The sequence below is a fragment of the Puia sp. genome, from assembly GCF_036500295.1.
Taxonomy (GTDB): domain Bacteria; phylum Bacteroidota; class Bacteroidia; order Chitinophagales; family Chitinophagaceae; genus Puia.
Genome location: NZ_DASYCH010000130.1, coordinates 1 through 57671, shown reverse-complemented (window position 1 = coordinate 57671; position 57671 = coordinate 1). Strand labels below are relative to the sequence as shown.

Genomic DNA, 57671 nt, shown 5'->3' with positions numbered 1-57671 from the left:
GAGAAAAATATCTTTGGGAGTCAGCGGATAACCTAATTTTCTTATCCGGCTCACCATCTGAATGGTGACGATCGAATCACCTCCGAGCTCAAAAAAGTTATCGTTCATGCCGATCTGCTGCCGCCCGAAAAAGTCCTGCCAGACAGCGGCTATCTGACGCTCTGCCGGAGTAACGGGTGGCTTGTAAGATGCCGACGCCGGATTCCCGACGTCAAGGGTCAATAGTTTCTGCCGGTCGATCTTTCCGTTGGTCGTCAACGGCATCTCTTCTACTTCGATGAACTGAGAAGGGATCATATATTCCGGCAGCTGCGTCTGCAGCCAGGCCCGGGCCGCAGTCTTATCCCATCCCTGACCGGGCACGATAAAAGCGATCAGTTGCAGATGTCCTCTGCCGTCTTCCCTGGCCGCTACCAGGCATTGTCTTGTGCTTCCCTCTGCCGCCAGCACCTCCTCTATCTCTGTACATTCTATCCGATAGCCTCTTATCTTCACCTGGTGGTCGATCCTTCCAAGGAACAGGATATCGCCATCAGGCGTATATTTTACGCGATCACCTGTCCGGTACATTTTCTTTCCGGTAAAGGGACTGGTGATGAATTTTTTGCCGGTCAGCTCTGCATCGCCGATATAGCCTTCAGCCACCCCGTCCCCTTCTATATGCAGTTCTCCTGGGACGCCGATGGGACAAAGGGACCTATCGCCCGAAAGGACCCATACCCTTGTATTGGAAAAAGGTTTACCGACAGGAATGCTTTCGCCATAGACAGCTTCCCTGTCCACGATATACAGCAGTTTGCCGATGGTCGTCTCCGTCGGCCCATAGTGATTGACAAGGATACAGGAGTTCCCGGCCGTTTTGATCCTTTCCAAAATATCCGGCTTCAGCACCTCACCGCCAAAGATCAGCATCCCGGTTGGCAACAAGGGTCTTCTCTCCGCGGATAAAGCCTTCCACAACGAAGGAACTATCTTCACACAGTCTATGGCGTGTTCCTGAAAGTAATCATGAACAAAGCCGGCATCCTTTACGGCTTCTTCCGTGAGAATATGCAATGCTCCGCCGGAAAGGATACTGCTGAAGGTTACCGTGTTGCCGAGATCGGCCGCAAACGTGGAAAGAAGGGCGAAAGAACGAAAGCGATCGATCCCCAGCCGGGCTTTCAATCCATATACATAATCGACAAGGTTGGCATGAGTGATCATTACGCCCTTAGGTCTGCCGGTAGAGCCCGAAGTGTAGATAACATACGCCAGGCCGCCGGCGCTTCCCGCTTCGCCGGGATTATCTCCGCTGCAGGCGGAGATCTCCCGGTCCTGACTGTCCAGCTCTATCAGTGGAACCGTCCCCGTAATCCGGCGCAGGTTATTGCCGGACGCACTATCGGTCAGCACGACCGCAGGAACAGCATTTTCCAATATATAGGCGATACGCCCGGCTGGAAGATCGGGCTCCAGCGGTACATATGCCGCCCCGGCTTTCCAGGTCGCCAGTATGGCCGTCAGCAGCGGGATTCCCCTGTTTAAAACAAGCAAAACACGGTCGCTGCTGCCGACGCCCGAACGACGCAGGTAATGCGCCAGCCGATTGGCCTTTTCATTCAGCTGAAGATAAGTCAGCCGGTCGTCACGGCAGAACACCGCCGTCGCCTCCGGTGTCAATGCGGCTTGCTGCCCGAATAACGCGGCCATCGTTTTATCCTGGGGATAGGCCACAGGCGCGGAATTAAACCCGGACAACAATTGGGCTTCTTCCTCGACAGACAACAGGGACAATTCCCCGATCGCCTTGCCGGCATCCGACAAAGCCGAGCGCAAAAGCTGCTCGTAATGGGACAACATCCCCCGGATGCTGTCCTCCCGGTATAGATCGGTTCTGTAAAGGATCGTCGCATGCAGGCCATCTGCGTTTCTGCCGATCTCCAGGTGGATGGGAAATTTCGCTGTAGTTTCCGCAGGGTCCATCTTTTCCATCTCAAGCCCCTTGAGGAAAAGCCGGTCCTCCGGCGCCTCTTCGCGGAATGTGAACAGGGTCTGAAAGACAGGATGTTCGTCCGCATTCCTGGCAATACCCAGCGCATCCACCAATTTTTCAAAGGGAAGCTCCTGGTGTTCATATCCTTCGATAACCGTCCTTTTCACCTCTGCCAATAATTCCCGGAAAGTCATTTTCCCGCTTAGCTGAACACGGAACACCAGGGTATTGACAAAAAAGCCGATCAACCCCTCCAATTCCTGCTGTTGTCTTCCTGCCACCGGGCTGCCGATACAGATATCTTCAACCCCCATATACCGGTATAACAGCGCATAGAACGCCGAAAGCAGGATCATAAAATTCGTTACGGATTGCTGCCGCGCGAGGCCGGTCATTTCTTCCATCAGCGCCGGGTTCATCCTGTCGATCTGCCGACATCCTCCCCTGCTTTCTGCCAGCGGACCCTTCGCATCGGGCGGCAGTGCCGATGACCCGGCTTCTTTGAGTTTATCGGTCCAATAGGCGATCAGGGATGCCAATCGTTCTCCGGACAACTTGTTCCGTTGCCACAGGGCGAAATCGGCATATTGCACCGGCAGCGGAGACAACACATCATTCCGTTGTTCGGTCCCGGCCGAATACAGCTCCTTCAATTCGTTGATGATAATGGGCAGCGACCAGCCGTCCGCGGCAATATGATGGATCACTCCAAACAGGAGATGTTCCTGCGGTGCTACCCGGATCAGCGCCACCCGGATCATGGGGTCACCGGACAGATCGAAAGGTTCGGTCAAAATAGCCTTTAGGTACTGCTCCGGAGTGCTGCCCGCCGAGACGATATCGCCCGCATGGGCATAACGCATCTTCCAGTCCCCCACCGGCATGACCATTTGATAGCCGATGCCATTCTCTTCCCGGATCACCGTCCTAAGGACCTCATGACGGGAGATCATCGTCCTGAAAGAAACCTCAAGCGCCTCGCTGTCCAGGTTCCCCCTCACCCGGAACATCCAGGGCAGATGATATTCGAGAGTGCCCTGCAGCTGATCGGTGAACCACAGCCGCTCCTGTGAAAACGACAAAGCCAGTCTGCCCCGGTCACTCCGGTCCGCTTTCGGGATCATCGGCCGGCCCCCTTCCTCTTTTGCAGAGTTATTCCGTTGCAAAAGGAATTCTCTTATTGCCTCCTTATTTACACGGAGCAATTGCAAAAGCTCTGCATCTATCTGTCTATCCCTGGGGATACGCAGGCCGATCTTATCGTTTTCGAGCGTAAAAAAGATCCCGCTTTCCTTTGCCCTGCTGACTATAGACTCGATCATAATGACACATCCATTGATTGTTCGTACAAGAGTTCCTTTTCTCCAAAAAGTCGTTCAGCGACGATACCTCTTTGCCGGCAGGAGGCAACCAGCCGGTCGGACTGGATGATGGGATTCGATTCGTCCGTATATTTTATACTGCTGATAAACTCGAGCCAGGGCTCCTGGCCCATCGCATAGACATAGGCTTCTTTGGGTTTAAAAATATCTATCAGCCACATCCCCTTCTCACAATCCGACCCGGCCAGCCTCCTGGAGCCATCCTGTTCCCTCGAGATCTTTTTTGTCATCAGGGGGCCGTACAGCCAGGTCAGCGGAGCGCCGTCACACTCCATACCCAGAAAAAGGACATCGAGGTCACCTATCTGCTGATGGATATGTCTGTATAAGGCCGCTTCTATGATCCGGGAATCTGCGACGAAAAGCAACTTGAATGCGCCGATCTGCACGAAATGGCAGGATTTAGCCTGGATATTCAGATCGCTGTGTTCGCCTGTGAAAGGAATACCCGTGATGGCGGCATTCCTGAAACGGATGGTCTCCATTTCATCGATCTCCGTCACCTTGGAAAAGCCGATATGGTTAAACATCAATTTAAGATTGGGGTCTTCCAGCTTTCCACCGGTGGTGCGGGGGACGATGATGTTTTTCACTTTATGCCGCAACGGGAGCAGGGTCTCGAATAAGATATGATCCTGGTGATTGTGCGTGATCAGGACATAATCGATCTCGTCGGGAAGATCGGCATCTGAAAAATGTGCAATATCGGAATGGTATCCATAATAACTGATCAGGGGGTCGACCAGGATACTCACCTCCTTTGTTTCAATCAGGATACAGGCGTGGCCAAAATAGCGCATGCGGATCCTGTCGCCCTCATACCTGTTGTAGACCGGCGGCGCCTCTGTGGTAAAGAAACTATCAAAGACCGCCTCCTGCTCCGGCACGATTCCCAGCATGGCTTTGATATAACCCGCAGATTGAGGGGTTCGTTTCATCTTTGCCAGTTCATCGATGCCCGGATGATCAAAAGAGAGATCCAGATGAAGCACACCTGGCTCATCCAATTTTGGTGTACTAAGACAAAAAGGCCGGTGGTCATTGTCCGTGAGCCACAAGGCGATGCTTTGTGCGGTCTTGTCATAGTAACGGCTCTTATACAGCAGGGCCTCGAAAAACCGGAAATCCGCGTTGTTGTTGCGGTCATAGAACAGCTCGACATATCCTTTCAGGATATCCGGCACCCGGGGATAGAGCGTTTCCAGCCCCGCCCCCCTGGCTTCGTCCACCAGCAGCTTGTCCAGTTGTTTCACGGCTTTGGCAAACGCGATCATCTGTTCTCTTTTTCGCACGGTGTTTTTCATCAAAGCAGCCACGTCTTCTGTTTTTCCGCCTCCGAGGTCCATAAAGGGGCCGCCCCGCATTCTGGGGTTCTGCACCGCTTCCGCATGAATCTGTGGCGCCATCAGGTAGGAGTCCATGATCTTCATATGCCGTTCGACGATGTTCATGGCTGCCGTGGCCGGAGAGATCAGATGCGTCCACGCATACCACCTGTCCACCAGCGGCTCGATGACGACATTGGGCTTTAGATACACTTTATCTTCACTCATGAGATGGGTATTATAGGCTGCGAGATCTTTTGGGAAATGATCCCGATGATGGTATCGCTGTGATCGAATATGAAAAAATGCTTCCCTTTCATCTTTCGAAAATCGACCCGCCGGGTGGTTTCCATTTGCCAGGTAAGAATATCCTCCTCGGTCATATCTTCCTCCGTTCCCGTGATCACCGTGAAGGGAACATCCAGCGGCCTGGACTTTTCATATTCATAGGTCTCGGCTGCTTTGAAATCCGACCGGAGGATAGGCTCGAAATAGTTCAACAGGTCCTCATTTTGAAGGATCTCATCGGGGCTGCCGTCCAGTTCCTTTATCTCCTGGATGAATTCCTGCTTCGGCAGTTTATGCCGGGCCCTTCCTTCCCTGGCGTAGGCGAACGGTCCTGTCGTTCCCGTAATAAAAAGATGCATGGGGGGCGGGTATCCTTCACCGGCTATCTTTCTGGCAAGCAATAGCGCTACCAGCCCACCCATGCTATGACCGAAAATGGCATAGTCGCCTTCATTAAGCTTGTTTTTTATCGCGGCGAACAGATCATCCGTCAGGTCCGGCAGACTGGCTACGAGGGGTTCCCGGATACGTGCACCGCGCCCCGGATATTCCAGGGCGACCGGCCTGATAAAAGGCGGCATCTTTTCCTCGAATTCACGGTAGGAGTATTTGTTGCCCCCCGCGAAAGGCAAACAAAACAATCTGATGGTCTTCATGATGTCTGTTTGTGCTCAAACGATTTGAGAAACCTTGCTGGTATCGTGCGCTATCTTTCCATAGTCGAAGCGCAGGATCCGGTCGGCGACATGATAATAATCGTCGTCGTGGGAGATGGCTATGACGGTCTTTCCCATTCCTTTTATAAGGGGAAGCCATTTTGTATAGAATTGCCGCCGGTTATACGGGTCCTGTTCGGCGGCCCATTCGTCAAGGATAATCAGCGGTTTATCCTCCATGATCGACAACAACAGGGCAAGCCGCTTTTGCTGGCCTTTTGAAAGGCTGGTATTCACCCAGTTCCGGTCTTCCAATAGCTTCAGGACGCCATTCAGATTGAAGAGATCGGTCAGGTACCGCAGATGGCCATTGCCCTCCGACAGATCATGATCGTCATAGTTGTTCTTGAATAAATGGTGAGTGGTATATACGACGGCCATGCTGTTGCTGAGCGAACAGAAGTCGGTCCAGCCCACCTCCTTGTCGTCGACATAGATCCTGCCGCTTTCCGGTTTGCACAGACCCGTCAGGATATTGATAAAGGTCGTTTTCCCGCTTCCATTGCCACCTGCAATAAAAATGATCTCGTCATTTTTGAAAGTTATCTCTTTTATATTAAGCTGGAACGAAGTTTTGTCGTTTGCATTGTAACTATAGACGATATCCTCAAACCGTATCGACCTGAATGGTCTCGCGGGGATGGGGATGGCGGGCATATCGAGTGAATCGACCTTCAGCTCGGTGTCTATTTTGTTGATCCGGTTGATGGAGATCTTGAAAATGCTGTACATCGGAAAGAACATGACCAATTGGGAGATAGGTCCCACCATGAACAGCACGGTCGCCACAAAAATGGTTACCTGGGCCAACGACACCTTGCCGATCGCCGGCAATATGAAGATGACCGTTCCCAACACCAGATACCAGCTATAGATCCCGATCATTTCGTTAGCGACGTATTTCCGATTGGTTTTTATCGAAAGCTGCTTCGACTTCTCCCGGTTCAGATTGATATATCTGTTAAAAAGATTGTTGTTGCGAAGATTGGATATCCTTATCTGCTTGAAGCCCTGTATCAACTCCTGCAACGAATGATAATACTCGTCCTGCAGATCCCTTACGATATTGTTTTGTCTGGATATCTCCTTGTCCCGGATAAGGTAGATCGTCAATAAAAAAATCATCAGCGAGATGACGGTCACCCCTCCCAGCGGGGCTGCGATAAATAAATAGACCAGCGAACAGGTGACGATGATAAAGGCGTTGAAAAAGGAAATAAACATCTGGGGTATCCGCCCAAGCATCCGCGCATCACCCAGGGCGGCATATATCTTGTCCGGACCCAGCCGTTCAAAGGACTCGTAAGATGAATTCCTCACTTTTTGGATGATGGCCAATTCCTGTTCGACCACAATGGTGCTGGTCAGCTTCACGATATAATTCTGAAAGATCCGGTTGGTCGCGAACGAAATGGCCATTAGACAGATATAAACCATGTAGTTCTGCTGGCCCTTGATCAGGGTCTTGCCCGCCAGCGCGTTATTGATCAGCATGAGGGTGCCGATATTCGCTACGCTGCTTGTCAGCCCGAGCAGGATCAAAAAGAAATAAAATAGTCTGGATTTTGTCTGAAAAAACTGAATGACGTTCATAGGAGCCTTCTCTATTGACTAAAATTTATTTTATTACCTGCAGCTCATCGATGATGTTGGAAGCGCCGCCAAGTTTATCGATACACCAGAGGACATACCGGATGTCCACGCATAGGGTTCGGTTGGTCTCCTGTTGAAATTGAAGTTTCTGATCCAGCGATTCGTAATTGCTGTCGAAGGCCAAACCGATCAATTGCCCTTTGGCATTCAATACCGGCGAACCGGAGTTCCCGCCTGTTATATCATTGGTTGTTATAAAGCCGGTTACGACCTCGTTATGACCCTTATCCTTGTAGATGCCCCACTCCTTTTGCTTGCACAGGTCGATATATTTGTCAGGAAGATCGAACTCTATATCTCCGGGTTTGTATTTCTTCAGCACTTCGGACACGGTGCATTCGTAGTCATATCGTTCTGCGCCGGGAACACTGTAGGATTTCGCTTGTCCATACGATATCCGTAAGGTGTTATTGGCATCCGGATATTGGATCTTGCCGGGTTCCATGATCATCCTGGCTTTTAGATACCTGCGGTCGAGGTTCTCTTTCTTTTGATAAAACTCCTGCTCGATACCGCCGCATTTTCGCAGATAGTTCCCGATAAAAGCATTGTCGTAGGCAAAGATGGGGTCCGCCCGTAAGACGGCTACATCCGGATGAACCATAAAGCTATCCCACTTATTCTCGTTCAATAACATCGTGTTGGCAAGCAGGTCCATCGCCCATCGATGAAAGGTTGTGGAGTCGTTCAGGCTGCCAAACCGGGATTGGAGGGCCTCATAAAAGCCCGCCGGCCGGCCTTCGGCGGGAATCCTTTCGTAATACAGCTGACATGTTTTGGCAAGCACTTCCACATCAAGCGCCCGGTTTTCTATGTTTACAAATTCCCTTCGATTTTTATCCGCTGCTTTCATGGCCTGCGCGACCACGTTGGCGGGCGTTCCGGCTGCCGCCAGAACAGACTCCAGCCGTTGATAGCCGGTTGCAAAGCTGCTGAGCCTGGCCCCAAGGATCCCTTCGATGATATAGAGCCTTTCTTTAAGACAGGGAGCCCATTTGGCATAGATCTCCGCATATTCCTTCAGAATGCCGGCGTATTCCGGTTTTTCCGCGGCCCACCTCTCAAAGTTCGCTTCCTCTTCCTGTCTTTTACTATACACATTGAAGGTCCTCAGCGCCCTGATCTCCCCTTCGCAGAATTTTCGGTAATTGGCAGAGCCCGAATATTCCGGTACCAACCTGCTCCTGGCGGCCGGGTTCTCGAGGATCTCCTGGTATTTATACTTCAATTTCAGGTCCCGTAACACCACCATGGCCGAATCTTCGACCTCCATTTTTAACTTTACCGCATAGCTGCTGGCATAGCGGTCCGTATTTCCCGGAAAGCCAAAGACCATGGTGTAATCATTCTCTTTTACTCCTTTTATGGAGATCGGCAGGGAATACCTGGGTATCAAGGGTACATTGTCCGGTGAATAAGCAGCCGGCCGGCCATCCTTGCCGGTATAGATACGGAAAATGGAGAAATCACAGGAATGACGGGGCCACCGCCAGTCGTCGCTGATTGCGCCGAATTCCCCTACGTTCAGCGGTGGCGTACCGACCAGCCGTACATCCTTATAGGTTTGAAATACGAACAACAAATATTGATTCCCTTTGAAAACCGGCATTATCCGGCCATCATAACCCGAACCCCGCACACTCCGGGCCGCCGTCGAGTCCAGTAATTTGTCCAGCTTGACCGCCCGTTCCCTTTCCGTCCACCCTTTTATGCTGTCTTCGATCTCGCCGGTCTTATCTTCTATCTTTATCAGCACCCGCATCGTCAAGCCCGGTGAAGGGACCTCTTCCTTTAAGGACCGCGCATAAAATCCATCTTTCAGGTAATTATGTTCGGCGTTGCTCGCATCCGCAATGACACTAAACCCGCAATGATGATTACTGAACATCAGCCCTTTGTTGCTCACGATGACCCCTGAGCAGCCGCCGCTGCCGAACATGACGACGGCATCTTTTATGGAAGCCTGGTTGATGCTGTACAACTGCTCCTTGCTTAGCTTAAGTCCTTTTTTCACCATGTCATCATAGACCTGCTGACCGAGTAGATAAGGCAGCCACATCCCTTCGTCCGCCCTGGCAAACAGCATCGAAGCCAGCGCGAGGACAAACAATAATTTCACCTTCATAATAAATGATTTATACGCGTTCGGACTTCGCCATTTCCATCTCGGCCGCCTTTCTGAGCATCGTGATGTTCTTTAAGGCAAACCCATCGTATCCGTTTACCCGTTGTACCAGCTCGTAGAAGAAATACGATCTATCGCTTATCGGTTTCATAAACTTCTGCAGCAGATAGCTGTCCTCTTCTTTGTCGATAATGATCCCCCAACGCTGCAAGGTATCCAGATCGACATCCTCGAAATCCTCGTTCTTCCGTAACAGCTCATAATAGGAATCAGGAACATCCATGAATTCGACATTCCTCTCGTTCAGGATCCTGATTGTTTCCGGAAGATCACTCGTGGCAAAAGCCAGATGATGAATACCTGGCCCGAAGATCTCCAGGTCCTGCTGAACATTGGATTTACGCTTATAGGTTTCGGGCTCCGCCATTACAACTGTCAGTTTCCTGTCGAAGGACTGGCTGATATTAAGGATCATGCCAGTCCGGTTCTCATCGCTTTTCGGAATGCTTTGCACAAGATCGATGCCGATGGTGTTTGAAAGATATTTTGTCCAATAGGCGATCTCGTTTATCCGGGTATGGGTGGCTATATGATCGACGGAGAATAACAGGCTTTTTTGCAGACCATGCCCCCTGGCCACTTTGTAGCCCGGCTTGAATATTCCCTGATAAGACGACCGGTCGGTAAAACTGATCTCGCAATCGTCGAAAAGTTTGATGGAGGCTTCTTCGAAAGACCCTGATTCATCCTCGGTGACAAGGGGCAGTTTCGTCGGAATAGCGCCGTTGGCCACGCTTTTTTCAAAAAGGTCGCCGACGGAGTCCGCTCTGAGGGCTATCCGCTTGATCCCGCTGTAGTTCCGAGCCAGGAAGGAAGCAATCTCCGGGTTAGCCGCCGGCCGGAGGGTCGGATAGGTGGAGGTAAGGACAAGTCTTATCCACCCGCTGACAAGGACGTACGACGAGATATTCTGCTTTTCCATTTCTCCGCCGGAGGTGGCGACAAGGGTAAATCCCAGCGCCTGGGTATGCCAATAAGCCAGGGCCTTCGCCATGGGCGTATATATCTCTACATAATCGAGTAGATATTCTTTAAAAAGATCATTATTCATGGTAGTTTGATTTTTTGATTCTTTCTTTTAAGTAAGCGGCCAGTTGCTTTATCCCAACCAGGATGTCGGCTGTCGACAGATTCGAAAAAGCCAGCCTTATTTCATATTCTCCGCCCGCTTCCAGGTGGAAATAACGCATGGGACAGATGATGATCCCGAACCTGGAGGCACACTCTACTACGCTTGCATTGTCGATGATAAAAGGGATCTGCATTTTGACGAAAAATCCCCCTTCGGGGATATTCCATCTGATATCCCGCGACCAATCCGATCGGTAGGCCATTATATTCTGATCGATGGCCATCACCATCTGATCCCGCTTTTCCCGGTATCTCGAAACCTTGGCGGCATTGAAGTCCTTCAGCGTGCAATCGAGATCGAGCAGGATCCCCGCCAGGATCGCCTGGTTGATCGTAGGGGTGTTCAGGGACAGCAGCCCCTTCACCTTGGCCATTTCATCGGCCAGCGAAACACTGTCGCCGGAAGCCGTTCTGATCCGCTGATCCGCTACAATCAGTCCGATCCTTAGCCCGGGGAACAGCGATTTGGAAAAGGAGCCGATATAGATGACCCGCCCACGGCTGTCCAGAGCTTTTAACGTGGGATTTTTTACGGTGGAGTACCCAAAAGAGTTATAAACGCTATCCTCGACGATCAGGAAATTATGTTTCTCTGCCAGGCGGATCAGTTCGAGCCGGTTTTCTACAGGCATACAGGCCCCCGTGGGATTCTGATAGTCCGGTATCACATACAATACTTTTGCTTTCTTCCTGGCTGCGCCGATCCTGTCGAGGACATTTTCCAGTTCTTCCAGGACAAGGCCATCCTTATCGACGGGCACACCCGCCAGTTCAAACCCGAATGCTTTTGCAAAAGAGCTGAGCCCGATGAAGCCGGGGTCCTCCGTCAAAACGACATCGGTCTCCCTGTTGCACAGGGTCGTGACCACCACGGCAAAGGCTTCCTGGGCTCCCACCGTCAGTAAAATGCTTTCTTCCGGAACATCGATATCCACGTCTTTTATCAGGTATTCCCGGATTATTTCGTTTACGATGCCTTTTGTCTTGTTATACTGGCCAATGGCGTTGAAAGCGGCTGCCCTTGTCTTTCCCGTCTTTTTCATCAGGTAACCGGCGAAGACGTCGATCTTTTTTATCTGTTCCTCAAGATCGAAAAACGTTTCATCGGGCTGACCGGCTGCAAAGGAAATCGCGCCCGGGAACCGGTATTGCACGTCATTGAGAAATCCTATCACATTGTTATACCCCTTTCCCAACTGGGTATTCAGCAGATAATTCTCCATCGTTCCGGGATGCGTGACGACCGGTTGTTTAGCATAAATGATCTTATCCATAGTCGGAATAATTGTTCAAAGGACTTTCCCAGGGTTCATGATCCCTTCCGGGTCAAAGACGGTCTTGATCTCTTTCATTAATCTCAGCGAAGAAGCTGGGAATTGCAGGGGCATGAATTCTTTTTGCAGATAGCCGATGCCATGTTCACCCGAGATCACTCCCCCATTGGAGATCGCAAAATCATATATTTCGTGCAGGACGGCAGCAAAATGGTCTTCGCCTGGAAAGCTCGCTTTCTCCCAATGCAGCATCGTATGCAAATTGCCATCCAGTACATGGCCAAAACAGGCCACCGCCACTCCCTCCCTTTTACAGATCTCCTCTACCCCGCTGATATATCTGTATACAAAGGACAAAGGGATGCAGACGTCGATATCCCTATATAACCTGTTTTCACTTTTCAAGGCGTTGCCGATATTTCGTCTTATCATCCACAGTCTTTCCTTTTCCGGCGAGCTGCTTCCCAGGAAAATCTCGTCCTGGGTATATTCTCCGAGGAGTTGTGCGACTGTCTCCGTTTCGAAAGCCAACCGGTTCTCATCGGCGGCGTTCAATTCAATCAGTAAATGCGCTTTGATCCTGTCGGCTGTTAAAGGGAAGGACTCTTTTAGATAGGCCCTGGTGAGTTGCAATGCAGAGTGTCCGATCAATTCCGCGGCAGCCGGCGAAAGCCCCGATCTCCTGATAGCGATCACGGCTTCGCAGGCCATGGCGAGATCGTCAAATCCTGTAAGCATCAGGGCAGAAACACGCGGCTTCGGCAATAATCTGAAAACCACCTTGGTGATGACGCCTAAAAGCCCTTCGCTTCCGACGAAAAGCCGGGTCAGATCAAGACCCGTGGCATTTTTTTCGACATTGGCGCCGGTCCAGAAGATCTCGCCGTTCGGTAATACTACCTGCAGATTGATTACATACCGGGACGTGGTACCATACTTACAGGAGTACATACTCCCGGCATTTTCGGCTACGTTTCCGCCAACAAAGGAAAAAGCGCGGCTGGTAGGTGCAACTGGGAAAAAAAGTCCCTTTTCTTCGACGGCCTCGCAAAGCTCCTGGGTGATCACCCCGCACTCGGCGATGACATATCGGTCCGTTTCATTTATTGTGATGATCTTATTCAGTCGCTCCGTCGACAAGACCACCCCTTTCTGCACGGGTAATGCTCCACCCGTCACTCCGCTGCCGCCCCCCCGGGGGGTGACGGGTATTCGATACCGGTTACAAATCCTGAGCAGTTCGCCAATCTCCTTTTCATCGGCAGGCTTTACCAATATATCGAACGGGAAATACAGATCCTGCGTCTCATCGCTGCCATAGGCACGTAAGTCTTCCTCACCGGTGATCACATAAGAGCAACCGCAAACAGTCTCCAGCAGACCGATAACCTGTTGCAGCCGGGCGTCGGATTGAATACTCGTCATGATCAGACTAATTCGACATAATCGTATTTGTCATTCTCCAGTTTCGTGAGGATACCGCCCATCGCTCTCACCGTCGGAAAATTGAAGATATCGGCTAACCCCATTTCTATTCCGGTCTGCCGGCCGATCCTGTTCACCAATTGATTGGCGCTGAGGGAATGACCTCCCAGGTCAAAGAAATTGTCGTTGATGCTGATGTCTTTTCTCTCCAGGAGGTCCTGCCAGATGGCCAACAATAATTTTTCTGCGCTTGTCGCTGCCGGGACGATCTCTTTTTTATCCGCGGCAACCAACAGGGAAAGGTCTTTCTCTGCCAGGGCCTTCCGGTCGATCTTTCCGCTTGTGGTCAATGGCATCTCGTCAAGCCAAATGAACAGGGAAGGGATCATATACCCCGGCAGCCGTTCCTGCAAATGTTTCCGGAGTCCTTCTTCAGTAGCGGGATGATCACCGGAATCAACGGCAAACAAGACCATTTTTTTATCTTTTTTCCCGCCTTCGTGAACGATTACCGCCGCCGACCGTAGCGCCGCGTATTTTCGCACGCAACTCTCTACTTCCCCAATCTCTATCCGGTATCCCCTGATCTTTACCTGGTGGTCACGCCGACCCCGGTATTCGACAGTGCCGTCAGGCAGCCATCGGCCTATATCTCCTGAGGCATAGACCCGTTCGGGGAAAACAGGCAGGTCCTCGATAAATCGTTGTTGGGTTAGTTCCGGGCGGTTCAGATATCCTTTCGCTACTCCTCTCCCGCCGATATGAATCTCTCCATACACGCCTGACGGCACCAGTTTTTTGGCCTCGTCGGTAATATAGAGCGTGGTGTTGGCAAGCGGATAGCCGATACTGATTCGTTCATTGGCCGCCAGTATCCGCTTACCGGTGGCAAAAATAGTCGCTTCCGTGGGCCCGTACAGGTTCCAGAGCTGACCTGTTCGGGACAGAAGCTTCGTAGCCAGTTGCTCCGTCAGTGCTTCGCCACAGGTGATGGCTTTTAAGCCGGTATGGCCCTGCCAGTCTGCATCTGCCAGCGCATTCCACAAGGCCGGCGTAGCCTGCATATAGGTTGGCCGGCAGCCGTCGATAAGCGCCGTCAGCTTCCGCGTATCCATCACTTCCTCTTTGGTTGCAATGACCAGTTCCCCGCCCGTGACCAGCGGGAGAAAGAATTCGGTGACAGAGATATCGAACAGCGAGGTGCTGACGGAAAGCATCCTGTCCCGGTGATCAAAACCTGGCTGCTCCTTCAGACAGTATAAGACATTTAAGATGGAATGATGATAAACCTCTACGGCTTTCGGCTCGCCGGTTGACCCGGAGGTGTACATAACATACGCTATCTGCACACCGGCAGAGTCTCGGCCGGAGGGCCGGATAAACTCGCCAGGCTTGCCGGCCAGATCCACGACTGCCACCGGAAAAGAACCGAGCTTGCCGGCCTGCTCGCATAGAGCCAGATTACCGATGTCCGTAAGAACGATCTTCACCCCGGCATCCCGGATGATAAAGGCCATCCGGTTGACGGGTGCATCCAAATCGATAGGAACGTAGTGGGCGCCTGCCTTCCAGACTGCCAGGATGGCGATGACGACTTTCTCGGAGCGGTCCAGCAAAAGCCCGACGGTATCGTTTTCCTTTATTCCGTATTCCTCTGCAAGAAGACAAGCCAGTCTTTCTGCCTGCTCGTCGACTTCCTGATACGAAAGGGACCGCTCCTCACAGCGGATACAGCATTTATTCGCCATTTCGGCGGCCCGGCGGTGAAACAGCTCGGGAATACCGGTGTCGGGAACGCTCACCCTGGAAGGCAGAGTATGAACCGGCAGCTGCTTTTTTTCAGCCGCCGTCAGGTAATCCAGGTCTTCTATAAGGACGTCGGCGGTCATGGCCGTCAGGATATTTTTGTAATGCGCGATCATCCGGTGGATCCGGTCTGCGGAGAAAAGATGATGGTCGTATTCCACTGACAGGGTCAGCGTATTTTCCTGGCGCTCGAAATAAAAGGAGAGATCATATTTGGAGCCGACCGCTACCCTGTTTCGTTGATTAAAGCGGATCCCGTTGGTGTCGGATCTTACTTCGCTTTTACTCCGGTCGCGCAGGTTCAGCAAGACGTCGAAGACGGGAGACCTGCTCAGGTCACGGGACACAGCAAGGTCCCTGATCAATTGATCAAAGGGATAGGCCTGATGCTCATAGGCGTCCAGACAGACCTGCCTTGTCCTTTGTAACAGGGTCGACAACCGGTCTTTAGGGTCGAAACGCATCCGGAACGGCACTAAATTGACAAAGAACCCCAGCATGTTGTCCAGATCGGGATGTTCCCGGCCGGCCACAGGCGATCCTATTACCAGATCGGACTGGCCGGAATGTTTGGAAAGCAGCACGGTGAGCCCACATAACAAGGTCATGAACAGACTGGCATTTCCTTCCTGCGAAAAGTTTTCCAACAGCGGCAGCAGAACCTCACCAAAAGCGGCATGCAGCGTACTCCCTTCATAGGACTTTACCGCCGGCCGGGTATAGTCCGGCGAAAGATCGAGTACAGGGATGCCGTCGGCGAAAAGCCTGTTCCAATATTCGCCCTCTTTGTCCGTACCGTTTCTTCGCAACTGGGCATTCATCCAGCCGGCATAGTCTTTATACTGGAGCTTTGGCGGCCCGGTCAGGATCGGCGATCCTTTATCAATGGCTTCATAGGTCCGTAGAAACTCATTTATCAACAAACGGGCAGACCAGTCATCGGTGATGATATGATGCATAATGACAGCTGCAAGACACCTCCCCGGAGCGACCCGGAGCAGCAGGATCCGGTATAAAGGACCTTGCTCAAGATCGAAAACGCATCTTGCCTCTTCGAATAGCATCTCTTCCGCACGGCTTTGCGCATCGGTCCGCCCGGCAAGATCGGTATAGCAAAAGCCTGGAAGATCGGGCCTGCTGTCCAGGATAACCTGGCGAGGAAGGTCATCCACCTCCCGGAAGACCGTGCGAAGTATCTCGTGCCTGTTTACGAGCAGTTTAAAAGCCATCCTGACCTTCTCTGCATCGATCTCCCCTTCTATTTCGTAAATTTCTCCTTCATTGCAGGCAAAAGAGCGTTTGTCTATCCGGCTCAGAAGCCACAGTCTTTTTTGCGAAGGCGACAGTTCATACGTCGCCGCCCGCCCGATCGCCGGCAGTTGCTGATAGCTCCTTTTATTGAGATCGGTCAGCCTGTCGGCCAGCAACGCGACAGTGGGATAAACAAACATTTCCCTGATGCCGATCCGGTAATGTAGCTCTTTATGGATAAGCCCGATGATCCGGGTCGCCTTGATCGAATTGCAGCCTGCTTCGAAGAAGTTATCGGTTATCCCCATTTTTTCAATGGATAATACCTGCTTTATAATGTCCAGGAGAAGCTCCTGTAACGGACTGACCGCAGCGGCGAGAACGGGAACCGACCCTTCGACCCTGGCCGCCCGGTCCTGCAGACCCATCCTGTCGATCTTCCCCGTCGTTGTCAGCGGCATTCGATCGATGATCTCGAATCTGGCAGGGATCATATAGGAAGGCAAATCGCGGCTTATAGCTATTCGCAGGTCATCCGTAGAGAAATCCTTCTCGACGGTAAGATAGGCAAAGAGTTGCTGACCGTTGATTCCCGGAACAACGACCGACATAATTACCCGGGGATGTCTGCTGATCACATACTCTATCTCTTCGGGCTCTATCCGGTAACCTCTTATCTTGAACTGATGATCAGTTCGTCCGAGGAATTCGATCTCCCCGGTTGCGGTAAAACGACCTCCGTCTCCCGTCCGGAATAACCTTTTGCCGGGATCGAAAGGACTGACAACGAATTTTTCTTCGGTCAGACCGGGGAGATTCAGATAGCCTCTGGCTAAACCGCCTTCGATATAGATCTCTCCGCGGCGTCCCCAGGGCAATAGTTGCCTGTTCTCGTCCAGGATATAAATCCGGTGATGACAGATGGGATTGCCGATCAGCAACGCATCCGGGAGGGAGTTTATCCTTTTGTAGGTGGCGCAAACGGTTGCTTCGCAGGGACCATAGGTATTGAAGATCTCTACGTTGTCCAGAATGTTATTGATATGGGCCGGATGCAGCGCCTCTCCACCGCTGATGACCAGGCGCAGGGAAGCCAGGCGACTGTCGACCTGGCTGTTTATCTCCTTGAGTACCGTAGGAGTGGTGGAAAGTACGGTAACGTTGTTGCGGAAGATCAGAGAAAGCAGTTCCTCGATGTCCCGGCCGCCTTTCTCCGCGATCACGATCCTTCCCGAACTACACAACGCGGGGAATACCTCTTCGATAATCGTATCGAATCCCACCGACGCCTGCTGTATAAAGACATCGGTGCTGTCTATTTCGAAATAATCAATAAAATAGCGGACATACTCCGATAAAGACCGGTGTTCGATCATCACCCCCTTGGGTCTTCCCGTCGATCCAGAAGTATAGATGATATAGGCAAGACTGTCCATTGTTCCCTCATTCAGCAGGTCGGCCGCCGGAGTGGCATAGAGATCCGGATCGTCCATATCTACGGGAAGATCGGGTCCGAAGGTCTCCGTCAAGGTGCTAAAGAAGCTGTTGTCGGTAAGCACGACCTTTAATCCGCTATCGGCTACGATTTGCTCGCAGCGCCCCGGGGGCAGATCGGGGTCCAGCGCTACGTAAGCCGCGCTGGTCTTCAGGATCGCCAGCATGGCGATGACGATGTTCTCGTTGCGGGCGACCAGAAAACCTATTCTGTCCTCGGGTCGTATCGAGTAGCGGCTTTTCAAAAAATGCGCTACCCCATTGGCCCTGTTATTAAGCTCGCGATAGGAAAGCCTTGTATTTCCGGCGCAGACGGCGAGGGCATCGGGGAAATTGGCCGCCCGCCGTTCAAAAAGCGCATGGATAGGGATCTTGGGTGACCGCTGATCGGGATTGTTTTCAACGGCTGGTTGCAGGAATTTCCGCTCCATGTCGGTAAGCAAATTGTAGCTGCTTATTTTTGCGGTGCTATCGGCCGCGACGGCATGCAGTAGATTTTGAAGGTGGTCGGCCAGCTGCTGCATCTCGCCGCCATTGAAAAGAGTGTCCCTGTATTGTATGGATAGTTGCAGACCTTCCTTTTTTTCATTGAATTCCAGCTGCAGATCGGTAAAGCCGTCTATTACAAACAGGGGTTCCTGTGCTATTTCACATCCGGTCAGCTCCAGTTCAAAGTCCTTCTCATAAAAATTCTGGTAAAGAACCAATAATGTAAAAAGCGATCCCTCTGTCCGGGTACCATTGATCTCCTTGTTCTCCAACATCTTTTCAAACGGATACCATTGATGATCGATTGCCGCCAGCAACTTTTCCCTGACGGTCGTTACTACTTCGGCAAAAGCGATCTCTCCGCTGACGGTCGTGCGAAGAAATAAGGTATTCAGTGTATAACCGATCAATTCCTCCATTCTTCCCGGTAAACGGCCTGCCGTATCAAAAGCCAGGACAAGGTCTTTTTGATCCGTATACCGGTAGATAAGCACATTCAACAGGCTCATCAGGATACCGAACGGTGTTGTATCGAAGGTGGCTGCAAGACCTCTTAATAAGACAAGGTCCTCCATTGGCAGGAAACGATCGTACCGGTTCACGGGAAAGGCTACTTCCCTTACCGGTGGTTTCCTGCGATTCGAGAGATCTGCCGGTCCCGGTAATCCGCGCAACTCTTCGGTCCAATAGCCGATATCTTCCGCCATTTTGGGATGAAGGAGCATTTCGCTTTGCCAATACACATAATCCCGAAATTGAACCGGAGGTTCTTCCGCTGCCTGCTGCTGTGCAGTCGTGTTATATAAAGAACATAGTTCCTGCAGTAATCTGGCCATGGACCAGCCATCCGCCAGGATATGATGAATGGTCAACACAAGGTAGTACTCGTTCTCACTTACCCGGATCGCCCGTAGCCGGAGTTGGCAGGGCCGGTCCAGGGCAAAGGGGATATTAGCCGCCTTTTTACAGATATCCATGCCTTTTTCAAGCCTGTTTGTCAACTGCCGGAGATCATCGTAGCCCATCGAAAAAAGGGCCTCCGTATAAGGATGGATTCTCTGCATGGGGGTGTCTTCCTGCAAATAAAAGGACGTCCGGAGCAGTTCATATTTCTGGATGAGCCCTTTTACGGATGCTTCCAGCTTACCAGCATCGAATACTCCCCTTAGTTTGAACATAACGGGGATGTTATAAGCCACCGAGTCTTTGTCAAATTGTTGCTCGGTCCAGATCCGTTTTTGTGCTGCCGAGAGTTCTGCATGGTCTGCGGGAGCTGTCCGTTGAAAGGAAGGCAGGGATTCTTCTTTCTTCGCCGTCAGAAGGAACCGGCCTATTCCATCGATGGTACTGTGCCGGAAGATGTCTTCGATGCCGGTTTTAAACCCGGTTTCCTGTTGTATCCTTCCCGCCAGTCGAATCGCCGTAAGACTATTCATTCCCGCTTCAAAAAGATCCGTTTGAAGATCGAGGTCCCGGCGCCCCAATAAGGCCTGGCCGATCTCCAGCAGCTTTTCCGGAATGGCTTCGGGCAGAATGGTCGCTCCGGACTGGTCTGCCAGCTTTCGCTCCCCCATCCCGGAGGCGCCCACCTCGCCGTTTCTATATTGTTCAAGGAGCAGGAAATGCTGGATCTTCCCACTGGTCGTTTTTGGTATCTTTTTCACCGGCACGATCGCTCCCGCATAAAGGCCTGTGCTGGCAAGTACCGATTCCCTGATCTCCCGCGCAACGGGTGCGAATTCCTCCTGGCTGCCCTTATAAAGACAAAAGAGGATCAGATCGCCTTCGTCCCCGCGGAGCGTATCCGTTCCGCAAGCCACCACCTTTCCTAACTCTGCTTTGCCGGCTTCGATTATTACCCGCTCGATATCCTGCGGATAATAGTTCTGGCCGTTGACGAGAATAATATTCTTTTGTCTTCCGGTTATGACAAGCCTGCCCTCCCGCATAAACCCAAGATCACCGGTTCGGAGCCAGTCGTCCTCGGTGAACAAGGCTAGGGTTGCCGAAGGATGGTTGTAATAGCCGCCCGTTACATTCCTGCCCCTGATCTGGATATGACCGACGGTATCTTCCGGCAAAGCCATATCCCGGTCGTCACTGATCCTGATCTGACAGGAGTCAACCGGATAACCCACGTCGGCAAAAATGGCCGCAGCCGGGTCACCTACATCGGTAATCCGGATCTGCTGGCCGGGATTAAGAAATTCCCTGCGCAAGGGATAGGAACGGATCGACGTACCCGGCGGCATGGCCGACACCTCGACACAAGCCTCCGCAAGACCATACGCGGCGACGAACGGATGGGTGCGCATACCGTATTTTTCCAGGGCTGAGGCAAACTGCTCGCACAGTTGTATGGAGATCGGTTCGGCGCCGTTCACAAGGATGCGGATACAGGACAGATCCCAGCCGGCCGCCTCTTTTTTCCGGAGTGCGGACAGAAAATAGTGCAGTCCGAAGTTGGGCGAATATAAAACACTGGCCCGATGTTCGGCTACCTTATCCATCCAGAGCAAAGGCCGCCGGATAAAACTTTGGGTGGGGATGCTCACCGCATCGATATTTTTAACTACCCCGCACAGATGGAAACCGATGATCCCCATGTCATGCGTCAGCGGCATCCAGCTTAATAATACATCGTTACCGGTTATTTTCAGGCTCGTCAGGATATCTTCAACATTACAGGAGAGACTGTCATGCGTCAGCATCACTCCTTTCGGATCACCGGTAGACCCCGACGAGAACTGGATATAAGCGAGATCGGCATCGGCAACGGGTTCACATTTCCCTTCGCGGTCACCGCCGAACAGCTCCGTCAGCAGAATGATCTTATCTCTGCCGATCCCGGCCGCCTTTACCGCATCGGCATCCTGGCGGTTAGCCGAGACGCGTTCGAATTGCTTTTCATCGCACACTAAGAAGGGCCGGTCAAGATATCTCCAAACGCTAAAAAGTCTTTTCCGCTGCTCTGCCTGCTGGCCGGGTGATATGGGAACCGCTCTGATCCCGCCGAGCAGACAGGCCCAAAAAAGGCAGAGAAGCCATTTGTCTTCGTCTACCTGGATAACCAGTTCGTCCCCGGTACCAACACCTTTCTGTTGCAACGCATGCAGGACCCGAAGGGATGTTTGGTATAGATCGCTATACGATATTCGTTCCTCAGACCCCGTCGCCTGCACAAAGGTTATCCCGGACTTGCCGTCCGAAGCCGCCTTCAATAGGGATGAAACCAGGTTCATTTCAATGTTTTATATGGCCATTAAATGATCGACCGGCAGGGTGACCAGTAGATTCCGCTGCAGAAGATCGACCCGTACCAGCAATTTCTGTTTACCGTTGAATTGCACCACTTCACAGGAGAGTCCTGTCAGCGCGCCCTGGTTGATGACGAGTTTTTGCCCCGGAAGAAAAGAAGCGGTAGAGACCTCGATCTCACTTCCATCCTTCGACAGTAATTCAATGTTCGAGATCACGGATTCGGGTACCCTGGCTATCTCCTTTCCGGTTTTGACAAAGTATAAAAAGCCGTCTGCATCAATGCTCTCCTGGTAATTATATCTGTCCTGGAGGTAAACGAAAACATAGGAGGGGAAAAGAGGCTCCTCGATAAACTTTTTCCGGTCGTGCCAGATCCTCAACTTTTTTGTTGTCGGCAGGAAAGAACGCACTTTCATTTCAGTCAACTGCGCAAATACCTTTCTCTCATGACGCGGCCGGGTATAGATTAGATACCACCCTTGGAAAAAGTTGCTCATATTGGAAATTATTTGGGGAAAAAGCGCCTCTTTGCAGCAATAAGCAAAAACATGTAGCCTTATCGAAACTAAAAAGCTATCGCTACAGCAAGTAACATTGCAGGTATGGAAAGGAGAAGAAATATTGTTTAGAGTAAATGGGCTCCTGATGTCGGTAAATATGCAATCCTCCGGTGGCTTGACCGGATCTTACCAGGAATACTTTTCTAAGGATTGGAATTTTTTATTGCGGGAACAAATTAATCTTAAAAAATTGAACAATTGTTAGTAGTGATGCCATTTCTGGTTTCGGTTTTTACGAAATGAAATTAAGCGGAGGGCGCGATCGTCATCATCGGATAAGACCCGGGCTTCGCGAACCAATGCCAATGATCCTTTTTTCTATGGCATATTTCAACAAGCCGATCGTCGATTTTGCGCCGATCTTTTCTTTGATATCCTGTCTTATTTTTTCAACGGATCGTATGCCTAAGAAAAGATCATCGGCGATCTCTTTATTGCTTTTTTCTTCCCAGATCAATTGGAGGATCTTTTTCTCCCGTTCATTGAGAGGAGCCAGCGGGTTCTCTGCATGGGATCGTATGTTGTTTTGCTTGTTCCAGTATAATGCTTCGGTAAATATCTTGTTGTGATAGAGCTGGTTCTCGGAAACGGTGCGTATGGCCTGGACAAGGTTTTCCGGCTCATCCGATTTCGAGATGTAACCATGTATGCCTGAATCCAATAGATCGCTTATCAGGTCCAAGTCGAGACTCATGGACAGGACCAGTATCTTGACTCCCTGATACTCGCTTCGCATGGTCTTCACGGCCTCATTCCCATTCAAACCCGGCAGGAAGAGGTCCATTATTACAACGTCTGTAGGTGTGTTTTGTAATCGACTCAACAAATCGCGCATGTCTGCGGCCTCGATGACGATGTTAATTCCTTTTTGCTCGGACAAATAGTTCTTTAATGTTTTCCTGAATAGAGCATGGTCATCAACGATTGCGATGTTGGTAGGATTGATAGGCATAAGGTTGTATTAGAAAGGTTTATCTTATAGAGGCTACAATCTGTGGTTAGCATTGTAAATGCCAGCCAATCTTAACCTTAACCAGTAGTCAGGAATTTCGCGGTACGGAGCAATAGCTGCAGAAAGGAGTAAATGTCCAAATGACAATCATGTGAAAATACTGCAATTCTATTATCAAACCAAATGCCGGAAGATTAACATCATGTTATTGGAATGAAAAATTGTAGGAAAGCATCAAGCTAAACAATATTAGCTATTTTATTTTCTGGAATAACCGCTTCCATCTCACACCATGATTCCAACTCATCCAGATGAGCCATGCCTCACCCACGACATGGTCTTCGGGTACAAAGCCCCAGAACCTTGAGTCCTGCGACTCATGGCGATTGTCGCCCATCATCCAATAGTAGTTCATCTTAAAGGTATACTGCGTCACGGCTGCACCGTTGAGCCAGAACTTGCCGTCTCTCATCTCGAATTGATTGTGTTCATACACGCGGATGGCGCGTTCATAGATGGGATAGTTGTCTGCCGTCAGGGTCAGGGTCGCACCTTTCGCCGGGATCCACAGCGGACCATAATTATCCAGCGCCCAGTTGACGCCGTTCACCGGTGCGAAAGGAAAGAGGACCAGCGACGGATCGACGTCGGCGATATCGGGGACGATCTTCTGTGCCAATCCGTTCTTCAGCATCTTCTCATGCGCTGCCCAGGTCAGCAGCATATCATACGTGTTTGGTGTACCTGCCGGCCGCACTTCCTGAGGATTGTTGATATCGAGATCATATTCATCGGCCATCACGGTTTCGTCCAGCGGCTGTCCCTTTGTCGTCACCGTGTAGTTGGTCTGTGATTCGGGCGGTAGGTTCTGCGCCTTGCCATTGATATATAGCACCTGGTTTTTGATCTGCAACGTGTCGCCGGCGATGGCCGTGCAACGCTTGATATAGTTCTCCTGTTTGTCCACCGGCCGGATCACCAGCGGAAACTGGTCGGGATCGCCGAGGATGATCTTCCGGCCGCTGTCGAGATTGCCGCCGCCCGCCGCCCGGGCAACGTTGTAATAAGGTCGCAGCGACTGATACTCATCTTTGTTGATCACCGTGTCCCCTGCGGGAAAATTGAAGACCACGACATCGCCCCTTTTGACCGGACTGGGGAACCAGCGGGTGTACGGGATCTTGATCCATTCCACATAGGAATTGCCGTTAGTGACCGGCAGCGTATTGTGCACAAACGGGATAGACAATGGGGTGTTCGGGATCCTTGGCCCATAACTGAATTTGCTGACAAAAAGGAAATCATTGACGAGCAGGGTCTTCTCCATCGACCCCGTCGGAATGGTATAGGCCTCGAATACAAAGGTCCGGATCAGCGTGGCGGCTACGATGGCAAAGACGCCGGCATCCACCCATTCCCGGGCCGTACCCTTCTTATGTTTTCTCACCGCCGCGGCTCCCGTGAACTTCACCTTGGGGTCATAGCCGATCATCGGGAAATAGATGAGCGGCAGCAGCGAGGCCATCGCATGCTCCCAAAGCCTGAACTTTCCGAAGACCTTTACAAACTCCACATAGATGCCCAGGGAAATGAACCAGCCCACCACCGGGATCACCTGCCAGAAGACCCAGTGTTTTGGGCGTTCGGCCAGTGTCATCATGATCCAGGTATTATAAAACGGGATATAGGCTTTCCAGCCGGGCACCCCGGCCTTTTCGAACAATTTGGCCGCACCGACGGAAGGGAGTAGGAGTATAACGACCTGGATGAGCAAAAGAACCAGCAGCTGATGAGATGACATTCCTTGGAGTTTTTTTGAATTCCGGCAAAAATAGGCTAAAAAGCACTATTTTTTCGGCAATACATAGCTCTCGACATCGCTCTGCGCGATCGTCTTCCCCGACAGGATGATCAGGCGTTCGACGACATTGCGCAATTCCCGGATATTTCCGGTCCAATTATGCTGTTGCAGGGCCTTGATGGCCTCCTCATCGATCGCTTTCTTCGCGATGCCATAGTCCCCGCAGATGTCTGCCAGGAATTTCTCCACCAGCAACGGGATATCGTCGCTGCGCTCGTTCAGCGAGGGCACATGGATGATGATAACGCTTAGCCGGTGATAAAGGTCGAGCCGGAAACTCTTTTCCTCCACCTCCTTCAGGAGGTCTTTATTGGTAGCCGCGATCACGCGTACATCGACGTTGATGTCCTTGTCGCCGCCGACCCGGGTGATCTTCCCCTCCTGCAGGGCCCGCAACACCTTGGCCTGCGCCGTGAGGCTCATATCCCCGATCTCATCGAGAAACAGCGTACCGCCATTGGCCTGCTCGAACTTGCCGATCCGTTGCTTCACGGCCGACGTGAAGGAGCCTTTCTCATGGCCGAACAATTCACTCTCGATCAACTCACTCGGGATGGCCGCACAGTTGACCTCCACCAGCGCGCCACTGGCGCGGTTGCTCTTCTCATGCACCCACCGGGCGACAAGCTCCTTCCCCACCCCGTTCTCACCCGTGACCAGGATACGGGCCTCTGTAGGCGCTACCTTCTCGATGGTCTCCTTGATCTTATGGATCGGCGTCGAAGCCCCCACCATCTCCTGCACCTTGCTGACCTTCCGCTTCAGCACCTTGGTCTCGGCCACCAGCGTGGTCTTATCCATCGCGTTGCGAATGGTGATCAGCAGCCGGTTCAGATCCGGCGGCTTGGAGATATAATCATAAGCACCCTTCTTCACCGCCTCCACCGCCGTTTCGATCGTCCCATGCCCCGAGATCATAATGATCGGGATATCGGGATGGGTCTCTTTCGTCTTTTCCAGGAACTCGATCCCATCGATCTTCGGCATCTTGATATCACAAAGAATAACATCGTACTCTTTCTCTTTTACTTTCTTCAACCCCTCTTCGCCGTCGCCGGCCTCATCGATCTTATACCCTTCATAGGAGAGGATTTCGCTGAGTGTCTTACGTATCGCCTTTTCGTCGTCAATGATCAGAATATTCGACATAGTTGTTTTTTGCTTTCGCTCAAAAATACGAACTGCATTCCAAATTAAATGTATAGCTTACAACCCGCAAACCGTCCAGATGGCCCTATATCTCTATGCCACCGAATTTCTCCGGCCCCTGCCGGATGAGGCCTTTCACCGGCTGCTCGGCGAGCTACCTGCCGCCCTGCAACCCAAAATTCTTCGCTACCGGCGCTGGCAGGACGCCCACGCAACCCTTCTCGGCAAACATCTGCTCCGCCTGGCGCTAAAAGCCGCCGGTTCCCCCGCCACAATCTCCCAATTACTGTATACTCCGCAGGCCAAACCCTATTTCCCCGATGGCCCGCATTTTAACATTTCCCATTCCGGTAACCGCGTCGTCTGCGGGCTGAGCACAACCGGCCGCATCGGCGTCGATATCGAAATCGTCAAGACGCTTGATTTCGACGATTTCCAGACCCAGTTCACGCCGGGCGAATGGACCGCGATCCGCGGCGCGGCCGACCCCGTTGCCGCCTTCTACCGGTTTTGGACGGCCAAGGAGAGCCTTATAAAAGCCGATGGCCGCGGCCTGGAGATCCCCCTGCTGGACCTCGACGTCACCGAATACCAACCGGTCGCGATCGACGGCTCCTCCTGGGCCTTCCGGCCCCTGACCCACCTGCCCGGCTATGCGGGTCATCTTACCACGGAAGCGGGCGACGTTGGGCCCGTCAGCTCCGGAGAACCTATTCCCGGGATCGAGTTCCGCGAGATATCCCCCACCGATATCGCGGCGGAACTTTGAGCAGACAATTCAGCTGGACCATCACCGATATCGTAGCCGGACTTTAACAAACCTTTTATGTGGAATTCTTCCCGCCAGGCATTTAGCCGGTATGAAAGCTCCCATTGCAATAGCCTTAACCGCGATGCTCTGCACCTGCCGCCAACCGGCATTCGATCACCAGGCCCAGACCCGGAACCCCGCCCCACCCGACAGCATAAATCCTTACGGAACCGTAGCTGCGATCCCGCCGCCGCCCGGGTATCACCGTTTGGCGACCTATCCACATTCCTTTGCGATGTGGCTCCGTGATCTGCCGCTGAAAAAGGATCGGACCGTCTATCTCTACAACGGCAGGCCCAAGGCCAACCAGAACGCCCAATTCGCCGTGCTCGATATCTCCGTCGGCCATACCGATCTCCAGCAGTGCGCCGATGCCGTGATGCGGCTCCGCGCGGAATATCTCTATTCGATGCACGAATTCACCGATATCAATTTCTATACGGAAGAGGGAAACCGGCTCAATTTTCAGGAATGGGCCAATGGTGGACGCGTCCGGCTCACGGGAAACCATCTCGTCAGCTATACCCTGCAGTCGGCGGGCCATTACTGTGAAGACCGCTCCTGCTTCGACGGCTATCTTACAACGCTCTTCACCTGGTGCGGAACACATACGCTCGAAAGACAGCTGTCTGCAAAACCCATCGAAAAGATCGACCCCGGGGATGTCCTGATCAAAGGCGGGGCGCCGGGCCATGCGATGATCGTTGTAGATGTCGTGGAAGACACGCGGGGGCACCGCATGTACCTGCTGGCGCAAAGCTATATGCCCGCCCAGGACATCCACGTCGTCAAAAATCCTGACAGCCCCTGCCTCAGCCCCTGGTTCGAAGCCGACTCCTCCCAAGGCCTGATCGAAACGCCTGAATGGACGTTCACAATCAATCAGTTAAGAACCTGGCCCCGGCATATTCCAAGATTGTGACCGGCTTTCGAAAGAGGACAAAAATGGAGATATCGTATTTTTCACCGTAAAAACCCCTTGCACCGCCTCGATTTCCGGCGTATTTTTGGGTATCCAATGACTATTAAAAACCAACCAATTTTATAATCCAAAACGTATTTCCCTATGAATCAGAATCTCGAGGCTCCCGCCACCGGTAAGATCCTTTTCAAGTTAACAATTCTTGGTTGTGTATTGCTTGGTTGCGTCTACGGCTTCCTTATGCTGTTCAACACGGCCCTCGCCGCCATCAAATAAGAAGAAAGTAAAAGAAATTAAAAGAGGCCGCCTAATCTTTAAAAGTAGGCGGCCTCTTTTATCATAATGTCCGGCAAGCAACGCTTGCCGGGGGCCCGCCGATTGGCGGGCTTTTTTATTGGAGTTATTTCTGTAGATACATCACTTCTTTCACCAGCTTCACCGTCCTGCCCACATCCGGCAGCGCAAGGGCGACCAGGTTGGGTGCATAGTGCAGCGGCGCATCGGCCGACGTGATCCGGCGGATCGGCGCATCCAGGTAATCGAACCCTTCCTTCTGGATCCGGTAGGTGATCTCCGAGGAGATCGATGCAAACGGCCACTGTTCTTCCACGATCACCAGCCGGTTCGTTTTCTTCACACTCTCGAGGATGGTCATCCAATCCAGCGGCCGGATCGACCGCAGATCGATCACCTCGGCGCTGATACCTTCCTTCTCCAATTCGGCCGCGGCGCCCAGCGCCACCTTCATCATCTTATTATAAGAAACGATCGTCACATCCTTCCCGGCCTTCTTGATATCGGCCTTGCCCAGTTCGATATAATATTCTTCGGCAGGCACGTCGGACTTCTCGCCATACATTACCTCACTCTCCATGAAGATCACCGGGTCTTCCTCATACCGGATCGCCTGCTTCAGCAACCCCTTTGCATCATACCCGTTGCTGGGACTGACGACTTTCAAACCGGGGATATTCGCATAATAGCTTTCGAAAGCCGTCGAGTGCTGCGCGCCCAGCTGACCCGCCGAACCGTTGGGTCCGCGGAAAACGATCGGACAGCCTACCTGACCGCCGCTCATCGCCAGCATCTTGGAAGCGGTGTTCAGTATCTGGTCAAGGGCGAGCACCGCGAAATTCCAGGTCATGAACTCGACAACGGGACGCAGCCCGTTTTGGGCAGCCCCGACCGCTACTGCGGTGAAACCCAGCTCAGAGATAGGTGTGTCGATCACGCGCTTGGGACCAAACTCGTCCAGCATGCCCTGGCTAACCTTATAGGCGCCATTGTATTCCGCCACTTCTTCACCCATCAAAAAAACCCGGTCATCGCGCCGCATTTCCTCGTTCATAGCCTCGCGCAGAGCCTCCCGAAAAGCAATTTGTCTCATTCTTTGTGATTTGTTCGAGCCGCAAATTTATTGGTTGTCATGGAGATTATCAAATTCACCTGAATACCCATTTGCATGAAAACAAATTTATATATATTCGTAAGACAACACTAGTGCACCCATGCAACCCACGATTGGCTACCTCGAAAAGATCATCCGCATCTATAGCAAACGGCTGGAAGCGGTTACCGACGAAACCTACAATTGGCGGCCCGGTCCCGAAAAATGGAGTAAGAAAGAGATCCTGGGACATCTGGTCGACTCGGCCCAGAACAATATCCGGCGATTCGTCATCGCTCAGTACGAAGACACCCCCGATATCCCGTACTCACAGGATGATTGGGTGGTCCTCACCGGTTACCGGGACTACCCGGCGCGCGATCTGATCGCGCTCTGGACGCTGCTGAACAAACATATCATCATCATCCTGGCCAATATGTCCCCAGAGGGGACACAACGGAAATGCTCGATGGGCGGTCAGGCACAGACCCTCGAATGGGTGGCGGCAGATTATTGCAACCATCTGCTGCACCACCTCCACCAGATACTCGATCTCGACCCGATCGCGTATCCAGGCTAGGGTCGCGGGCTTCGTTATCGCTCAACCCGCTCAAAAGTCAGCATAAAGCTCGTCCCCTCGCCCAGCTGCGAACTGACGTCGATGCCGGCGCGATGCGACTGCAGAATATTCCAGGTCGCGGCCAGCCCCAGGCCAAACCCATTGGTCTTGGAAGTAAAATACGGCTCGAAGATGCGGGAGATATTCTCTTCGGGAATGCCGCCCCCATTGTCGGCGATACTCACTTTGTAATGCTGGGGGATCTCCTCGCGGATGGCAATGGTGATCACACCCGACTGCGCCGGTACGGCCTCCACCGCGTTGATGAGGATATTGAGAAAGGCAATACGCAATTTTTCCTTGTCGGCCATGACGAAGGCCGGCTTCTCGGGGTACATCAGCTCCAGCCGGATATTCTTCAGCGAGATCCGGTCCGATGCTGCCGCCAGCGTGTTGTCGAGGATCTCCTGCAGCCGCGTCTTCTGCAACGAGATCTCGGCCGGCCGCGAAAGGTCAAGCAGTTCGGAGATCAGGCTGTCGATCCGCCCGCAATTCCGCGCGATGATATCCAGATAGATATTCGCATCCTCGCTGTCCATCTCGGGCTTTAACTGCTCGACGGAGAGGTTGATATTGGTCAACGGGTTACGCACCTCATGCGCCAGCGTCCGCAGCAGCGTAGCCGTGGACCGCAGTTTCTCGATCTGGAACGTGGCCCGTTCGATCCTTTTCAGATTGGTGATATCATGGATGATCCCCTGGATATAGGTCTCGCCGCTGGAATAGACCTGCCACGAAATGGACAGGATACAGTTGCGCCGTTCCTTATTCCGGGTGATCAGCTCCACCTCGAGGTCCTCCACCTCACCGGTCAGCGACAGGCGGTCCCGAAGCTGGTCGGCCGCCTCTTTTCGCGCAAAAAGATCATAGAGGCTCATCTGCATCAGCTCCTCCTTCCCATATTTGAACAGTTCGCCGGTCGCGGCATTCACATCCTGGAAGACAAGATCGTCCCCGGTGAGAAATACCGCGTCCTTGCTCCGCTCGAAAATGGTCCTGAACTTCCGTTCGTTGACCCGCAACGCCCGGATATAAGCGCTTCTCTCCAGCGCATACCGCATGCAGCGCTCCAGTTTTTCGGTATTGATCTCCGACTTGACGAGGTAATCCACCGCCCCGATATTCATGGCCTGGACATCGAGGTCCCGGTTGCCGATACCGGTGAGCAGCACGAGCGGCTCCTCGCAACCCATGCTGATGGCTTCCTGCAACAGCTCGAGCCCCGTCTTGGCCCCCAGCAGATAATCCACAAAATAAAGATCATAACGGGCCTGGCCGATCCGCTGCAGTGCTTCATTGTAGTCATAGCACCAGTCGATCCGGAATTCCTTGTCGGGAATATCCTTGATACAGGCGTCGATGATCAGAAAGTCGTCTTCGTCATCTTCTACGATAAGGATCCTTGTAGGGAGGCTGGAAGGCAACATGGTAACAGCTAAATTAATTTAAGTCACTAATGTCGTCATTTTTTTCTACTAGAGCAGCCGGCACGCCGCCAAGCGGAAGCGACACGATAAAGATCGCCCCCTCACCCGGTTTGCCAAGGGCCGATATAAACCCTTTGTGCATCTCTACGATCTTCTTGCAAAGGGCGAGCCCGATCCCGGTTCCCTCATATTCCGCGTTGGAATGCAGCCGGCGGAACATATCGAATATCTGCTCGGCATACTTCTGATCAAACCCGATGCCATTGTCCTCGATATAGATCCGCCCATAGCGGGTCTCCTGCTCCCGGCCGTTCGCCGAAGCAAGCACCGGCCCTTCCTCATACCGGATACGGATTTGCGGCGACTCCTTTTTCTTGCAGTATTTTAACGAATTGCTGATCAGATTGGAGAAAAGCGGCCCCATCAGCACGGTACTCGCCGGCAACACCGGCAGCCGGTCGACCTTCACTTTCGCGGCCTTCTCCTGGATGACGCCTTCCATCTCGGACAACACCTCCTCCACCACCCCGTTGAGGTCCACCTCCTCGAAATTCTGTTTCTCCACCGAGATCTTGGAAAACCGCAGGATATCGTTGATCAGGTCCTGCATGCGTTTGGACACCTCCTGGATCCGCGTCAGATAGAGCTTGCCCTCTTTTGAAAAGCTGTTATCGGTGCTGGCCAGCAGCCGGTCGCTGAACATCCGGACCTTTCGCAGCGGCGCCTGCAGGTCATGCGAGGCCATAAAAGCGAAAAGGTCCAGGTCCTTATTGGCGGCTTCCAGCCGGGAGATATTCTCCAGCAACTGCTTGTTCAGCTCCGTCACCTTTTCTTCCGACGCTTTCCGTTCGTTGATCTCCATCTCCAGGTTGCGGTTTATCGCCACCAGTTTTTGTTCCTGCGCCGTCAGCCGCTGGTTCTTCCGGTACAGCTCGACAAAAACCGACACCTTCGCCCGCAGCAGGTCCGGGTTCACGGGCTTGTAGATATAATCCACGGCGCCCGCGCGGTACCCTTTGAAGAGGTTCTCATCCCCATAGTTGTTGGCCGTGATGAAAATGATGGGTATATGTCTCAGGCGCTCCCGCTCGTAGATGAGCGAGGCCGTTTCAAAACCGTTCAGGTTCGGCATCTGTACATCCATCAGGATAAGCGCAAAATCCAGGTCGGTGAGCAGCGTCTTCAAAACCTGACGTCCGGAGGTGGCTTTTACAAAACGATAACCATCGGGTTCCAGCACTGTCTCCATCGACAGGAGGTTGTCCTCGCGGTCATCGACTAACATGATTTTTGGTTGCATTACTACGACTGGGGATTATTTATAAAACCATACACGCATCAAGGAAAGCAGCTGATCGATCTTCAAGGGCTTCGTAATATAGTCCGAAGCGCCCGCCTCGATACATTTCTGCCGGTCACCCTTCATGGCCTTGGCCGTGACCGCGATGATCGGGAGGGTGTTGTTCTTATGCTCCCGTCTGATCTTCTGTGTCGTTTCATACCCATCCATCTCCGGCATCATGATATCCATCAGCACCATGTCGACTTTCTGTTTGTCGTCATTGATGATCTGGATCGCCTCGCGGCCGCTCTCGGCGGTGATGACGTTGATGTTATACCGTTCGAACACCGTGGTCAGGGCAAAAAGGTTCCGCACGTCGTCATCCACCACCAGCACGTTCTTCCCGGTAAGGATATCATCCTTCATCCGGAGGTTTTCGATCACCCGCCGCTTCTCCGGCGCCAGGTCCCGGTGGTTGATATGCAGATGCAGCACGGTCTCCTCCAGCAGATGCTCCAGGCTGTTGACGCCCTTTAGCAACACCGCGTTGCTGCTCCGGTTCAGATGGTATAGCTCTTTCTTGTTGAAGTCCTTGGCCGAATAGACGATCACCGGCGTCAGCTTGTTCTTGGTCGCACTTACCCGGGTGACCAGGTCGACCCCCGAGATATCGGGGAGTGTATAGTCGAGGATGATACAGTCAAAGGCCTTCATATCGGTCTCCTCCAGCGCCTTCCGGCCATCCGAGGCGACCGTCACCTCCACATTCTCGCTTTGCAGCATCTTGCTGATCTGCGAAGACTCCGTATCGTTGTCCTCCACTACCAGCACCCGACGTGTCTCCTTCTTGCTAAAGGAACTGATGTCTTCGAACAGTTCGTTCAAGGCTTCATTCTCCAACGGTTTCAGCAGGAAACTCCGCGCGCCGCGTTTCAGCGCCAGGGTCTGGTTCTCCTCGCCGGAGATGAGATGGATCGGGATATGCCGGTAGTTCAGATCGTTTCGCAGCAGGTCCAGCACCTTCCAGCCGCTGGTGTCCGGCAGCTTCACATCCAGCGTGATGGCGACGGGTGTGAACCGGTTGATAAAGTCGAACACCTCCAGGTAGTTGGTGGCCACCACCGCCTTCATCTCATAGTGGTGCGACTTCTCGATGATGATCCGGCCAAACCGGAGATCGTCCTCCACGATGAGTACGATCTTATCCCCCGGCTGGACATTACTCCGGTCATCCCCGGCATCGTTGATCATTTCATTGACGATATTCAGGTTCGCCCCCTCCAGCGGCTCGTTGGTCACCCGCAGGGAGTTCAGCAGCGTATCGATCTCCGTGTTATCATTGTCCAGTTGCAGTTGTCGAAAGGCATTGAGGCTATCCGAAGCTTCCTTGGTGATCAACCCCGTGATATTCTCCACCGGCAGGAAAAGCGTAAAGGTGCTTCCCCGGCCCGGAACGGATTCCAGTTCGATGGTCCCGCTCAGCAGTTCGGCCAGGCCGCGGCTGATCGACAGCCCCAGCCCCGTGCCCCCATATTTCCGGCTGGTGGAACCCTCCGCCTGCTGGAAGGCCTCGAAAATAATATTTTGTTTCTCCAGCGGGATACCGATACCGGTGTCGCTGATGGCAAAACCCACCACCTGGCGCGCCTCGTCCAGCGAGGACGTCCCCTGCTTCCAGGTGCGGTTGGCTTCGAATATCTTCAGCTTTACCTCGCCCTTCTCGGTAAACTTAAAGGAGTTGGACAACAGGTTCTTCAGGATCTGATTCAACCGCTGCAGGTCCGTCTCCATACTCTGCGGGAGCCTTGGGTCCGTCTCGATCGTAAACCGCACATGCCGGGCCTCCGAGATCGGCTTGAAGGTCGTCTCCACAAATGAGGCGATCTCTGTGAATCGGACCGGCGAGATATTCGCGGTGATAAAGCCGGACTCGATCTTCGACAGATCGAGAATGTCATTGATCAGTTGAATAAGGTCATCCCCGCAGCTATGGATCGTCTTGGCGTAGCGGATCTGCTTGTCTGTCAGGTTGCCCTCCACGTTCTCATACAGCTGCTGCGCGAGGATCAGCAGGCTGTTCAGCGGCGTCCGCAGCTCATGCGACATATTGGCGAGGAACTCCGACTTATACTTGGAGGTAAGCGTCAGCTGCTCGGCCTTTTCTTCCAGCGAGCGGCGCGCCTCTTCCACTTCTTTGTTCTTGTTCTCCACTTCGTTCTTCTGCTTCACCAGCAACAGCGCCTTGTCCTGCAGCTCGTCGTTGGTCCGGCGCAGCTCCTCCTGCTGGATCTTCAGCTCACCGGCCAGCGACTGCGACTGTTCCAGCAGTTCTTCGGTCCTTGAGTTGGCCTCGATCGTATTCAACACGATCCCGATACTCTCGGTCAGCTGACCGAGGAAGTCCAGGTGCGTCTGACCGAAGATATCCAGGGAAGCCAGTTCGATAACGGCCTTTACCTTGTTCTCGAACAACACCGGCAGGATAATGAGATTGGCCGGCTTCGCCCTGCCCAATCCGCTGCTGATCTTTATATAGTTGCCCGGCACATTGCTCAGGATGATCCGTTCCTTCTCAAAAGCCACCTGCCCTACCAGGCCTTCACCGATGGTGAATTCCGTCGGGATATTCTTGTCCGTTTTATACCCGTAGGCGGCAAATAGCCGCAGCTTGTCCTCGCGGGTATCTTCGTCCTGTTTGAGGATGAAGAAGGCGCCATAGTGCGCCGACACCACCTGCGCCAGCTCGGCCAGGATCCGCTGAGTCACTGTATTCAGGTCTTTCTGGCCTTGCAGCATCTGCGTAAACTTCGCCAGGTTCGACTTCAGCCAGTCCTGTTCCTGGTTCCGTAAGGTCGTTTCCTTCAGGTTGGCGATCATCTGGTTGATCGTATCCTTCAACGCTTCCACCTCACCCTTTGCCTCGACCCGGATGGTTCGCGTCAGGTCACCCTTCGTCACCGCGGATGCCACCTCGGAGATACTCCTCACCTGCGTCGTCAGGTTCTGCGCCAGCTGGTTCACGTTCTCCGTCAGATTCTTCCAGATACCCGAGGCGCCCGGCACACTGGCCTGACCGCCCAACCGGCCCTCGACCCCCACCTCACGGGCCACGGTCGTTACCTGGTCGGCAAAAAGCGCCAGTGTATCGATCATCTCGTTGATGGTATCGGTCAGCTGCGCCACCTCGCCGCGCGATACGATCGACAATTTCTGTTTCAGATTACCCGTCGCCACGGCCGTCACCACCTTGGCGATCCCCCGCACCTGGTTGGTCAGATTGGAGGCCATCATGTTAACAGAATCCGTGAGGTCTTTCCATGTGCCGGCAACTCCCCGTACCTCAGCTTGTCCGCCGAGCTTACCTTCCGTACCCACTTCGCGTGCGACGCGGGTGACCTCGAAGGCGAAGGAGTTGAGCTGCTCCACCATCACGTTGATCGTATTCTTCAAATCGAGGATCTCTCCCTTTACGTCGATGGCCACCGTCTTCGACAGGTCACCCGAGGCCACCGCCTTGGTCACCTCGGCGATATTCCGCACCTGCGCCGTCAGGTTACCCGTCATCGAGTTTACGGAGTCGGTAAGGTCCTTCCAGGTACCGGCGACACCCGGTACAAAGGCCTGACCACCCAACTTGCCATCGGTACCCACCTCACGCGCCACACGCGTCACTTCCGAGGCAAAGGCCCGCAGCTGGTCCACCATCGTATTCAGCGTTTCCTTCAGCTGCAGGATCTCTCCGCGCACGTCCACCGTGATCTTCTTCGACATATCCCCGTTGGCCACCGCGATGGCGACCTCGGCGATGTTACGCACCTGGCCCGTCAGGTTGGAGGCCATCCCGTTTACCGAGTCGGTGAGATCCTTCCAGGTGCCGGCTACCCCCGGCACAAAGGCCTGGCCACCCAGCTTCCCTTCCGTACCTACTTCCCGCGCCACGCGCGTCACTTCCGAAGCGAAGCCGCGCAGCTGGTCCACCATCGTATTGATCGTATTCTTGAGTTCGAGGATCTCTCCCTGTACGTCCACCGTGATCTTACGCGACAGGTCACCATTGGCCACGGCCGTGGTCACCTCCGCGATATTGCGCACCTGCGCCGTCAGGTTCCCCGCCATCTTGTTCACCGAGTCGGTGAGATCCTTCCAGGTACCGCCGACCCCCGGCACATCGGCCTGACCGCCCAGTTTACCTTCCGATCCCACCTCACGCGCCACCCGCGTCACTTCCGATCCGAAGGAGTTCAGCTGGTCCACCATCGTATTGATCGTATTCTTCAACTCCAGAATTTCCCCCTTCACGTCTACGGTGATCTTTCGCGAAAGGTCCCCCTTCGCCACCGCCGTGGTCACCTCGGCGATGTTTCGCACCTGGCCCGTCAGGTTACCCGCCATCAGGTTCACCGAGTCGGTGAGATCCTTCCAGACCCCGCCGACGCCCTCCACCGCGGCCTGACCACCCAGCTTACCCTCCGAGCCCACTTCCCGCGCTACGCGCGTTACTTCCGAAGAAAAGGAGTTCAGCTGGTCCACCATCGTATTGATCGTATTCTTGAGTTCGAGGATTTCCCCTTTAACGGCCACATCGATCTTTCGTGAAAGGTCACCCGTCGCCACCGCCGTGGTCACCTCGGCGATGTTGCGCACCTGCGCCGTCAGGTTACCCGCCATGATGTTCACCGAGTCGGTCAGATCCTTCCAGGTACCGCCGACTCCCGGCACATCGGCCTGGCCGCCCAGTTTACCTTCCGAACCCACCTCACGCGCCACGCGTGTCACTTCCGAAGAGAAGGAGTTGAGCTGGTCGACCATCGTATTGATCGTGTTCTTCAACTCGAGGATCTCTCCTTTGGTATCCACCGTGATCTTCCGCGAGAGATCCCCTTTCGCCACCGCCGTGGTCACCTCGGCGATGTTTCGCACCTGGCCCGTCAGGTTGGAGGCCATCGCATTCACCGAGTCGGTCAGGTCCTTCCAGGTTCCCCCTACCCCGCGCACATGGGCCTGGCCGCCCAGCTTACCCTCGGTTCCCACTTCCAGCGCCACACGCGTCACTTCCGAAGAGAAGGAGTTGAGCTGGTCGACCAGCGTATTGATCGTATTCTTGAGTTCGAGGATCTCCCCCTTTACGTCCACCGTGATCTTCTTGGAAAGGTCGCCTTTGGCGATCGCCGTCGTCACATCGGCGATATTGCGCACCTGCGCCGTCAGGTTACCCGCCATCAGGTTCACCGAGTCGGTCAGGTCCTTCCAGACCCCGGCCACCCCTTTAACCTTCGCCTGGCCACCCAATTTGCCCTCCGAACCCACTTCACGGGCAACACGCGTGACTTCCATAGAGAACAGGTTCAGCTGCTTCACCATGTCGTTCACTTCCCGGGCGATGCGCGAGAACTCCCCCTGCAGCGTATGACCGCCGATCTCCAGCGGCATGTTCTGCGAGAGGTTCCCCTTCGCCACGGAGGAGATCACATGCGCGATCTCGATCGTCGGATGCACGAGATCGGAGATCAGCGCGTTCAACGAATCGACCCCGGTCGCCCATCCCCCCTTGGCATTGGGCACCGCGATCCGTTGCGTCAGCTTACCCTGCTTCCCGATGGTATTGCCCGCACGGGTGAATTCCCGCATCATCTCTTCGTTGAGGGAAATAATTTCGTTCAGCGTATCGTAGATGCGCCCCTTTACACCCACCTCCCCGATGGGCATGCGGACCGTAAAATTACCGTTGCGAACTTGTAGTAAAATTCGTAGTAATTCTTTGTCATCCAGATGCTCCTCCGGTTCGTATGTTTTTTCGCGGGAAACGGTTCGGGCGGTTCCGTTGGCAGAGGGGGTTGGCTTGGCTTTCTTTTTGATTTCCTTAGTGGTGGATAGTCCCATATTGGAATTTTACTTTATATAAACAGGTATAGTTGGTTAAAGATAGTAGATGCCTAAGGATATAACCCACAATACTTGCGCCATATATTTGGCAAGGTTCTGGTTAAGGGAATTAAGACGCCCTTAAAAGAACGACAGCCTGGCCTTATCACCGTTTAGAACCATTTGTTTAATTATGAAAAGTAACACCCGCTTGATCTACATCGTAGACGATGATCCGGATGACAGGCAGATCATTCTCGATGCGTTTCTGGAGAGAAGCCCGCAGATCGACTACGCTTTTCTCGAGAATGCGGAAACGCTTATGGAGACGCTTTACGCGGCTGATGCGGAGCTCCCGGCCCTTATCCTGCTCGATCTCAACATGCCCGGCATGCTGGGATTGCATGCATTGAAAGAGCTCCGCAACAACAAACAGTTCAGCCAGATCCCGATCATCGTTCTGACGACATCCACCCTTCACCAGGACCGCAAGACGTCCTATGAACTGGGTGCCAGCTGCTTTCTTCGAAAACCGGATTCCTTTACCGAATTGGTCGACATCACCGATTGTATCGTCAAGCTTTGGCTTCACGAATATCATCACCCGCAACCTCAGGCACCACCCGCCCCTCCGGCTGAAAAAATTTAGTGGAAATATTAAAAAAGTGTGGAATCTTTTCCACACTTTTTTAATGATAATCCGGCAGATAGATAGGGAACAGCTTTTGAACGGTTTACCGGTAAAACGGCACATCACTAAAATCAACCGACATGAAAAAACTCAAGATCATCTTCCTGCTTCCCGCCCTGCTTTTTTTCTTTACGCTCCGCGGGCTCAGCGAAGGAATAAACGATGCAAACGCTCCCGTCAACCTGCCTTCCAAACAAGAGCTGGCTATCATGAGCGAACAACAAAAACAGGCCCTGGTCCAACAGATGAAGGACCGTGTCGACTACATAAAGGCTATGGATAAGTCACAGCTGACAAAGGCTGAACGGAAGGCACTTCGTACCGAACTGAAGGACATGAAAAAGGAATCCCGGGCCGTTACCGGGGTCTATATCTCCGTCGGCGCGCTGATCATTATCATCCTGCTGCTGATCATTATCATTTAAGATTTTTGACACCTCTCCCCGCAGGCCGGTTTCCGCAAGGAGGCCGGCCATTTTTATTCCCGGCGGCCCGCTCGTCTTTTCACCCCTGATTATCGTCCATACGTCAAAGAAACTTTCCCTTCGCATCTCCGCAGGCTAGTTTTACGATACAATCAAACAACCATGGAACTAGCCATCCCTGCCATCCCTGCGACACCCGCCCCGAAAGCCGTTCCCACAACGGCCCGCCTTCCCTTTATCGACAACCTCCGCTGGGTCATGATCCTGTTCGTGCTCAGTATGCACGCCGCCGTCACCTACAGCAATGTCGGCAGCTGGTACTATAACGAACCCGCCCAACTCGGCCTTCCGGAGAAGCTGACCTTTGTCACCTACCAGGTCTTCCTCCAGTCCTTCTTCATGGGGCTTCTCTTCTTCGTCGCCGGCTATTTCGTTCCCGGGGCCTTCGACCGGAAGGGCGCCGGCCGCTTTATAAAAGATCGCGCCTACCGCCTCGGCCTGCCCGCGCTGTTTTATATCTTCATCCTCCATCCCATCACCTGCTACTATGCTGCGGGCGTCTGGGCTCCCGGGGATCCCAACCGCAGCTTCTGGCGCGAATATGGCCATTATATCACCCGTGGCCGGTTTCTCGCCGGTAACGGCCCGCTCTGGTTCTGTATCGCCCTGCTGTTCTTTTGTTGCCTTTATGCTGTTTGGCGCATCTTTATCCCGCGGAAAACGGCCAACAACCCCAAACCCTTACCCCGCGGCGTCGTGATCACCGGTTTCATCGCCGTCATCGCCGCCGCAACGTTTTTTGTCCGCCTCTACTGGCCAAACGGAACCGACTTCTACAACATGCAATTCGGTTATTTCTCGCAGTACATCGCCTTCTTCCTCGCCGGCATACTCGCCTGGCGCCATAGCTGGCTGACTACCCTTCCGACCCGCACCGGAAAACGCTGGGGCCGTATCGGGCTCCTCGGCGGTCTCGGCCTTTGGGCCGGCCTGATCGCGATAAACCTCCTCGTAAAAGGCCAAACAGCTGCCTTCAGCGGCGGCTGGCACTGGCAAAGTGCCGGGATGTGCGTCCTCGAGTCGATGGCCGGTGTCGGGATCTCCCTGGGCTTCCTGACCCTCTTCCGCGAACGGTTCAACCGCCAGGGACCCCGCTCCGCCTTCTTCTCTGCCAATGCTTTTGCCGTCTATGTCTTCCACCCGCCCATCCTCATCGTCATCACCCGGCTGATGAGCGGCTGGCCCGGCGAGCCGTTGCTGAAATTCCTCGTCGCGACGGCGTTGAGCATCGCCGTGACCTATCTTCTCTCCGCGACCGTCTTCCGGCGCATCCCGGTCCTTAAAAACATATTATAAAGGACCACAGGTCCTTTGGCCGAAGGCCCATCGTTAGCCGGATTGCGCCCCGGGTTAATTTTGGAATGAACCCGGGGGCGTAATTAATGTCTTATCTTTCACCCGCATGAAATTCTTCTGGAAATATATCTTTCCGCCGATATATGGTCTGTTCTTCTATACCATCATCCGGCTGGTATCCGACCTTACCACCGAGGATAAGTTCTGGCAACGCCGCCTCGAGCAGAACCTGGTGGAGGTTATCGGGACCATTCTCCTTTCCTATCCCATGTACCGCATCCCCGGGCTCTTCGTTCGGAAATTCGAGAAGCGGAAAAGTCCCAATACCCTTCGGTCCATCGCCCTGGAGTTTGGCGAGATCCTCCTCGTCGCGATGCTCCTGGCCACCGGCGTCAGCAGCCTCATCCACGTCCTGGCCCACGACTATCCCATCGGCATCGACGACCTGGTCATCGTCAACGTGCTGCTCTCACTGTTCATGCTCCTGCACTACGCCATCCTTCGCGGGAACAGCCTCGTCCGGGCCCTCGTCGAGCAGAAGGTGCTGATCGAGAAGATCCGCAACGATCATCTCGACACCGAACTCAAGTTCCTCAAAGCCCAATACCATCCGCATTTCCTGTTCAACGCGCTGAACACGATCTATTTTCAGATGGACGAGAACGTCGCCGGCGCCAAACAGAGCGTGGAGAAATTTTCCGAGCTGCTCCGCTACCAGCTATACGATCAGCAACAGACCGTCCCGGTCAGCCAGGAGATCCACTATCTCGATAATTTCATCGTCCTGCAACAGACCCGCAGCTCGGAGAAGCTCCGCCTCGAGACCCGGTTCGATCCCCGGCTCGATGGCCAGCAGGTGTATCCCCTGCTCTTTCTGCCGTTGGTGGAAAACGCCTTCAAATATGTCGGCGGCGACTACCAACTAAAGATCAGCGCCGACCTGACGGCCGAACACATCGAATTCCGGGTGACCAACAGCCTACCGGCGCATCTCAACGCATCCAACCACGCCGGCAAAGGCATCGGGCTGGAGAACCTCCGGCGCCGGCTGGAACTGCTGTATCCCGGAAAACATACACTCGTCGCGGAGAAAAGGGATACCCAATTTTCCGCCGTATTAACTCTCCAATTCTGACGGTATGTCCACCAAAATAAAATGCATCATCACCGACGACGAACCCTTTGCCCGTAAGGGATTGCAAGGCTATATCGGCCAGATCGATTTCCTCGACCTGCGCGGCATCTGCGAGAATGCCCTTGAGTTGAATTCCCTGCTGAAGAAAGAACCGGTCGATCTGCTCTTCCTCGATATCGAAATGCCCTGGCTTACGGGTATCGAGTTTCTAAAACAACTGGCCTCCCCACCCCGGGTCATCTTCACCACCGCCTATGAGAAATATGCCCTGCAGGGCTTCGAACTGGAAGTGATGGACTATCTCCTGAAGCCTATTTCCTTCGACCGCTTCCTGAAAGCAGCCAACAAAGCCTTCGACTATTTCCACCAGCAGCAGACTCCCGCGGCTGTCGACAGTTATATTTTTGTAAAGGCCGATAACCGATTGGAAAAGATCGCCTTTGCGGATATCCTTTTCGCCGAGGCGCTGGAGAACTACGTAGCCATCTACACCCGGGAGAAAAAGATCATCACCCATCTTACGCTAAAGATGCTGCAGGAGAAACTCCCGGCGGCTTCCTTTATCCAGCCGCACAAGTCCTACCTGGTCGCTATCGACAAGATCAATTCCATCGAGGGTAATATCCTCCACATCACGCAGTTCCAGGTGCCGATCAGCAAATACCAGAAAGAGGAGATCATGGAGAAGATTGTTAACAGCAAGTTACTGAAGCGGTAAGGCACAGGCTTTGCTTACCTTTGTAGTAAAATCAGGAACATGAGATCATTTTGCATTTCTGGCCTGATCTTCTGCGGTCTCCTGCTGTCGGCCGCTCAGACCAGTGCTCAAACGCTCTTCGCCTACACCGAAAACAATAATATCATCCTCCGCTGGACGGCCGCCAATGAACGATTTGTCGATCGCTATGTCGTCGAACACAGCACCGACAGCGTTTATTTCACGTCCCTGCATGAGGTCGTCTCAAAGGGGCCCTTCACCGACGATACCGAGAATTCCTATCAGGACGCCGACACCTATCCATCGGCTTCCGCCAATTTTTACCGGGTGCGGACCGTTCTCCGGGACGGCGGTTCCTTCTATTCCGCGGTCGTAAGGGCGGACGTCAACACCATGGACATGCCCGTCCTCAAACCTACCGTCATCCATATGGGCGGAACCCTGCGGCTGGATAATTATCGCTCCAACCAGCTGCTGACCGTCAATATCTTCAACGCTAACGGCACCCTGCTGGGAAGCTATATGGTCAACGGTACCTCCTTCAACATCAATACCGACCGGCTCGCCAAAGGCATCCTGTTCTATCGTATCTCCGACGCGACCCATCCGCTGATCGATGCGGGTAAGCTTATGGTCCTGTAGCGGCAAACGGCTTGGGCAAAAGCCCTATCTTTAGGACATGATCGAACTGGAAAACCCCTGGATCCGCCTGCGCTTTCTCACCGAACAACATCGCGAAACCCTGCGTCCCCTGGCGAAGGACGAACGCATCTGGGAATACACAAAGACCCTGATGATGACCGATACCTACGATCAGCAATTCAATAAATATTTTGGGGAAGCTCTCGCCACCGCGAAAAGTGGCGGCCAGGGCTATGTCATCAGAGACGCCGTAACCGATGCCGTTATCGGGATGACACGCGTATACGATGTCGATCTCCGCTCGGGGAGGGCCACCATCGGCCACACCTGGTATACTCCCGCCGTTTGGGGAAAGGTGCACAATAAAGCCTGTAAGCTGCTCCTGCTGGAATATCTGTTCGACACCCTGGAATTTGGCCGGGTGACCTTCACGGTAAAAAGCCAGAACGTCCGTTCACAAAAAGCCGTGCAAAAAATAGGCGGCGTGCGCGAAGGCATCCTGCGCCGCTTCGAGATCCGGAACGATGGCATCCCTTCCGACCAGCACGTATTCTCCATCCTCGGCGAGGAATGGCCCGAAAAAAAGAACCGGCTGCGTCAGCTGGTCGAATCCCTGGCGTCCGCTCACTAACCGAGCTTCTTCCGCATCCACAGGTCCGTCTGCGCATCCAGCCCGACAAGGAAGACATGCTCGCCAAAGGGTTCGAACCCCCACTTGCGATAAAAAGCCTGTGCCCGGTAATTATGTTCCCACACCCCCAGCCATACCCAATCAAACCCCTGCCGCTGCGCCAGGTCGAGTGCGGCCTGCATCAGCGCGGGCCCAATCCCCTTCCCGATCATGGTCTTCTCGGAATAGATCTGCACGATCTCTATGGCTTTCTCACCGTTTAGCCCCTGTGGCGGCTCGGAGACCCGCAGGGATACATACCCCGCCGGCTCTTCGCCCATATAGGCAAGCAGGAACGTGCGGCCGGGGGCGCCGACCTCCGCCATCTGCTTTTCCCGCGGGTTCTGCTCTTCCAGGAAAATTCGCATATTCTCCGCCGTATTGTGCTGGGCAAAAGAGTCGATGAAGGTGCGCCGCGCGATATCGGCGACGAGGGCTGCGTCCGCGGGTTCTGCTTCGCGGATACGTATTAGTGTGTTTTCCATGCCCGCAAACTACGAATTTTGGTGATGATACCATCGCAGCAGCGAGGGCAGGACGATCAGCAGCAAGGGCAACGCGATCACGAATCCCCCGATGACCGCAATGGCCAGCGGTTGGTGCAGTTGTGCACCGGTGCCGATACCCAGGGCCAGCGGCAGCAGGGCGATAATGGCCCCCAGGGCGGTCATCAGCTTGGGTCTCAGCCGCGTCGAGATCGCATAGATCACGGCGTCATCGACCGACTGGGTAGCCAGGGATTCCCGGAACTGCAGAATGGTGAAGATGGCATTTTCGCCGATGATGCCGACGATCATGATCAATCCCGTATAGCTCCCGACATTTAAAGGGGTATGCGTGAGATAAAGCGCCAGATAGCTCCCCGAGATGCCCAGTACGGCCACGGCGAGGATGATCCCCGCGATCACCACGTCGCGATAAAGAAAGAGGATGGCGCCGAAGACCAGCAGACTGGCCGTGATCAGGATGATCAACAGCTCGCTGAAGGATTGCTGCTGCTCGGCAAAGGCTCCGCCGTAGCTGAGATGATAGCCCGGCGGCAACGCGATCTTAGAACCCAGCACCGCCTGGATATCCTTCATGACGCTGCCCAGGTCGCGCCCTTCCAGCCGGCCTGTGACGACACCCATGGATTGCAGGTTCTCCCGCTGGATCTCCGCATCCCCGGCCTTCACGGTCACCGTCGCCAGATCGGTTATCGGCTTTAGCCGCCCGTCCGGCAAAAAGATGGGCACGCGGCTGAGATCGGCCACGCCGAGTGTCCGGTTGCCGGGATAGACCATCCGGATATTGGTCATCTGTTCTTTTTCCGGCAGCGTACCGACGATATTCCCCTCCAGCGAGGTCTGTAGCTGATATTGCAGGGCCGCCGGGGTCAACCCAAACTGCGCCAGCCGTTCATAATTCGGCTCGATGCTGACGGACGGACCGGCAATGACGATGCCGTTGAAGACATCGGCCGTCCCTTCCACCTTCGAGACCAGATCGCCCACCTGGGTCGAAAGGTCATGGAGCCTGGCCTGGTCATCGCCAAAGATCTTGATCTCGATGGGCTGAACGGAGGTCATCAGATCGCCCAGCATATCCCCGATCACCTGGCCGAAGTCGATGCGCAAGGCAGGTTGAGTGGCCTCCACCTGTTTGCGGATATCGCTGATCACGTCCTCGGTCGATTTGGTCCGGTTCCCCTTCAGCTGGATAAGATAGTCGCCCGTATTCGGCTCGGTGATAAAAAAGCCCATTTGGGTGCCTGTGCGCCGGGAATAAGCCTGAACCTCCGGCGTCGCCACAATGATCTTCTCCACCTCCCGCAGCATCCGGTCCGTTTCCTGCAGCGAGGTTCCCGGCGGTGAGGTATAGTCGAGGACAATGCTGCCCTCATCCATCTCCGGCAGAAAACCCGTCTCGAGTTGCGGCAGGATAAACCAAATAGCCCCCGCCAGCGCAGCCATGATGATCAGGCTCAGCCAGGGCCTCCGGATAAAAAATGCCACCCACCGCTGGTTCCTGACATTATGAGGCTTTGCGGGACGCCGGTTCTTTCGCTCGCGCGTCAGCAGCAGGTAGATCACCGGGAGTCCGATCCAGGTCACGAAGAAAGAACACACCAACGTAATGATCATCGTGTTGGTCAACACCTTGAAATAGGCGCCCGCCACCCCGCTCATCAGCACAAACGGGATAAAGATAACGATCGTGCTGATCGAAGAACCCAGCATCGCCGGAAACAGATAATGAACGGCTTTTTGCACCAGCGTCCGGGACGACTCTTCCGGGTGCTCCTCATGTGTGCGGTGAATCTGCTCCACGACCACGATGGCATCGTCGATGATCAGCCCGATAGCGGCCGCAACGGCGCCAAGGGTCATGATGTTGAACGTATAACCAAACGCATACAGGACGATCAGCGTCAGGCAAAGCGTCACCGGGATGGTGATCAGGATCGTGGCGCTGGCCTTGAAACTCCGGAGAAAAATGATCGCAACGACGATCGCGAGCGCCAGCCCGATCCAAAGACTGTCGGTGACGCTCTTCACGGAAGTATTGACAAAATCGGCCTGGATATAATAGGGCTGAATGGTGACACCCCGCGGCAGCACCTTTTGCAGATCGGCGATCTTTCCCTCCATGGCCTTCGACAGTTGGATCAGGTTGGCATTCGGCTGCTTGATAACGGCGACCAGCACAGCATCCCTGCCGTTGGCGTTGATCCGGGTATATTCCACCGCCTCCCGGATATCCACCGCTGCGATATCCTGCAGCAGGATCACCCGCCTGCCCGTATTCCTGACCACGATATGCGCGATATCCTCTTTCGAATGGACGGTGGCGTCGGTTACGGTCAGATAGAGAAAATGATAATCCGCCAGATAACCGTTGGATTTGACAAAACCCGTCTGGCCAAGGGCCGTATTGAGCATGTCGGGGGTGATCGAAAGCGTGCTCATCTTCCGGGCATCCAGCGTGATCCAAAACTCCTTCATCTTTCCCCCGATGATCCGCACCTCCGAAACTCCGGCAACCTGGGAAAGAAACGGTTTTACCGTATAATTGGCCAGCAGTTTCAGCTCGATCGGCGACAGGGTATGGCTTTCCAGGGTATACCCCATCACCGGCAGGATACTCGGGTTCATCTTTTCCACCGTGATCTGGGTCTCCGACGGCAGGTTATTCCTGATCTCGTTGATCTTCGATTCGATCCGCTGCTGGCTGAGATCGATATCGGCCTTCCAGTCCATAAAGGCGGAGATCTCACAGCTTCCGCGGCTGGTGGTGCTGCGGACATATTGCAGATCGGGAACTTGTTTGATGGCGTCCTCCAGCGGCTTGGTCACGGTCACCATCATTTTGCCGACGGGCTGAAGACCCGCATCGGCGATGACTTTTATCTTGGGAAAGGTGATCTCCGGGAACAAGGAGGTTTGCAGCTTGCCATAGACAAACACGCCTCCCAGGAGAATGATCACCAGCAGGACGGTGAGGGGATTTTTATACCCGACGAAGAAGTTTTTCATGGCGTGGCCTCCTTTGCTGTCCCGATCTTCACTTTGGCCGTATCCGCCAGTCCATAGTTGCCGGACACCAGGATCTTATCCTCCGGTGCAAACACCGGGGACAGGATCTCCACCTTGTCCTTTGTCTCGATCCCCTTTTGGACGGGAACTTTGACGGCTGTGGCGCTGTCGATCAGTTTCATCACCCAGAAATTACTTTGGGTCTCGTCGGTGAGCAAGGCCTCCCGGGGCAGGGACTGGGTGTTGGCCTTCGCCGTTTTCACCACCCGCACCTTTGCGATGAGGTTCTCCGGGATGGCCGAAGAGGCGCCGATGCGGATCACGACATTTTGAGTCTGGCTGACGGAATCCACGGTGGGCATGACGGGCCCGAGCGTGCCGTTCAGCTTCGTCCCATCGGGCAGCAGCAGTTCGACGCTCTTTTTCCCCAATACATAGGGCCGCAGTTCGTAGGGCAGGTCCAGCATAAAAACAAAGCTGTTGCGGTCGCTGATGACGGCCAGCTGTTCCCCATCCTGTACATAGTCGCCGGATTGGTGGTTCAGCTGGGTGATATACCCATGCTGGTTCGCCCGGATGGTCGTCACCCCGGAGAACTTCAGCGTGGAATCGAGGAGCTGGATGCTGTTGCCGATGCTCCGGGCTTCCTTGGTCTGAAGGGTGAAAAGAGTCTGCCCCACCTCGACGTATTTGCCGGGGTAGACATCCGCGGATTGCAGATAGCCGTTGGCGATGGCCTTGACATAGCTCTTCTGCAAAAAGGCGGAAACGGCATTCAACTCGATATAGTCACCCAGCGCGCCGCGATCCACCGACGCGACCATGACAGGAGTCCGTGCATCCACGGAGTCCGATCCTTCGGCGGCCGGCTTTTCCGCCGCGGCATCTTTTCCATGCGCGCCGCAGGCGCCAAGAATTACCGCTATCAGGGCCGGAGCCCAACTTTTTATATTCATCGATTCCAATAATTGATCTGGTTAATGATCTGCAGCCGGGTAATATTGTTTTGGGTCAGGAGGTTCCTGGCATTGAGGTAATTGCCCAGCGCAATAATATAGTCGGAGATCTTCGCGTCCCCTGTGGCCAGCAATTTTCCATTGACATCGATCAGCGCCTGCGAATATTTCACCTGTTGGTCGATCTGTCCGATCAGTTCCTCTGTTGCCGCCAGTTGCTGTCTTAGTTGCGCAATCTGCTGATCATACTGCCGGGTAAAAAAATCTTTATACCCTGTCCTCGTCCGCTCGGAGATCTCCAGCTTGCTGTACTGCATCTTCCGCTGATGCCCGTCATAGATCGGCACCGTCACCGTGAAGCCAAAACTCACCCCGAAATTTTTGTACCCCTGGTATTCGAAAGAGGAAGAAAAACCCCCATCCGCATAGAGGCTGGCCTTGGGCCGGTAACTATAGTCTATCAGGCTGCGGCTGTTGCGCAGCTTCAGACTGTCGAGATGAAATTGCCGGAAAAAGACCGAATTGCCGATATCCGGCAACACCTGCAGCTGGACATGCGGATCGTCCAGCAGGGTGGCCGCGGTATCCACGATCCCGCATAGATAGTTCAGCGTGCCGTGATCATTTCTAAACTGGATCTCCAGCTGCCGCAACAGCAATCCTTCCTGCTTCAGGGTCACCAGGAAGGCCAGATAATCCGTCTGCCGGTATACATTCTTTTGCGTCAGGTCCTTTAGCAGCGCCTCCTCTTTTTGCAGCAGCGCATAGACCTCCCGGTTGAAATTCAGTTGCTGCCAATCGCCATAGGCGGTGATATACTGCGCGGTAACGCTCTTCTTGAGTTCCTGCTCGGAGACCTTCGCCGAATTGGTGACCCCCTGGTTCTGCAGGCGAATGGTCTCGTACTGCGCATTCAGGTGGTTCCGGCCCACCAATGTCTGGTTCACTCCGACCACGGTCGTGAAATTACCGCCGTTCGAAATGGCCTGATCATAACCCCAACCCCTGACCGTCGGCGCCCAGACATTGACGCTGCTGCCGGATACCTGTGGCCGGTAACCCGCCCGGATCAGCTGGCTGTCCACCTGACCCGACAGCACCTGGTTCTGATAATCCTTCAGCAAGGGACTGTTCTGCAGGGCCCGGTCGAGATAGAAATCCAGACCCATCGGGGACTGGCCCGATCCAGCCAAACCGCTTATCAACCCAATTCCTAGAATAAAAAATCGTAACATGTTAATTCCCAGACCCTTTCCCGAGTCCCGTCAAAAGTATCCCAGTATCCTGTCGAAATTCTGTAGCTTAAGTAATTCAAATCCCCTGTCATGTTAAGGAATTATTTAAAGATCGCTTTGCGCAGCATTGCCAAAGACAAAATGCATTCCCTGATCAACATCGCGGGCCTCGCCATCGGCATGGCCGTCGCCCTGCTTATCGGGCTCTGGATCCATGACGAGGTGTCCTACGATAAGAATTTCGATCATTATCCCCGGATTGCCCTGGTGATGCAGAATCTGATCAATAACGGCGAGGTCCAGACCTGGGATCAGATGCCCTACCCGCTGGCCGAAGAACTGCGCTCCCACTACGGCAGCGATTTCGAACAGGTAGTCATGGGCGTCGGCTTCGGCAACCCAACCCTCACCGCCGGTGACAAGAAAATAAAGAAGAACGGATTCGTCTTCGAACCCGATGCGCCCGATCTCTTCACCCTGACAATGATCAAAGGCGACCGGAAATGCCTGACCGAACCGAACTCCATCGTTCTCTCCGCTTCGACGGCCAAGGCCTTTTTCGGGGACGCAGACCCCCTGGGCCGGATCATCGCGGTACCCGAACTTCCCGCCCTCAAGGTGACGGGGGTGTACAAGGACTTTCCCCGCAACTCGAGCTTCGCCAACCTGGAATTCATGATCCCCTGGGAGCTGATGCGCAATAATTGGGTCAAAAACATAAAAGACCCCTGGCGACCCAATTTCGCATCCGTGTATGTCCGGCTGAAACCCAACGCCTCCTTCGCCCAGGTCTCCGCCCGCATCCGCGACGCCAAACTCAATAAAGTGAACGACGCGCTTAAGAAAAAGAAGCCGGCCCTCTTCCTCCAACCGATGAGCCGCTGGCACCTGTACTCCGAGTTCAGGAACGGGGTGAACACCGGCGGCGCCATTCAGTACGTCCGCATGTTCGGGATCATCGGATTCTTCGTGTTGCTGCTTGCCTGTATCAATTTTATGAACCTGAGCACGGCCCGCAGCGAAAAACGCGCCCGGGAAGTAGGCCTCCGCAAGACGATCGGTTCCCTGCGGGCGCAGTTGATCTTCCAGTTCTTTTGTGAGTCCCTGCTTACCGTCATCTTTGCCTTCATGATTGCCCTGCTGTTCGCCTGGCTCGCGCTGCCCTTTTTCAATGGAGTGGCTGATAAGCAGATGTCCATTCCCTGGACCCATCCGGGATTCTGGGTCCTATGCGTTTCATTTATCGTCCTCACCGCGCTGGTTGCCGGAAGCTATCCCGCTTTCTACCTTTCCTCCTTCAAGCCGGTCAAAGTGCTGAAGGGAACCTTCAAGGCCGGCCGTTTCGCCGCGATCCCGCGTAAGGTTCTCGTGGTCGTTCAGTTTACCATCTCCGTAACGCTCATCATCGGTACGATCATCGTCTATCGCCAGATCCAGTTTGCGAAGAACAGGCCCGTGGGTTACAACCGGAACGGACTCATCTCGGTGAACGCGGACGGCCCGGTTCTCCATGATCACTATAATGCACTGCGGGATCAGCTGTTAAGTACCGGCGCCGTCACCAACATCGCCGAATCCAGCAGTCCGACCACCGCACTGGGCGGCAGCAGCAGCGGCTTTTCCTGGCCGGGTAAAGACCCGAACTTCTCCGTCGATTTTGCCTTTGTGGAAGGTTCGTTCGACTACGGCCGCACCATCGATTGGAAAATAAAGGAAGGCCGGGATTTCTCCCGGGATTTCCTCGCCGACACCAGCTCGGTGATCATCAACGAGGCGGCTGTAAATATGATGAACCTCAAAAATCCCGTTGGAAAGATCGTAAAAAGCGACGGTCAGCCGTTCACCGTTGTCGGCGTGATCAACAATATGGTCATCACCTCGCCTTATGACGAAGCGCGGCCGGTCATCTATTTCCTGGGCACCGGCGCGGAAGGCAACCTCATTCTTCGCACCAGCCCCGGTCTGAGCACTGCGGTAGCCCTGGCAAAGATCGCCCCGGTGATAAAGAAGTTCAATCCCGAGCAGCTGTTCGAATACCGGTTCGTGGATGAGGAATATGGCCGCAAATTCGGCAATGAGGAACGCGTCGGCAAACTGGCGAGCTTCTTCGCCGCGCTGGCCGTCACCATCTCTTGTCTTGGGCTGTTCGGTCTCATCTCTTTCGTTGCCGAGCAACGTAAAAAAGAGATCGGCATCCGGAAAGTATTGGGGGCTTCGGTATTCAATGTCTGGAATCTGCTGTCGAAGGATTTCGTAAAACTGGTCTTTTTTTCCTTCCTGATCTCGATACCGCTCGCCTGGCTCGCGATGAGCAGCTGGCTGCAGAACTATCACTATCGGGCAACCATCTCGGTATGGGTCTTCGTGGCGGCGGGCGGCGGGGCGCTTATCATCACCATGGCCGTCACCAGCTTCCAGGCTATCCGGGCCGCGCTGAAAAACCCGGTCACCAGCCTGCGCTCGGAATGATCGATGACCATCGTCAGGGTCATTTGAGGTGCACCTGCGGCATCGTTGTCGAGATGGCGAAGAAACTGTCCTTTAATTCCAGTTCCAGCACCTCGGTGGCGGTGCTTTCGAGATGAAATTTGTCATTGTCGATGACGGTCTTCAGGGGCAGGCAACCGGTCTTCCCCACATAGAAAGCCCAGCCGCCATATTCATGCTTCATAAACATCGCGGCATCGATCCGGTAGCGCTGGCTGTAATAGAACACCGTCGTGCCGGTAGCCGTCTGCACGACGAGGGCATCGCAGCGTTTTCCCAACACTAGCTCGGCGTCCTCCCGGGTCTCATACGAAATGGGTTTGTCCCCGCTTTTCCCCGCGTCTACCCAATAGAGGGTGTCCACATCCGGTTTCTTGAAGTAGAGCCGGTTGCTCCGGTGATCATACTGTTGCATCGAGAACCCGGCCCCATTGGTGACCGATTGGTAAAACCCGCCTTTGATAAAATAGGTCTCTTCGGTGCCGATCATCGCGCCCAGCGCCGAATCGGAGAGCGCGGGGACTTTGCTGGTCACGAGATTGCGATAGATGACCTTTCCCTCGAAATACTGCGCCCGCGAAAAAAGGGCCGCAAGACAGAAGAATAACAAAAAAACAAATGTTCTCATCATGGGTCAGTTGAACGTGATATCGATGGTGTGCACCTCATCGGCAAAGGAATACTGCAGCCCGAACTGGTAGTTGTCACATATCTGCCGGACGATCGCCAGGCCAAGACCCGTGCCGCCCGAATGCGCCCCTTTTGTAAACCGGTCGAAAATGGTAGCGGGGTCAAAACTCAGGGGCGCACCCGAATTGCTTACCCGGAGGCTCCGCTCCCCGAGCCGGATATCCACCTGCCCGCCATCGTGGTTATGCCGGATGGCGTTGGTCAGCAGGTTGTTCAGGAGGATATCGGCCAGATAGCCGTTGATCGGCAACTGCAGCCGCTGGAGCTCTGTCCGCACCGCCAACCGCCGGTCCCGCACCGGGTCTTCCAGCTGTTGCAGCTTCTCCTCGATCAGCGGCCGGAGGTCTAGCGGCTCCGTATAGTCGAATTGGTTATTCTCGATCTTTGTCAGCAGCAGCAGCGACTGGTTCAACTGCCGCAGCCGCCCGATCGCCTCGTACATCGCCTGTATCGGCCGGTGATGCTCGATCCCCAGACCCGTGTCCTGGATCAGCAGGTCCAGCTTCGAGTTGAGGATGGCCAGCGGGGTCTGCATCTCGTGTGAGGCGTTGTCGGCGAAGCTCTTCATCATCTCATAATCCCGGATGATGGTATGGGTCATCTGCCGGATGGCCTCGTCCAGACTGCGGAACTCATCGATATCCGTCGTCTGTACCGGCAACGGTTCCCGGTTCGACAGGTTAAAGGCCCGGATGGTATTGAGCGTTGTATAAAACGGTTTCCAGAGCCGGCGCAACAGCAGCCGGTTGGCGACATACAGTACGCTTAACAAAAGCAGGATCATCCCCGCTGTGATCAGCATGATCAGCATCAGCAGGTCTTCGGTGCCCTCCTCCGATACCGCGACCGAAACGGTATACCATTGCCCCGTCACCTGGATCGGGAAGATAAGCTGCCGGTAAGGCTCGGTCCGTTCTTTTCTTCTTTCGGCCCGCTTTCTCCCTTCCTCCGGCTTTCCTGACTCCTCCAGCCGGGTATGCAAAAAAAGCCTTTTCACCGGCGCCGCGGCGAGTTCGAAACGCACCTGCTGATCGCGGTAATTGGCCGGCTCCGGCAGCTGGCCGCGGGTCCGGGCATGATCGAAGATCTCCGCCTCCTCCGTCTTCAGATCGTCATCCAACTCGGAGATCAACACGTATCGAACGGTAAAGTAATAGCTGATGCTCCCCACCAGCAACGCCCCGATGCTGGCGACGATGTTGACCCGATTGTATTTGGTAAAAAGCCTCATTCGTTGTAATTTAAAGAGTTACTGGTGAAAAAAAGATGAGCTGACCCCGATTTTTCTGATAATTTATCACTACCTTTGCAAGCTCTTTAAAAAGCACTCATGAGCAGCCGCCGGGAATTTGAAATAGCGTTTGTGGGCCTTAAGGCTGGTATTCATGAGTTTAGCTATCGGATTACCGATAAGTTCTTTGAGGCCTATCAGCAACAGGACTTCCACCGTTGCGATGCCCAGGTGAAACTGACACTCGATAAGAAGAACAGTTTCATGCTGTTGAAGTTCGAGATCACGGGCAAGGTGGAGATCGCCTGCGACCGCTGCGGGAATCAACTCCCGCTCGATCTGTGGGACGAGTTCAACATCCTGGTCAAGCTGGTGGAGGATCCCGAGATCATGAACCAACAGGAAGAAGACCCCGATGTATATTATATATCAAAGGGCGAAAGCCATCTCTATCTCTCCGACTGGCTCTATGAGTTCATCAACCTGAGCATCCCGATGCAGCGCATGTGCAAACCCGAAGAAATGGGTGGCCCGCATTGTAACAAGGAAGTACTGGAAATGCTGAAAAAGCTCGATCACGAAAAGAGTCAACCCGAAAATCCGCTGTGGAAAGGGTTGGAGAAATTTAAGAACCTTGGAAATAATTAAGAATCAATAATTTATATTAGTTACTTCAAAAATAGAAGAAAATGCCAAATCCGAAACGCAGACATTCCCAGCAGCGCAGTGCCAAGAGAAGGACGCATTATAAGGCTGAGAAAGTAACTTTGAGCAAAGACAGCACCACCGGCGAGATCCATGTACGTCATCGTGCCCACGTCAGCGAAGGTAAGCTGTTCTACAAGGGTAAAGTAGTCGCCGAAACCTCTCCCATTAAGTAAGCTTCGACGCCAATGAATATTGGTCTCGACATGATGGGCGGGGACTTTTCACCGCTTGAAGCCGTGAAAGGTATCCAGCTGTATCTAAAGGATACATTGAATCCCGCCACTCTTTGGATGGTTGGCGATGAGAACCAGGTCCGGCCCTTGTTAAAGGAATATTCCATTCCTGAGGGTTCGGTCCGGCTGATCCACGCCTCCGAGGTGATCGGGATGAATGAACATCCGACAAAGGCTTTAAAGGAAAAGCAACAATCCTCCATCGCCATCGGCTTCGGCCTGCTCGCGGCAGGCAAAATGGACGCGTTCATCAGCGCCGGCAACACCGGGGCAATGCTGGTAGGCGCGCTCTATGGTCTGAAACCCATCGAAGGTGTCCAGCGCCCCACGATCTCCACGGTTATCCCCAAAGAGAACGGCAAGACCGGTATCCTGCTCGATGTCGGCCTCAACGCCGACTGCAAGGCGGAGAACCTGAATCAGTTCGCCATCCTCGGCTCGCTGTACGCAAAGCATATCCTGGGCATCGACAATCCCCGGGTAGGCCTGCTCAACATCGGGGAAGAAGAAGGAAAGGGCAATATCCTCGCCCAGGCCACCTACCCCCTGCTGAAAGAGAACAGTCACATCAACTTCATCGGCAATATCGAAGGCCGGGATATCCTGCTCGACAGGGCCGACGTCACCGTCTGTGAAGGCTTTACCGGCAACGTCATCCTCAAACTGGCCGAATCGCTCTTCGAAATCAGCCAGCGGCACAAAACCGAAAGCGAATTCTTCGACCGCTTCGACTTCGAATATTATGGCGGCACGCCCCTGCTCGGTGTAACGAAGCCCGTCATCATCGGGCACGGCATCTCCCGCAGCAAATCCTTTCTTAACATGATCCGGCTGGCGCAAAAAATGCTGGACACCGATCTGCTCGGCAAAATGAAAGAACATTTTGTTGCCTGATGCGCGCGTTCATCAATTATCTCGTCGCCTGGCTCCGCAGCACATCCCTTCCCGCTCTCATCATCACCACCGTCTTCGTCGCATCGCTTGTTGCTGCCAACTATACCGTCGGTATCGAGGTCCGGCTTCGGGCTCTCCCCTGGTATTTTTCGCTGGGTGGCTTCTATCTTTTCTATCTTACCGTCCTGGCCCTCGTCTGGGGCCTGCAGTCGGAATGGAATAAAACTCCGCTCCGCCAGCCAAAGCTGCTGGTACTCCTGGCCCTGGCCCCGCTTTATTTCGCGTTGAAGATGGTCCACTGGAACCTGCTGCCCCTCCTGTCGGCCGGCCTCCACATGCCCTGGGATTACTATACCCAGCTGGTCCTCCAGCTTCCGTTAAAACTGCTGTTGCTGTTCCTCTTTCTCTGGGCTTGCCACAAGGCCGGCCTCCTATCCGGAGACAGCCTGGGCGCCGCGGTGGGGCTCACCCGCAAAGATTTCAACGCCCTACCCTATTTTGGATTGTTGCTGTGCACCGTTCCGCTCATTGTCCTGGCCTCCACCCGGCCGGATTTTCTTGTGGTATACCCCAGGGTAAAGAACCTGGCCTTTATCAACGGCTATGCGCATCCCGAATGGCTTTGGAAAGGACTGTACGAACTGTCCTACGGCCTCGATTTCCTCAGCATCGAACTGTTCTTCCGCGGGCTGCTCGTCGTAGCGCTGCTCCGATATGTCGGCCAGGATGCCATCCTTCCGATGGCGGCATTCTATTGCACGATCCACTTCGGCAAGCCGCTGGGGGAATGCATCTCTTCCTTCTTCGGCGGCATGATCCTCGGGGTGTTGGCGGCCCGCACCCGTACCATCTTCGGCGGTCTCATCGTCCATCTCGGCCTCGCCTGGCTGATGGAGCTCGGCGGCTGGCTGGGCACGCTCTGGCATCATTGACGCCGGGGCCGCGTGGGATCAAGGTTGGCCGTGGGACCACTACTCCACTTTTAAGCAAGGAGCCACGGAGTGGCTCATTCGCTACGCAAAGAGTTCACCGGATTGGCCAACGCCGCCTTGATCGTCTGTATCGCGATCAGCGCGATCATGACCACCGCCAGACAACCGATCGCCCCGATAAACGGCCAAACCGTGATCGTGATCCGCGTCGCATAATTATCCAGCCAATGCTGCATCATCCAATATGCAAAAGGACTGGCCACCGCTCCGGCCACCACCAGCACCGGGAGATAATCCCGGACAAAAAGCCGCACGATGCCGACGACTGACGCTCCGATCACCTTGCGGATTGCGATCTCCTTGGTCCGCCGCCGCACACTGCTCGACACCAGCCCCAGTACGCCCAGCAGGACGATGATAAAAGAAAGGACTGTCGCCGTCGTGGCCGCCTTGCGCAGCCGCAACTCGCTTTTATAAATAGACTGCAGGGTCTCGTCCATGAACGTATACTCGAAAGGCGCTCCGGGCATCAGCGTCGCCCATTGTTTTTGCAGCGATTCCATCGTCGTGCCGATATTCCCCGGCCGCAGCTTGAAGGAAAAATAGCGGTAAACGGGAAATCCCTCCAGGTGCGTAAAGATGGCGGGCTGGATCGGCGCTCCCATC

40 protein-coding genes (1 of these 40 running past the window's edge) are annotated in these 57671 nt (G+C 53.9%); 16 read left to right on the top strand and 24 right to left on the bottom strand.

The features are described 5' to 3' along the window. The 13 genes from VGM48_RS23940 to VGM48_RS23880 all read right to left on the bottom strand — a co-directional run. A protein-coding gene (locus VGM48_RS23940) for an amino acid adenylation domain-containing protein (RefSeq protein WP_331583328.1) crosses the window boundary here: on the bottom strand, nt 1-3297 show its 5' portion. 9357 nt of this gene lie to the left of the window's left edge; 3297 of the gene's 12654 nt are visible here — the first part of the coding sequence; its start codon is at nt 3295-3297; the stop codon falls past the left edge of the window. Beyond that, complete coding sequence (locus VGM48_RS23935; protein WP_331583326.1) at nt 3294-4910, bottom strand: MBL fold metallo-hydrolase; 1617 nt, start codon at nt 4908-4910, stop codon at nt 3294-3296. Before VGM48_RS23935 ends, VGM48_RS23940 begins: the two co-directional genes overlap by 4 nt. Next, entirely contained in the window at nt 4907-5626 is a 720-nt protein-coding gene (locus VGM48_RS23930; RefSeq protein ID WP_331583324.1) for a thioesterase II family protein, read from the bottom strand. Before VGM48_RS23930 ends, VGM48_RS23935 begins: the two co-directional genes overlap by 4 nt. Nucleotides 5627-5641: 15 nt before the next feature. After that, entirely contained in the window at nt 5642-7279 is a 1638-nt protein-coding gene (locus tag VGM48_RS23925; RefSeq protein ID WP_331583322.1) for an ATP-binding cassette domain-containing protein, read from the bottom strand. Nucleotides 7280-7304: 25 nt separating this feature from the next. After that, nucleotides 7305-9464 carry a S46 family peptidase gene (locus tag VGM48_RS23920; protein ID WP_331583320.1) on the bottom strand — a complete coding sequence of 720 codons (2160 nt, stop codon included), beginning with the start codon at nt 9462-9464 and terminating at the stop codon, nt 7305-7307. Nucleotides 9465-9474: 10 nt separating this feature from the next. Beyond that, on the bottom strand, nt 9475-10575 hold the full coding sequence (locus tag VGM48_RS23915; protein ID WP_331583318.1) for a VOC family protein: 1101 nt from the start codon (nt 10573-10575) through the stop codon (nt 9475-9477). Further along, nucleotides 10568-11929 (bottom strand): PLP-dependent aminotransferase family protein, encoded by a 1362-nt coding sequence (locus VGM48_RS23910; protein ID WP_331583316.1) that lies wholly within the window; start codon nt 11927-11929, stop codon nt 10568-10570. Before VGM48_RS23910 ends, VGM48_RS23915 begins: the two co-directional genes overlap by 8 nt. A 15-nt stretch (nt 11930-11944) precedes the next feature. Continuing rightward, nucleotides 11945-13354 carry an FAD-binding oxidoreductase gene (locus VGM48_RS23905; RefSeq protein WP_331583314.1) on the bottom strand — a complete coding sequence of 470 codons (1410 nt, stop codon included), beginning with the start codon at nt 13352-13354 and terminating at the stop codon, nt 11945-11947. Between the two features lie 2 nt (nt 13355-13356). Then, nucleotides 13357-21636, bottom strand: coding sequence for an amino acid adenylation domain-containing protein (locus VGM48_RS23900; RefSeq protein WP_331583312.1), 8280 nt, complete (start codon nt 21634-21636; stop codon nt 13357-13359). Nucleotides 21637-21645: 9 nt separating this feature from the next. Beyond that, the gene (locus VGM48_RS23895; protein WP_331583310.1) at nt 21646-22152 is read right to left on the bottom strand and encodes a UpxY family transcription antiterminator; all 507 of its coding nucleotides are present in this window, start codon (nt 22150-22152) and stop codon (nt 21646-21648) included. Between the two features lie 331 nt (nt 22153-22483). After that, a complete protein-coding gene (locus VGM48_RS23890) occupies nt 22484-23167 on the bottom strand; it encodes a response regulator transcription factor (protein ID WP_331583308.1) in 684 nt (227 codons plus the stop codon). Nucleotides 23168-23420: 253 nt separating this feature from the next. After that, the gene (lepB, locus tag VGM48_RS23885; protein WP_331583306.1) at nt 23421-24968 is read right to left on the bottom strand and encodes a signal peptidase I; all 1548 of its coding nucleotides are present in this window, start codon (nt 24966-24968) and stop codon (nt 23421-23423) included. 45 nt (nt 24969-25013) lie between these two features. Continuing rightward, the gene (locus VGM48_RS23880) at nt 25014-26177 is read right to left on the bottom strand and encodes a sigma-54 dependent transcriptional regulator (RefSeq protein ID WP_331583304.1); all 1164 of its coding nucleotides are present in this window, start codon (nt 26175-26177) and stop codon (nt 25014-25016) included. Nucleotides 26178-26256: 79 nt separating this feature from the next. Here VGM48_RS23880 and VGM48_RS23875 point away from each other — a divergent pair, with 79 nt between their 5' ends. From VGM48_RS23875 to VGM48_RS23865, 3 genes are all read left to right on the top strand, one after another. Further along, nucleotides 26257-26946: a 4'-phosphopantetheinyl transferase family protein gene (locus tag VGM48_RS23875; RefSeq protein WP_331583302.1), complete on the top strand. Its 690-nt coding sequence runs from the start codon at nt 26257-26259 to the stop codon at nt 26944-26946. Nucleotides 26947-27037: 91 nt separating this feature from the next. Next, nucleotides 27038-27910, top strand: a complete 873-nt coding sequence (locus VGM48_RS23870; protein WP_331583300.1) for a DUF4846 domain-containing protein — start codon at nt 27038-27040, stop codon at nt 27908-27910. A 144-nt stretch (nt 27911-28054) separates the two neighbouring features. Next, nucleotides 28055-28186, top strand: a complete 132-nt coding sequence (locus VGM48_RS23865) for a hypothetical protein (protein ID WP_331583298.1) — start codon at nt 28055-28057, stop codon at nt 28184-28186. Nucleotides 28187-28310: 124 nt separating this feature from the next. Here VGM48_RS23865 and VGM48_RS23860 read toward each other — a convergent pair whose 3' ends face one another. After that, on the bottom strand, nt 28311-29297 hold the full coding sequence (locus VGM48_RS23860; RefSeq protein WP_331583296.1) for a pyruvate dehydrogenase complex E1 component subunit beta: 987 nt from the start codon (nt 29295-29297) through the stop codon (nt 28311-28313). 121 nt (nt 29298-29418) lie between these two features. On the opposite strand from VGM48_RS23860, the gene VGM48_RS23855 reads away from it, so the two are divergent. Next, a complete protein-coding gene (locus VGM48_RS23855; protein WP_331583294.1) occupies nt 29419-29877 on the top strand; it encodes a DinB family protein in 459 nt (152 codons plus the stop codon). A 14-nt stretch (nt 29878-29891) separates the two neighbouring features. Here the strand turns inward: VGM48_RS23855 and VGM48_RS23850 are convergent, their stop codons facing one another. Genes VGM48_RS23850 through VGM48_RS23840 form a run of 3 tightly spaced genes read right to left on the bottom strand, consistent with a single transcriptional unit; the run spans nt 29892 to nt 38505 of the window. Then, nucleotides 29892-31343, bottom strand: a complete 1452-nt coding sequence (locus VGM48_RS23850; RefSeq protein WP_331583292.1) for a hybrid sensor histidine kinase/response regulator — start codon at nt 31341-31343, stop codon at nt 29892-29894. 13 nt (nt 31344-31356) lie between these two features. Then, nucleotides 31357-32628 (bottom strand): response regulator, encoded by a 1272-nt coding sequence (locus tag VGM48_RS23845; RefSeq protein WP_331583290.1) that lies wholly within the window; start codon nt 32626-32628, stop codon nt 31357-31359. A gap of 30 nt (nt 32629-32658) precedes the next feature. Beyond that, nucleotides 32659-38505 (bottom strand): HAMP domain-containing protein, encoded by a 5847-nt coding sequence (locus VGM48_RS23840; protein ID WP_331583288.1) that lies wholly within the window; start codon nt 38503-38505, stop codon nt 32659-32661. A 175-nt stretch (nt 38506-38680) separates the two neighbouring features. Here VGM48_RS23840 and VGM48_RS23835 point away from each other — a divergent pair, with 175 nt between their 5' ends. The 7 genes from VGM48_RS23835 to VGM48_RS23805 all read left to right on the top strand — a co-directional run bounded on the left by VGM48_RS23835 (nt 38681) and on the right by VGM48_RS23805 (nt 44085). After that, on the top strand, nt 38681-39136 hold the full coding sequence (locus tag VGM48_RS23835) for a response regulator (RefSeq protein ID WP_331583286.1): 456 nt from the start codon (nt 38681-38683) through the stop codon (nt 39134-39136). Nucleotides 39137-39258: 122 nt separating this feature from the next. Continuing rightward, entirely contained in the window at nt 39259-39603 is a 345-nt protein-coding gene (locus VGM48_RS23830) for a hypothetical protein (RefSeq protein WP_331583284.1), read from the top strand. A gap of 162 nt (nt 39604-39765) precedes the next feature. Further along, nucleotides 39766-40959 (top strand): acyltransferase family protein, encoded by a 1194-nt coding sequence (locus VGM48_RS23825; RefSeq protein ID WP_331583282.1) that lies wholly within the window; start codon nt 39766-39768, stop codon nt 40957-40959. Between the two features lie 106 nt (nt 40960-41065). Next, a complete protein-coding gene (locus VGM48_RS23820; RefSeq protein ID WP_331583280.1) occupies nt 41066-42094 on the top strand; it encodes a sensor histidine kinase in 1029 nt (342 codons plus the stop codon). Between the two features lie 4 nt (nt 42095-42098). Next, nucleotides 42099-42812, top strand: coding sequence for a LytTR family DNA-binding domain-containing protein (locus VGM48_RS23815; RefSeq protein ID WP_331583278.1), 714 nt, complete (start codon nt 42099-42101; stop codon nt 42810-42812). Nucleotides 42813-42851: 39 nt separating this feature from the next. Beyond that, nucleotides 42852-43454, top strand: coding sequence for a hypothetical protein (locus tag VGM48_RS23810; protein WP_331583276.1), 603 nt, complete (start codon nt 42852-42854; stop codon nt 43452-43454). Nucleotides 43455-43491: 37 nt separating this feature from the next. Beyond that, complete coding sequence (locus VGM48_RS23805; RefSeq protein ID WP_331583274.1) at nt 43492-44085, top strand: GNAT family protein; 594 nt, start codon at nt 43492-43494, stop codon at nt 44083-44085. Here VGM48_RS23805 and VGM48_RS23800 read toward each other — a convergent pair. The 4 genes from VGM48_RS23800 to VGM48_RS23785 are packed head-to-tail and all read right to left on the bottom strand — an operon-like array spanning nt 44082 to nt 49788. Next, the gene (locus VGM48_RS23800; protein ID WP_331583272.1) at nt 44082-44609 is read right to left on the bottom strand and encodes a GNAT family N-acetyltransferase; all 528 of its coding nucleotides are present in this window, start codon (nt 44607-44609) and stop codon (nt 44082-44084) included. The genes VGM48_RS23805 and VGM48_RS23800 overlap by 4 nt on opposite strands. 9 nt (nt 44610-44618) lie before the next feature. Beyond that, on the bottom strand, nt 44619-47639 hold the full coding sequence (locus VGM48_RS23795) for an efflux RND transporter permease subunit (protein WP_331583270.1): 3021 nt from the start codon (nt 47637-47639) through the stop codon (nt 44619-44621). Beyond that, on the bottom strand, nt 47636-48595 hold the full coding sequence (locus tag VGM48_RS23790) for an efflux RND transporter periplasmic adaptor subunit (protein ID WP_331583268.1): 960 nt from the start codon (nt 48593-48595) through the stop codon (nt 47636-47638). Before VGM48_RS23790 ends, VGM48_RS23795 begins: the two co-directional genes overlap by 4 nt. Beyond that, nucleotides 48592-49788 carry a TolC family protein gene (locus VGM48_RS23785; RefSeq protein WP_331583266.1) on the bottom strand — a complete coding sequence of 399 codons (1197 nt, stop codon included), beginning with the start codon at nt 49786-49788 and terminating at the stop codon, nt 48592-48594. Before VGM48_RS23785 ends, VGM48_RS23790 begins: the two co-directional genes overlap by 4 nt. A gap of 132 nt (nt 49789-49920) precedes the next feature. Between VGM48_RS23785 and VGM48_RS23780 the strand changes: the two genes are divergently transcribed. Beyond that, complete coding sequence (locus VGM48_RS23780; protein ID WP_331583264.1) at nt 49921-52299, top strand: ABC transporter permease; 2379 nt, start codon at nt 49921-49923, stop codon at nt 52297-52299. Nucleotides 52300-52318: 19 nt separating this feature from the next. On the opposite strand, the gene VGM48_RS23775 is transcribed toward VGM48_RS23780, so the two are convergent. Continuing rightward, on the bottom strand, nt 52319-52945 hold the full coding sequence (locus tag VGM48_RS23775; RefSeq protein WP_331583262.1) for a hypothetical protein: 627 nt from the start codon (nt 52943-52945) through the stop codon (nt 52319-52321). A gap of 6 nt (nt 52946-52951) precedes the next feature. After that, nucleotides 52952-54238, bottom strand: a complete 1287-nt coding sequence (locus tag VGM48_RS23770) for a HAMP domain-containing sensor histidine kinase (RefSeq protein WP_331583260.1) — start codon at nt 54236-54238, stop codon at nt 52952-52954. A gap of 99 nt (nt 54239-54337) precedes the next feature. Between VGM48_RS23770 and VGM48_RS23765 the strand changes: the two genes are divergently transcribed. From VGM48_RS23765 to VGM48_RS23750, 4 genes are read left to right on the top strand one after another with little or no spacing between them, the layout of a single operon-like run. Further along, nucleotides 54338-54886 (top strand): DUF177 domain-containing protein, encoded by a 549-nt coding sequence (locus tag VGM48_RS23765; RefSeq protein WP_331583258.1) that lies wholly within the window; start codon nt 54338-54340, stop codon nt 54884-54886. 41 nt (nt 54887-54927) lie between these two features. Then, nucleotides 54928-55119, top strand: a complete 192-nt coding sequence (gene rpmF / locus VGM48_RS23760; protein WP_331583256.1) for a 50S ribosomal protein L32 — start codon at nt 54928-54930, stop codon at nt 55117-55119. A gap of 12 nt (nt 55120-55131) precedes the next feature. Then, nucleotides 55132-56073, top strand: coding sequence for a phosphate acyltransferase PlsX (gene plsX / locus VGM48_RS23755; protein WP_331583254.1), 942 nt, complete (start codon nt 55132-55134; stop codon nt 56071-56073). After that, entirely contained in the window at nt 56073-57005 is a 933-nt protein-coding gene (locus VGM48_RS23750; RefSeq protein ID WP_331583252.1) for a CPBP family intramembrane glutamic endopeptidase, read from the top strand. Before plsX ends, VGM48_RS23750 begins: the two co-directional genes overlap by 1 nt. 74 nt (nt 57006-57079) lie before the next feature. Here VGM48_RS23750 and VGM48_RS23745 read toward each other — a convergent pair. After that, nucleotides 57080-57671: ABC transporter permease (locus tag VGM48_RS23745; protein WP_331583250.1), on the bottom strand; the 592-nt coding region annotated here is incomplete at its 5' end.

What these genes read in the sequence shown, in the direction of transcription:
- VGM48_RS23775 (WP_331583262.1), bottom strand. Translation starts at nt 52,945, where the DNA reads ATGAGAACATTTGTTTTTTTGTTATTCTTCTGTCTTGCGGCCCTTTTT.
- VGM48_RS23900 (WP_331583312.1), bottom strand. Translation starts at nt 21,636, where the DNA reads ATGAACCTGGTTTCATCCCTATTGAAGGCGGCTTCGGACGGCAAGTCC.
- VGM48_RS23905 (WP_331583314.1), bottom strand. Translation starts at nt 13,354, where the DNA reads ATGACGAGTATTCAATCCGACGCCCGGCTGCAACAGGTTATCGGTCTG.
- VGM48_RS23805 (WP_331583274.1), top strand. Translation starts at nt 43,492, where the DNA reads ATGATCGAACTGGAAAACCCCTGGATCCGCCTGCGCTTTCTCACCGAA.
- plsX (WP_331583254.1), top strand. Translation starts at nt 55,132, where the DNA reads ATGAATATTGGTCTCGACATGATGGGCGGGGACTTTTCACCGCTTGAA.
- VGM48_RS23830 (WP_331583284.1), top strand. Translation starts at nt 39,259, where the DNA reads ATGAAAAAACTCAAGATCATCTTCCTGCTTCCCGCCCTGCTTTTTTTC.
- VGM48_RS23920 (WP_331583320.1), bottom strand. Translation starts at nt 9,464, where the DNA reads ATGAAGGTGAAATTATTGTTTGTCCTCGCGCTGGCTTCGATGCTGTTT.
- VGM48_RS23925 (WP_331583322.1), bottom strand. Translation starts at nt 7,279, where the DNA reads ATGAACGTCATTCAGTTTTTTCAGACAAAATCCAGACTATTTTATTTC.
- VGM48_RS23910 (WP_331583316.1), bottom strand. Translation starts at nt 11,929, where the DNA reads ATGGATAAGATCATTTATGCTAAACAACCGGTCGTCACGCATCCCGGA.
- VGM48_RS23850 (WP_331583292.1), bottom strand. Translation starts at nt 31,343, where the DNA reads ATGTTGCCTTCCAGCCTCCCTACAAGGATCCTTATCGTAGAAGATGAC.
- VGM48_RS23845 (WP_331583290.1), bottom strand. Translation starts at nt 32,628, where the DNA reads ATGTTAGTCGATGACCGCGAGGACAACCTCCTGTCGATGGAGACAGTG.
- VGM48_RS23935 (WP_331583326.1), bottom strand. Translation starts at nt 4,910, where the DNA reads ATGAGTGAAGATAAAGTGTATCTAAAGCCCAATGTCGTCATCGAGCCG.
- VGM48_RS23835 (WP_331583286.1), top strand. Translation starts at nt 38,681, where the DNA reads ATGAAAAGTAACACCCGCTTGATCTACATCGTAGACGATGATCCGGAT.
- VGM48_RS23865 (WP_331583298.1), top strand. Translation starts at nt 28,055, where the DNA reads ATGAATCAGAATCTCGAGGCTCCCGCCACCGGTAAGATCCTTTTCAAG.
- VGM48_RS23815 (WP_331583278.1), top strand. Translation starts at nt 42,099, where the DNA reads ATGTCCACCAAAATAAAATGCATCATCACCGACGACGAACCCTTTGCC.
- VGM48_RS23820 (WP_331583280.1), top strand. Translation starts at nt 41,066, where the DNA reads ATGAAATTCTTCTGGAAATATATCTTTCCGCCGATATATGGTCTGTTC.
- VGM48_RS23800 (WP_331583272.1), bottom strand. Translation starts at nt 44,609, where the DNA reads ATGGAAAACACACTAATACGTATCCGCGAAGCAGAACCCGCGGACGCA.
- VGM48_RS23915 (WP_331583318.1), bottom strand. Translation starts at nt 10,575, where the DNA reads ATGAATAATGATCTTTTTAAAGAATATCTACTCGATTATGTAGAGATA.
- VGM48_RS23750 (WP_331583252.1), top strand. Translation starts at nt 56,073, where the DNA reads ATGCGCGCGTTCATCAATTATCTCGTCGCCTGGCTCCGCAGCACATCC.
- VGM48_RS23875 (WP_331583302.1), top strand. Translation starts at nt 26,257, where the DNA reads ATGGCCCTATATCTCTATGCCACCGAATTTCTCCGGCCCCTGCCGGAT.
- VGM48_RS23855 (WP_331583294.1), top strand. Translation starts at nt 29,419, where the DNA reads ATGCAACCCACGATTGGCTACCTCGAAAAGATCATCCGCATCTATAGC.
- lepB (WP_331583306.1), bottom strand. Translation starts at nt 24,968, where the DNA reads ATGTCATCTCATCAGCTGCTGGTTCTTTTGCTCATCCAGGTCGTTATA.
- VGM48_RS23790 (WP_331583268.1), bottom strand. Translation starts at nt 48,595, where the DNA reads ATGAATATAAAAAGTTGGGCTCCGGCCCTGATAGCGGTAATTCTTGGC.
- VGM48_RS23870 (WP_331583300.1), top strand. Translation starts at nt 27,038, where the DNA reads ATGAAAGCTCCCATTGCAATAGCCTTAACCGCGATGCTCTGCACCTGC.
- VGM48_RS23880 (WP_331583304.1), bottom strand. Translation starts at nt 26,177, where the DNA reads ATGTCGAATATTCTGATCATTGACGACGAAAAGGCGATACGTAAGACA.
- VGM48_RS23795 (WP_331583270.1), bottom strand. Translation starts at nt 47,639, where the DNA reads ATGAAAAACTTCTTCGTCGGGTATAAAAATCCCCTCACCGTCCTGCTG.
- VGM48_RS23890 (WP_331583308.1), bottom strand. Translation starts at nt 23,167, where the DNA reads ATGCCTATCAATCCTACCAACATCGCAATCGTTGATGACCATGCTCTA.
- VGM48_RS23930 (WP_331583324.1), bottom strand. Translation starts at nt 5,626, where the DNA reads ATGAAGACCATCAGATTGTTTTGTTTGCCTTTCGCGGGGGGCAACAAA.
- VGM48_RS23780 (WP_331583264.1), top strand. Translation starts at nt 49,921, where the DNA reads ATGTTAAGGAATTATTTAAAGATCGCTTTGCGCAGCATTGCCAAAGAC.
- VGM48_RS23765 (WP_331583258.1), top strand. Translation starts at nt 54,338, where the DNA reads ATGAGCAGCCGCCGGGAATTTGAAATAGCGTTTGTGGGCCTTAAGGCT.
- VGM48_RS23770 (WP_331583260.1), bottom strand. Translation starts at nt 54,238, where the DNA reads ATGAGGCTTTTTACCAAATACAATCGGGTCAACATCGTCGCCAGCATC.
- VGM48_RS23825 (WP_331583282.1), top strand. Translation starts at nt 39,766, where the DNA reads ATGGAACTAGCCATCCCTGCCATCCCTGCGACACCCGCCCCGAAAGCC.
- VGM48_RS23860 (WP_331583296.1), bottom strand. Translation starts at nt 29,297, where the DNA reads ATGAGACAAATTGCTTTTCGGGAGGCTCTGCGCGAGGCTATGAACGAG.
- VGM48_RS23810 (WP_331583276.1), top strand. Translation starts at nt 42,852, where the DNA reads ATGAGATCATTTTGCATTTCTGGCCTGATCTTCTGCGGTCTCCTGCTG.
- VGM48_RS23895 (WP_331583310.1), bottom strand. Translation starts at nt 22,152, where the DNA reads ATGAGCAACTTTTTCCAAGGGTGGTATCTAATCTATACCCGGCCGCGT.
- VGM48_RS23840 (WP_331583288.1), bottom strand. Translation starts at nt 38,505, where the DNA reads ATGGGACTATCCACCACTAAGGAAATCAAAAAGAAAGCCAAGCCAACC.
- rpmF (WP_331583256.1), top strand. Translation starts at nt 54,928, where the DNA reads ATGCCAAATCCGAAACGCAGACATTCCCAGCAGCGCAGTGCCAAGAGA.